50 protein-coding genes (2 of these 50 cut by a window edge) are annotated in these 57,671 nt (G+C 29.3%); 21 read left to right on the top strand and 29 right to left on the bottom strand.

Annotated elements, in window-relative coordinates; genetic code table 11:
• Positions 1-1,023, top strand: the 3' portion of a protein-coding gene (amaB, locus tag BM335_RS03875) for an L-piperidine-6-carboxylate dehydrogenase (protein ID WP_090224037.1). The gene continues 519 nt to the left of window position 1, outside the view; the window shows 1,023 of its 1,542 coding nt (coding positions 520-1,542); the start codon falls outside the window, past its left edge; it ends in the stop codon at positions 1,021-1,023.
• Between the two features lie 5 nt (positions 1,024-1,028).
• Here the strand turns inward: amaB and BM335_RS03870 are convergent, their stop codons facing one another.
• Positions 1,029-1,985, bottom strand: coding sequence for a DUF3078 domain-containing protein (locus tag BM335_RS03870; protein WP_090223433.1), 957 nt, complete (start codon positions 1,983-1,985; stop codon positions 1,029-1,031).
• 53 nt (positions 1,986-2,038) lie between these two features.
• Positions 2,039-3,808 carry a 1-deoxy-D-xylulose-5-phosphate synthase gene (locus tag BM335_RS03865; RefSeq protein ID WP_090223432.1) on the bottom strand — a complete coding sequence of 590 codons (1,770 nt, stop codon included), beginning with the start codon at positions 3,806-3,808 and terminating at the stop codon, positions 2,039-2,041.
• A gap of 222 nt (positions 3,809-4,030) precedes the next feature.
• Between BM335_RS03865 and BM335_RS03860 the strand changes: the two genes are divergently transcribed.
• From BM335_RS03860 to BM335_RS03840, 5 genes are all read left to right on the top strand, one after another.
• Positions 4,031-4,588, top strand: coding sequence for an RNA polymerase sigma factor (locus BM335_RS03860; protein WP_090223431.1), 558 nt, complete (start codon positions 4,031-4,033; stop codon positions 4,586-4,588).
• A gap of 42 nt (positions 4,589-4,630) precedes the next feature.
• Positions 4,631-5,083 (top strand): hypothetical protein, encoded by a 453-nt coding sequence (locus tag BM335_RS03855; RefSeq protein ID WP_090223430.1) that lies wholly within the window; start codon positions 4,631-4,633, stop codon positions 5,081-5,083.
• Positions 5,084-5,177: 94 nt separating this feature from the next.
• Positions 5,178-5,669 (top strand): hypothetical protein, encoded by a 492-nt coding sequence (locus BM335_RS03850; protein ID WP_090223429.1) that lies wholly within the window; start codon positions 5,178-5,180, stop codon positions 5,667-5,669.
• 66 nt (positions 5,670-5,735) lie between these two features.
• A complete protein-coding gene (locus BM335_RS03845) occupies positions 5,736-6,626 on the top strand; it encodes a hypothetical protein (RefSeq protein WP_090223428.1) in 891 nt (296 codons plus the stop codon).
• 79 nt (positions 6,627-6,705) lie between these two features.
• A complete protein-coding gene (locus BM335_RS03840; RefSeq protein WP_090223427.1) occupies positions 6,706-7,155 on the top strand; it encodes a nucleoside deaminase in 450 nt (149 codons plus the stop codon).
• On the opposite strand, the gene BM335_RS03835 is transcribed toward BM335_RS03840, so the two are convergent.
• Positions 7,147-7,395, bottom strand: a complete 249-nt coding sequence (locus tag BM335_RS03835; protein ID WP_090223426.1) for a hypothetical protein — start codon at positions 7,393-7,395, stop codon at positions 7,147-7,149. The genes BM335_RS03840 and BM335_RS03835 overlap by 9 nt on opposite strands.
• 70 nt (positions 7,396-7,465) lie before the next feature.
• On the opposite strand from BM335_RS03835, the gene glpQ reads away from it, so the two are divergent.
• Complete coding sequence (gene glpQ, locus BM335_RS03830) at positions 7,466-8,458, top strand: glycerophosphodiester phosphodiesterase (protein ID WP_090223425.1); 993 nt, start codon at positions 7,466-7,468, stop codon at positions 8,456-8,458.
• Here glpQ and BM335_RS03825 read toward each other — a convergent pair.
• From BM335_RS03825 to aspS, 6 genes are all read right to left on the bottom strand, one after another.
• Positions 8,455-10,245 (bottom strand): chloride channel protein, encoded by a 1,791-nt coding sequence (locus BM335_RS03825; RefSeq protein WP_090223424.1) that lies wholly within the window; start codon positions 10,243-10,245, stop codon positions 8,455-8,457. The two genes, glpQ and BM335_RS03825, sit on opposite strands and share 4 nt — an antisense overlap.
• A 129-nt stretch (positions 10,246-10,374) precedes the next feature.
• Entirely contained in the window at positions 10,375-12,165 is a 1,791-nt protein-coding gene (locus tag BM335_RS03820) for a chloride channel protein (protein WP_090223423.1), read from the bottom strand.
• A 305-nt stretch (positions 12,166-12,470) separates the two neighbouring features.
• The gene (locus BM335_RS03815; protein WP_090223422.1) at positions 12,471-13,157 is read right to left on the bottom strand and encodes a potassium channel family protein; all 687 of its coding nucleotides are present in this window, start codon (positions 13,155-13,157) and stop codon (positions 12,471-12,473) included.
• Positions 13,158-13,172: 15 nt separating this feature from the next.
• Complete coding sequence (locus BM335_RS03810; protein ID WP_090224035.1) at positions 13,173-14,831, bottom strand: TrkH family potassium uptake protein; 1,659 nt, start codon at positions 14,829-14,831, stop codon at positions 13,173-13,175.
• A gap of 136 nt (positions 14,832-14,967) precedes the next feature.
• The gene (locus tag BM335_RS03805) at positions 14,968-16,737 is read right to left on the bottom strand and encodes an APC family permease (protein ID WP_245780598.1); all 1,770 of its coding nucleotides are present in this window, start codon (positions 16,735-16,737) and stop codon (positions 14,968-14,970) included.
• A 47-nt stretch (positions 16,738-16,784) separates the two neighbouring features.
• The gene (gene aspS, locus BM335_RS03800; RefSeq protein WP_090223421.1) at positions 16,785-18,533 is read right to left on the bottom strand and encodes an aspartate--tRNA ligase; all 1,749 of its coding nucleotides are present in this window, start codon (positions 18,531-18,533) and stop codon (positions 16,785-16,787) included.
• A gap of 201 nt (positions 18,534-18,734) precedes the next feature.
• Between aspS and BM335_RS03795 the strand changes: the two genes are divergently transcribed.
• From BM335_RS03795 to rsmI, 3 genes are all read left to right on the top strand, one after another.
• A complete protein-coding gene (locus tag BM335_RS03795; protein WP_090223420.1) occupies positions 18,735-20,531 on the top strand; it encodes an AMP-dependent synthetase/ligase in 1,797 nt (598 codons plus the stop codon).
• A 127-nt stretch (positions 20,532-20,658) separates the two neighbouring features.
• The gene (locus BM335_RS03790) at positions 20,659-23,238 is read left to right on the top strand and encodes a carboxylesterase family protein (protein WP_090223419.1); all 2,580 of its coding nucleotides are present in this window, start codon (positions 20,659-20,661) and stop codon (positions 23,236-23,238) included.
• 131 nt (positions 23,239-23,369) lie between these two features.
• Complete coding sequence (rsmI, locus tag BM335_RS03785; RefSeq protein ID WP_262493855.1) at positions 23,370-24,050, top strand: 16S rRNA (cytidine(1402)-2'-O)-methyltransferase; 681 nt, start codon at positions 23,370-23,372, stop codon at positions 24,048-24,050.
• Between the two features lies 1 nt (position 24,051).
• Here the strand turns inward: rsmI and BM335_RS03780 are convergent, their stop codons facing one another.
• On the bottom strand, positions 24,052-24,378 hold the full coding sequence (locus tag BM335_RS03780; protein ID WP_090223418.1) for a winged helix-turn-helix transcriptional regulator: 327 nt from the start codon (positions 24,376-24,378) through the stop codon (positions 24,052-24,054).
• Positions 24,379-24,510: 132 nt separating this feature from the next.
• Between BM335_RS03780 and BM335_RS03775 the strand changes: the two genes are divergently transcribed.
• Positions 24,511-25,509, top strand: coding sequence for a YhdH/YhfP family quinone oxidoreductase (locus tag BM335_RS03775; RefSeq protein WP_245780597.1), 999 nt, complete (start codon positions 24,511-24,513; stop codon positions 25,507-25,509).
• A gap of 50 nt (positions 25,510-25,559) precedes the next feature.
• On the opposite strand, the gene BM335_RS03770 is transcribed toward BM335_RS03775, so the two are convergent.
• From BM335_RS03770 to BM335_RS03755, 4 genes are read right to left on the bottom strand one after another with little or no spacing between them, the layout of a single operon-like run.
• Entirely contained in the window at positions 25,560-26,720 is a 1,161-nt protein-coding gene (locus BM335_RS03770; protein WP_090223416.1) for an iron-containing alcohol dehydrogenase, read from the bottom strand.
• Between the two features lie 23 nt (positions 26,721-26,743).
• Positions 26,744-27,376: a nitroreductase family protein gene (locus BM335_RS03765; protein WP_090223415.1), complete on the bottom strand. Its 633-nt coding sequence runs from the start codon at positions 27,374-27,376 to the stop codon at positions 26,744-26,746.
• Between the two features lie 28 nt (positions 27,377-27,404).
• Entirely contained in the window at positions 27,405-28,067 is a 663-nt protein-coding gene (locus tag BM335_RS03760) for an NAD(P)H-binding protein (protein WP_090223414.1), read from the bottom strand.
• A 3-nt stretch (positions 28,068-28,070) separates the two neighbouring features.
• Positions 28,071-28,649 (bottom strand): TetR/AcrR family transcriptional regulator, encoded by a 579-nt coding sequence (locus BM335_RS03755; protein WP_090223413.1) that lies wholly within the window; start codon positions 28,647-28,649, stop codon positions 28,071-28,073.
• Between the two features lie 117 nt (positions 28,650-28,766).
• Here BM335_RS03755 and rlmF point away from each other — a divergent pair, with 117 nt between their 5' ends.
• Positions 28,767-29,672, top strand: coding sequence for a 23S rRNA (adenine(1618)-N(6))-methyltransferase RlmF (gene rlmF / locus BM335_RS03750; RefSeq protein ID WP_090223412.1), 906 nt, complete (start codon positions 28,767-28,769; stop codon positions 29,670-29,672).
• A 46-nt stretch (positions 29,673-29,718) separates the two neighbouring features.
• Here the strand turns inward: rlmF and BM335_RS03745 are convergent, their stop codons facing one another.
• Positions 29,719-30,585: an alpha/beta hydrolase gene (locus BM335_RS03745; RefSeq protein WP_177219149.1), complete on the bottom strand. Its 867-nt coding sequence runs from the start codon at positions 30,583-30,585 to the stop codon at positions 29,719-29,721.
• Positions 30,586-30,838: 253 nt separating this feature from the next.
• On the opposite strand from BM335_RS03745, the gene BM335_RS03740 reads away from it, so the two are divergent.
• On the top strand, positions 30,839-31,309 hold the full coding sequence (locus BM335_RS03740; protein ID WP_090223411.1) for an OsmC family protein: 471 nt from the start codon (positions 30,839-30,841) through the stop codon (positions 31,307-31,309).
• 100 nt (positions 31,310-31,409) lie between these two features.
• On the opposite strand, the gene BM335_RS03735 is transcribed toward BM335_RS03740, so the two are convergent.
• Both BM335_RS03735 and BM335_RS03730 read right to left on the bottom strand, forming a co-directional pair.
• A complete protein-coding gene (locus tag BM335_RS03735; protein ID WP_090223410.1) occupies positions 31,410-32,645 on the bottom strand; it encodes a DEAD/DEAH box helicase in 1,236 nt (411 codons plus the stop codon).
• A 66-nt stretch (positions 32,646-32,711) separates the two neighbouring features.
• Positions 32,712-33,149 carry an SRPBCC family protein gene (locus BM335_RS03730; protein WP_090223409.1) on the bottom strand — a complete coding sequence of 146 codons (438 nt, stop codon included), beginning with the start codon at positions 33,147-33,149 and terminating at the stop codon, positions 32,712-32,714.
• A gap of 84 nt (positions 33,150-33,233) precedes the next feature.
• On the opposite strand from BM335_RS03730, the gene BM335_RS03725 reads away from it, so the two are divergent.
• Entirely contained in the window at positions 33,234-34,625 is a 1,392-nt protein-coding gene (locus tag BM335_RS03725; RefSeq protein ID WP_090223408.1) for a DUF4403 family protein, read from the top strand.
• On the opposite strand, the gene BM335_RS03720 is transcribed toward BM335_RS03725, so the two are convergent.
• The 4 genes from BM335_RS03720 to BM335_RS03705 form a co-directional block, all read right to left on the bottom strand.
• Positions 34,617-35,066: a GNAT family N-acetyltransferase gene (locus BM335_RS03720; protein ID WP_090223407.1), complete on the bottom strand. Its 450-nt coding sequence runs from the start codon at positions 35,064-35,066 to the stop codon at positions 34,617-34,619. The two genes, BM335_RS03725 and BM335_RS03720, sit on opposite strands and share 9 nt — an antisense overlap.
• An 18-nt stretch (positions 35,067-35,084) precedes the next feature.
• Positions 35,085-36,146, bottom strand: coding sequence for a sensor histidine kinase (locus BM335_RS03715; protein ID WP_090223406.1), 1,062 nt, complete (start codon positions 36,144-36,146; stop codon positions 35,085-35,087).
• 64 nt (positions 36,147-36,210) lie between these two features.
• A complete protein-coding gene (locus BM335_RS03710; protein WP_090223405.1) occupies positions 36,211-37,380 on the bottom strand; it encodes an ATP-grasp domain-containing protein in 1,170 nt (389 codons plus the stop codon).
• A complete protein-coding gene (locus BM335_RS03705; RefSeq protein ID WP_090223404.1) occupies positions 37,381-38,259 on the bottom strand; it encodes a mechanosensitive ion channel family protein in 879 nt (292 codons plus the stop codon).
• Between the two features lie 121 nt (positions 38,260-38,380).
• On the opposite strand from BM335_RS03705, the gene BM335_RS03700 reads away from it, so the two are divergent.
• On the top strand, positions 38,381-39,109 hold the full coding sequence (locus tag BM335_RS03700; RefSeq protein ID WP_090223403.1) for an NYN domain-containing protein: 729 nt from the start codon (positions 38,381-38,383) through the stop codon (positions 39,107-39,109).
• Here BM335_RS03700 and BM335_RS03695 read toward each other — a convergent pair whose 3' ends face one another.
• Positions 39,110-39,355: a CBU_0592 family membrane protein gene (locus tag BM335_RS03695; RefSeq protein WP_090223402.1), complete on the bottom strand. Its 246-nt coding sequence runs from the start codon at positions 39,353-39,355 to the stop codon at positions 39,110-39,112.
• A 92-nt stretch (positions 39,356-39,447) separates the two neighbouring features.
• On the opposite strand from BM335_RS03695, the gene BM335_RS03690 reads away from it, so the two are divergent.
• On the top strand, positions 39,448-40,251 hold the full coding sequence (locus tag BM335_RS03690; protein WP_090223401.1) for an HAD family hydrolase: 804 nt from the start codon (positions 39,448-39,450) through the stop codon (positions 40,249-40,251).
• A gap of 15 nt (positions 40,252-40,266) precedes the next feature.
• On the opposite strand, the gene BM335_RS03685 is transcribed toward BM335_RS03690, so the two are convergent.
• The 6 genes from BM335_RS03685 to BM335_RS03660 form a co-directional block, all read right to left on the bottom strand.
• Positions 40,267-44,151: an Ig-like domain-containing protein gene (locus BM335_RS03685; RefSeq protein ID WP_090223400.1), complete on the bottom strand. Its 3,885-nt coding sequence runs from the start codon at positions 44,149-44,151 to the stop codon at positions 40,267-40,269.
• A gap of 112 nt (positions 44,152-44,263) precedes the next feature.
• Positions 44,264-44,542, bottom strand: a complete 279-nt coding sequence (locus BM335_RS03680; protein ID WP_090223399.1) for a hypothetical protein — start codon at positions 44,540-44,542, stop codon at positions 44,264-44,266.
• A 2-nt stretch (positions 44,543-44,544) separates the two neighbouring features.
• Positions 44,545-45,753 carry a cation:proton antiporter gene (locus BM335_RS03675; RefSeq protein WP_090223398.1) on the bottom strand — a complete coding sequence of 403 codons (1,209 nt, stop codon included), beginning with the start codon at positions 45,751-45,753 and terminating at the stop codon, positions 44,545-44,547.
• On the bottom strand, positions 45,754-46,659 hold the full coding sequence (locus BM335_RS03670) for a mechanosensitive ion channel family protein (protein ID WP_090223397.1): 906 nt from the start codon (positions 46,657-46,659) through the stop codon (positions 45,754-45,756).
• A 63-nt stretch (positions 46,660-46,722) separates the two neighbouring features.
• Positions 46,723-48,366, bottom strand: coding sequence for a flotillin family protein (locus BM335_RS03665; RefSeq protein ID WP_090223396.1), 1,644 nt, complete (start codon positions 48,364-48,366; stop codon positions 46,723-46,725).
• A gap of 9 nt (positions 48,367-48,375) precedes the next feature.
• A complete protein-coding gene (locus BM335_RS03660; protein ID WP_090223395.1) occupies positions 48,376-48,954 on the bottom strand; it encodes a hypothetical protein in 579 nt (192 codons plus the stop codon).
• A gap of 203 nt (positions 48,955-49,157) precedes the next feature.
• Here BM335_RS03660 and BM335_RS03655 point away from each other — a divergent pair, with 203 nt between their 5' ends.
• Positions 49,158-49,577: an OsmC family protein gene (locus BM335_RS03655; RefSeq protein WP_090223394.1), complete on the top strand. Its 420-nt coding sequence runs from the start codon at positions 49,158-49,160 to the stop codon at positions 49,575-49,577.
• A gap of 98 nt (positions 49,578-49,675) precedes the next feature.
• Positions 49,676-51,376 carry a single-stranded-DNA-specific exonuclease RecJ gene (gene recJ / locus BM335_RS03650; protein ID WP_090223393.1) on the top strand — a complete coding sequence of 567 codons (1,701 nt, stop codon included), beginning with the start codon at positions 49,676-49,678 and terminating at the stop codon, positions 51,374-51,376.
• Between the two features lie 7 nt (positions 51,377-51,383).
• Here the strand turns inward: recJ and BM335_RS03645 are convergent, their stop codons facing one another.
• On the bottom strand, positions 51,384-52,430 hold the full coding sequence (locus BM335_RS03645) for an endonuclease/exonuclease/phosphatase family protein (RefSeq protein WP_090223392.1): 1,047 nt from the start codon (positions 52,428-52,430) through the stop codon (positions 51,384-51,386).
• A gap of 124 nt (positions 52,431-52,554) precedes the next feature.
• On the opposite strand from BM335_RS03645, the gene BM335_RS03640 reads away from it, so the two are divergent.
• The 3 genes from BM335_RS03640 to BM335_RS03630 form a co-directional block, all read left to right on the top strand.
• Positions 52,555-55,308 (top strand): TonB-dependent receptor, encoded by a 2,754-nt coding sequence (locus tag BM335_RS03640; protein ID WP_090223391.1) that lies wholly within the window; start codon positions 52,555-52,557, stop codon positions 55,306-55,308.
• Positions 55,309-55,320: 12 nt separating this feature from the next.
• Positions 55,321-57,387 carry a DUF5689 domain-containing protein gene (locus BM335_RS03635; protein ID WP_090223390.1) on the top strand — a complete coding sequence of 689 codons (2,067 nt, stop codon included), beginning with the start codon at positions 55,321-55,323 and terminating at the stop codon, positions 57,385-57,387.
• A gap of 189 nt (positions 57,388-57,576) precedes the next feature.
• Positions 57,577-57,671, top strand: partial view of a hypothetical protein gene (locus BM335_RS03630; protein WP_090223389.1) — the 5' portion only. 238 nt of this gene lie beyond the right edge of the window; the window shows 95 of its 333 coding nt (coding positions 1-95); the start codon lies at positions 57,577-57,579; the stop codon falls past the right edge of the window.

Genomic DNA, 57,671 nt, shown 5'->3' with positions numbered 1-57,671 from the left:
ACAGCTTTAGCATGGATTTGTGGAGATGTTTGCGTGTGGAAAGCATCTGAAAAAGCACCTTTATGTAGTATTGCTTGTCAACATATTATTGCAAATATTTTAAAAGAAAACAACTTACCTGAAGGAATTTCATGTATTGTTAATGGCGATTATAAAGTTGGAGAATTTATGACTACTGACAAACGAATTCCGTTAATATCTGCAACTGGTTCTATAAAAATGGGGAAAATTGTTGCGAAAACTGTAGCTGAACGTTTAGGAAGATCTTTATTAGAACTTGGAGGCAATAATGCCATAATTATTACGCCAAATGCCGATTTAAAAATAAGTATTATTGGTGCTGTTTTTGGAGCCGTTGGCACTGCTGGTCAACGCTGTACTTCAACACGAAGATTAATTATTCATGAATCAATGTATGAGCAAGTAAAAAATACATTAGTTGATGCTTACAAACAATTAAGAATTGGAAATCCGTTAGACGAAAAAAACCATGTAGGTCCGTTAATTGATAAAGATGCTGTGAAGATGTATGAAAATGCTTTGAAAAAAGTAGTAGAAGAAGGTGGGAATTTATTAGTTGAAGGAGGTGTTTTAAAAGGAGAAGGTTATGAAAGTGGTTGTTATGTTAAGCCTGCAATAGCAGAAGCTAAAAACGCTTTTGAAATTGTACAGCATGAAACTTTTGCTCCAATTTTATATTTGATAAAATATAGTGGTGAAGTTGAAAATGCAATAGAAATTCAGAATGGTGTTGTGCAAGGCTTATCATCAGCAATTATGACAACTAATTTACGTGAAGCTGAAAAATTCTTATCAGTTGCTGGTTCAGATTGTGGAATAGCAAATGTAAATATTGGAACTTCTGGTGCTGAAATTGGTGGAGCTTTTGGAGGTGAAAAAGAAACAGGTGGTGGACGAGAATCTGGTTCTGATGCTTGGAAAATTTATATGCGTAGACAAACGAATACCATAAATTATACCTCTAATTTACCATTAGCACAAGGGATAAAGTTTGATTTGTAAAATAGTTAAAAATTGTAAATAAAACCAACTCCTAAAACTTGTTTTATTTGAATTTTAGGGCCTAAAATATCTAATGTACCGTCATTGTTAACATCTTCTTTGTGTTTAACATCATCATCAAAAAGAAAATGAGAACCAACATTGGCGGTCACATATTTATTAATGGTTAAATCAAAATTTATTTCCCAATCAATATCAATATTGCCATAATTATTTAAATAGTCGGAATATAAAATTAATTTATTTGCCATTTGAATGTTTTTCATAACTTCAGATTTCCATTCACCAGTTGCTAACATTCCAAATTCAATTTTTGTTTTTTCACCTTCAGAAATTAAATTTCCATCAGTATCATAACTAGCTTTTTTAACACCAAAAGCTCCTTCATCTGCTAATCGTTGATTAAAAACAAAAGTGGTCTTATTAGTTACAGGCGAAAGGTATAGCTTAAAATTTGATTCTTTTACAGCATATTCAGTTCCAACACCTAAAAATAAATATGCTGGCGCAAAAAACTTTGAAATAGGTTTGTCAGTATTTGGATATTTGTATCCATTTGTATACTGTGTTTTAAAATTAAATTTAGCTGAGTAATACCAATTTGAATTGGTATTTTGTCTGTATCCAAAGGTTGAGTTTACTTCAAGTAAATCTTCAGTTTTTCTAAGTTCTCTTTTTTCTTCTTTATTTAAGCCGTAATTGGTTTTAAGTTCATTAAACCAAGTGGTGTGATTGTTTTTGTAATTTTTAGAAATATTAATTTTTACAATACCTGCAATGGAGTTATTTCCTCCAGCACTCCAATTAACAAACGAATTTTGAGTAAATATCAATCGTACTTTGTTTGCTTTAGTCCAGTGACTTATAGAGTCTTTTTTAAGAGCTAAGGAATCATTTAAAATTGTAGCATTTATAGAGATAGTAGTTAATAAAACTATTAGGGTTAGGAGTTTAAATTTCATGATATTATTGGTAAAAAAATAAAACGCAAATTTATTAACTTTAGTATTAAAAATTAAAGTTTTAAAAGCATTTTTAATATATTTTCATTAGAAAGGTTTATTTTATTAAATAATTCGTAAACTTTACCATGTTCAATAAATGAATCTGGTATTGCTAATGGTATAACTTTAGAATTTTTATATTCAAATTTTGATGCAAATTCTAAAATCGCACTATAAAAGCCACCAATAATCGTACCATTTTCAATAGTAATAATAGTTTTATATTTTTTAAATATGTCATGTAATAAATCTTCATCTAAAGGTTTTACAAATCGCATATTGTATAATGAAAACTTATTTTTAGGCAAATCTTTTTCAATTTCAATTATTGAATTTCCAATAGTGCCAATACTAAGTATAGCGATTTCATTTCCTTTAAAAACAAGTTCACCTTTGCCAATTTTTATTAGATGCATAGGAAGTTTCCAATTTACAAGTGTAGCATTACCTCTAGGATAACGTATTGCTAAAGGAAAATTTATGCCTGTTTGGGCAGTAAACATTATGTTTCTTAATTCAAGTTCATTTAATGGTGCAAATATTACCAAATTTGGAATGCATCTTAAATAAGCAATATCAAAGACACCATGATGAGTAGCTCCATCTTCTCCAACTAGCCCAGATCTATCAATACAAAAAATAACAGGTAAGTTTTGCAATGCTACATCATGAATAATTTGATCGTAGGCACGTTGTAAAAAAGTAGAGTAGATAGTACAGTATGGAATTAACCCTTGTGTTGCCATTCCTGCTGCTAAAGTAACGGCATGTTGTTCGGCTATACCAACATCAAATGCTCTTTCGGGTATTTCATCTAACATAAATTTTAATGAACTTCCTGTTGGCATTGCAGGTGTAATTCCTACTATTTTAGAGTTTTTTCTTGCTAATTCTAAGAGTGTTTTTCCAAAAACATCTTGATATTTTGGAGCTTGAATTTCATTAATTTTCGGAACAAGTTCGCCAGTTTTTTTATTAAATTTTCCAGGAGCGTGGTATTTAACCTGATCTTGTTCGGCAATTTTCAGTCCTTTTCCCTTAGTGGTAATTACATGCAAAAATTTAGGCCCTTTTATTGATTTTAAGCGTTCTAATTCTTTAATTAAAGCAGGTAAGTCATGACCATCAATAGGGCCTGAATAACTAAAGTTTAAAGCTTCAATTATATTATTTTTTCTAACTTTTTTACCAGCTTTTACATTGGTAAAATAATTTTTTAAAGCTCCAACACTCGGATCAATTCCCATAGCGTTGTCATTTAAAATAATTAATAAATTAGCATCTGTAGCTCCTGCATGATTTAAACCTTCAAACGCCATTCCGCTGGCTATAGATGCATCACCAATTACAGCAATATGATGCTTTTCAAAATCACCATTAATTTTTGATGCAATTGCCATTCCTAAAGCTGCAGAAATTGATGTTGAAGAATGTCCGGTTCCAAAAGCATCATACACACTTTCTTTTCTTTTTGGAAAACCAGAAATACCATCTAGTTGTCTGTTGGTATGAAAAATATTTTTTCGTTCAGTTAAAATTTTATGTCCGTATGCTTGATGGCCAACATCCCAAATTAACAGATCATTAGGCGTATCAAATACATAATGTAGTGCTATGGTTAATTCTACAACACCTAAACTTGCGCCTAAATGACCTTCTTTAGTTGCAACAATATCAATAATAAAATCACGTAATTCTTTAGCCAATTGAGGTAATTGATTGTTGTAAAGTTTTCGTAATTCTTTAGGTGAGTTAATATGTTGTAACAAATTTGTTTTCATCAAATACAAAACTACAATATTTTGTATTGTAATTTACTTTGTATTTACAACTTATAATGACTTTGGTTTGTTCGCTATTTTTTATTTATAAAAAACTGATTATGTGCAACTTATTTAACACTCTTTTAATGTTTATGTGCGTAACTTTAAACTATTGCTATTTCTTAGGGTCTAAATAAAGAGACGTTATAATCGTGATAAAAAATTTAAACTAATTACACATTGAAAAGCGAAGCCGAATTTATTAGTAGATTGTTAAGTGCAAATCAGAAAGAGGAAGCATTTAAAAAATTACTAGAGCTTTATCAAAAGCGTTTGTATTGGCACATCAGAAAATTGGTAATTACTCATGAAAATGCAAATGATGTATTACAAAATACGTTTTTAAGAGTTTATAAAAGTTTACCAAATTTTCAACAAAAGAGTTCGTTATCTACTTGGATGTTTCGAATAGCTTATAATGAATCGTTACGTTTTTTAGAACAAGAGAAGAAGTATCATTATTCGGTAGACGATATTCAAAAAAAATATTTAGATAATTTAGTATCTGACTCTTATTTTGAAGGAGATGAAATTCAATTAAAATTACATAGAATCTTAGCTGAATTACCCGAGAAAGATCGGCAAATATTTCAAATGAAATATTATGATGATTTAAAATTTCGTGAAATTTCAGAAATAACAGGAATTCACGAAGGAACTATAAAAACATACTATTATAAAATTGTAACTAGCATTGAAAAAAATATGCTTAACGTAGAGTTACTTGTAAAAAATTAGATAAAAAAATCAATAATTGACATTCATTAAAAATAATAAGTTATGAATTTAAAAGATAAAAATATTAATAAAAAACATAGTAAGGAATTGGGCTTTAAAACGCCGGATGATTATTTTTTAAAATCTAAAAATGAAATATTATCAAAGATTTCAACAAAAAAAGAATTAAAATTAACAACATTTTATAAAAATAAAATAACGTGGTTTGCTGCTGCAGGTTTTGCATTATTTTTTGCTTTTACACTATACAAGCAATACAAAACTCCTAAAGATTTTGATATGAATCAAATAGTTTTAGACACATTAAATATACAAAAAAATGGAAATTTATTAACTGATTCTTTTCATCAAGATGATATATTAATTGCTTCACTTTTTGTAAACGATGCAAACGTTGATTCATTTTTAACAAACAACTTTATTGACAATGTTTTAGCTGATGAATATTTAGATGAATACATTGTAGATGAGTTAATGACGGATGAATTATTTTAAATTTAATAATGTTCATTTAAAACTTTTTAAACTATAAAAGGTCTAAACAATAGAACGTTCAAAAGGAAGTAAAATTTAATTAAAATATATAAAAATGAAAAATTTAAAATTAATAACAGTTTTAGTATTTGTATTTCTTGTAAGTATTACAGTTAGTAGCGCACAAGAAAACAATGCTGCAGATAAGCAAATGTTAATGAAAAATTTAACAGAACAACAAAAACTTTTGTTGAAAGAACAACAAGCTTTAATTAAAGCTAACAGAGAGGCTTTTAAAGCAACACTTACCGATGAGCAGTTAGCCATTTTAGAAAACCAAAAGCTTAAAAAAGAAGCAAGACTAGAGGCATTAAGAAACACATTTACCAACGCTCAAAAAGAATTAATAAATCAAAATAAAGAGAAAGTAAGTGCAATAAAAGAGCAGTTTAAAAATACAATTACAAATGAACAACGACAACAATTACGTCAGTCAATTAGAGCAAATAATAGCTCCGAAACAGGAAATGAGCTAAGAGAAACCGTAAGAGAACAACGTAAAATAAAAAATGGTTCAGGCGGAGGTAATAGAAATGGTTCTAATTAAATTCATTATCATAAAAAAGTGGTTGAGGTTACTTGGCCACTTTAAATTTTTAAAATAAAGATTAAAATGAAAAAATATCTTCTAATTTTAGTTTATATAGCTGGACTACTTGTTGCAAATTCGCAAGAACTACCAACCAAAACAAATGAAGTAGATGAAATGTTAGATGAACTATTAATGGAAGAATCTTTTAATGATATAGTAGCCTCATTAGCTAACCTTCAATTTTTATATGTATCGGTAAATTTCAATACCAATACATATTTTTCAGGTCGTGATATTAATGTAGATCAATTCAACCTTACACCTCAAATAACCTATATGCATTCCAAAGGTTTTTACGCAAGTGTTTCTGGTATATTGTATAGTAAATTTATTCCAAATTGGGATGTAACAATTGCAACAGCTGGCTTTGGAAAAAGCTTTGGAAAAAATAAAATATTTAGATATAACGGCTCTTTATCTGCATACCTATATGCAAATAATAATCTTGACAATCTTTACAATAGTGCAGCAAGTATTAGTTTGGGAGTGCAAAATAAAAACAGAAGTTTAGGTACCCAAGTAGCGAGCTCTTATTATTTTGGAGGAGAACCAACATATCAGGTTATTTCAAAAAGTTATGCAAACATCAATTTATTTAAAAATAACAACCAAAATTTAAAATTCAGACCTCAATTAAACTTTATTTTAGGAACTCAACTTATTGATATTGATGGAATAACAGTACAAAATAATTTGTTGGATTATGAAACTGAAACAGAAAACGCACAATTAACAAGCAATGTTTTTGCGCTTATTTATACTCAGTTAAATTTTATTTTACAATATAACATTAAATCTTTCGATTTTGAAGTTGGATATAACCTAAATATACCTTCCGAATTAGAATATGAAACAAACTTAACCAACACAAATTATTTTAATTTTGGCATTTCCTATTTAATTGATTTATAATAAAACATCAAAATAAAAATTTTACATACAAAAGTATCTTTTGCGGTGATTTTTTAAATAAAAAAATTATTTTTGAAATATGATAAATCCGTTTGATGATACTTATTTTATGAAAAAAGCCTTACAAGAGGCTGAATTGGCATTTGATAAAAACGAAGTTCCGGTTGGAGCAGTAATTGTAATGAACAATCAAATAATTGCTAGAGCTCATAATTTAACGGAAACATTAAATGATGTTACTGCACACGCCGAAATGCAAGCATTTACAGCAGCTGCCGATTTTTTGGGTGGAAAATATTTAAAAGAATGTACTTTATATGTTACTTTAGAACCTTGCCAAATGTGTGCAGGCGCTAGTTACTGGACCCAAATTGGTAAAATTGTTTACGGAGCAACCGAAGTTAAAAGAGGTTTTACAGTTTTAAAAACTACGTTACATCCAAAAACTATTGTTGTTGGTGGTATTTTAGAAAATGAATGTAGTGCTTTGTTAACGCGTTTTTTTATTGAAAAGCGGAATTTAAATTAAGCCATCACCAGATTTACTTTTTTCTTCTAATTCTTTTTTAAACTTTTCAAAAGTAAAATCCTTCATGTTTTTATTTTTATATCTATGATAAATAAATAAAGGCATAAAAATAAATGCAACAGCCAAAACACTAATTCCAATTATAATTTCACCGTTTGTATCGCCATTATTTTTAATATAAAATCCGTAAGATAAAGTTCCTGTGATTATAATTAATAGAAAAATTAACACAAACTTCATAAGTTAATAATTTTAAATTTAGCGCAAAACTACAAAAAGTAATATATTTAACAGATTTTAAATGTAGATAATGAAAAAACTAATAGTATTATTATTTGTAATTTGTTTTGTTGGTTGTAATCAAAAAAGTAATCCAAATAAAATAGCAGCTATGAAATCAAAAAAAATTGTGATTGCGCATAGAGGAGCATCAGGTTATTTACCAGAACACACGCTAGCATCAAAAGCTATGGCGTTTGCTATGGATGCGGATTATTTAGAGCAAGATATTGTGTTGAGTAAAGATACAGTACCAATTGTAATTCATGACATTCATTTAGAAACAGTAACCAATGTTAAGGATGTTTATCCGAACAGAAAAAGAGCCGATGGTAAATACTATGTAATAGATTTTACTTTTGATGAATTGCAAAAATTAGATGTGTATGAACGTTTTAACCCAGAAACAAATGAAGCTGTTTTTCCAGAAAGATTTCCCTTAAAAAAATCGAAATTTAAATTACATTCTTTGCAAGATGAGATTGAATTCATTCAGGGATTAAATAAAAGTACCGGAAAAAATATTGGCATTTATCCTGAAATTAAAGAACCTAAATTTCATAAAAATGAAGGGTTGGATATTTCTAAAATTGTTTTAGAAATATTATCAAATTATGGGTATAAAACTAAAAATGATAATTGTATTTTACAGTGTTTTGATAGCGATGAATTAAAATGGATTCGATTTGATTTAAAAAGTGAGCTATTTTTAGTGCAATTAATTGAATTTGAGGATGAAGAAAATAAATTAGAAGAGTTTGCAACGTATGCTGATGGAATTGGGCCTTGGTATAAGCAAATTATTAAAGAAAAAGATACAAATGGTGTTTGGCAGATTTCAAACTTGGTGAAAAATGCGCATAAAAATAATTTAAAAGTACACGCATATACCTTTAGAGCCGATAAATTGGATGGTTTTACAACATTTAACGAGCTATTACAAGTGGCTCTTTTTGATGCAAATATTGATGGTGTTTTTACAGATTTTCCTGATAAAGCTGTAAAATTTATCAATAAAAATTAAGCAGTTACATTTATTAATTTTCTTCTGTAAGATGTTAATAATCTTGATTTTGAAATGAAACCGTAGTATTTTCCATCTTTTATAACAGGTAAATTCCAGGCAACAGTTTCTTTAAATTTCTCCATAATAGTTTCCATGGAATCTTTATCGTAATCAATAATTGCAGGTGCAATTTGCATTAAACTATGAGCTTTCATTTTTTTATATAATTTTTGCTCAAACATAATATTACGGATATCATCTAACATTAAAATTCCTAAAAACTCATTATCATCATTCACAACAGGAAAATGATTTCTGGTAGATTTAATAACTGCTTTTTGAACAATATCTCCCAAATTCATTTTCGGATGGATTTTAATAAAATTGGTTTCAATCACCTTATCAATATCCATAAGTAACAGCACCTTTTTATCTTTGTCATGTGTAATTAATTGACCTTTTTTAGCCAATTCAGCAGTATAAATATTGTGAGGAATATACATTTTTGTAATTAAATAGCTGATAGCAGAAACAATCATTAACGGTACAAAAAGCTGGTAACCACCTGTAATTTCGGCAATTAAAAAAATTGCGGTTAAAGGTGCTTGTAAAATGCCTGCCATTAAACCGCCCATACCTGCCATCGCAAAATTTGCAGTTGATAACTGATGATCAAATAAGTTACTACTATTAATTATTAATGCAAATACATATCCTGTAACACTTCCGGTAAAAAGTGTTGGTGCAAAAACACCACCAACTCCACCAGCACCAAATGTCAAAGAAGTTGCAACTACTTTAAATAGAATTAAACCAATTAAAAAAGCAACAACAATTATTACATTATCGGCCTGAAAATGAAAAATATTATTAGAAATTACTTTACTAATATCTCCTCTTAAAATATTATTTACTGTTGAATAACCTTCACCAAATAAAGGTGGTATTAAATAAACCATAACACCTAATAGAATTCCACCAAACATTAATCTTTTGTGAAACCCTTTAAAATCTCTAAAAAAAGCACCAATTTTAAAATAAACTTTGCTAAAATAAATAGATGCTATTGCAGAAAAAACTCCTAAAAAAATATAAAAAATAACATCGTTTAAATGAAATTTATCTAATATTTCAAAATGAAGAAGAATATCATCACCAAAAAAGAAATATGAGGTTAAAACAGCAGTAATTGAAGCCAACAAAATTGGAATCATAGAAACCATTGTTAACTCTAAACTAAATATTTCTACAGCAAAAACAATGGCAGCTATTGGGGCTTGAAAAATAGAAGAAAATACACCAGCTGCAGCTGCACCAATTAGTAATGTTTTAGTAGTTTGGTTTAAGTGCATTAAACGTGCGTAGTTAGATCCTAATGCAGCCCCAGTTGCTACAATTGGTCCTTCAAGTCCTGCAGAACCTCCAAAACCTACTGTAAAAGGTGCAGTAATTAATGAAGACCACATTTGATAGCTTGGTATTACACCTTTTAATTTTGAAATAGAAAAAAGAGTGATAGGAATACCGTGCCCCATTTTCTTTCGAATAAAATATTTTTTAATAATATATACAATGGCCAATCCAATAACTGGGAAAATAAAATAGAACGCATGGTGTAGATCTCTAATAATTTCTCCTTCTAGCAATAGTTGAATATAGTGTGTTGAGTTTTTTAAAATAACTGCGGAAATACCAGCTAATAAGCCAATTACTGCACTAGATATATTAATAAATTGTTTGTCGGAGATATATTGAAATCTCCAAATTAGAAATTTTTTAAGAATTTTTTTAAATCCTAATGACATTATGTGAGTTTAAGTAAAAAAAGAATTTGCAAAAATACAAAAAATAGCTGTTAACCTTTTGTATTTAGGTGTTTTTTAAAATAGTATTTTTGTGAAGAAATTTAATAAACACTTTTTCTTTAATTAAAACTAAGCGGTTACATTTATCAGCTTTCTTCTATAAGAAGTTAATAGTCTAGATTTTGAAATAAATCCGTAATACTTTTCATCTTTAATTACAGGTAAATTCCATGCAACAGTTTCTTTAAATTTTTCCATAATAACTTCCATGGAATCTTTATCATAATCAATAATAGCAGGTGCAGTTTGCATTAAACTGCGTGCTTTTAATTTTTTATACAACTTTTGTTCAAACATTATACTTCTAATATCGTCAAGCATTAAAATCCCTAAAAACTCTCCATTTTCATTTACAACTGGAAAATGATTTCTGGATGATTTAATTACCGCATTTTGTATAATATCACCCAAATCCATATCTGGATGCAAAACAATAAAGTTAGTTTCAATTACTTTATCAATATCCATTAACATTAACACATTTTTATCTTTATCGTGTGTTATTAATTGTCCTTTTTCGGCTAATTCAGTTGCATAAATATTATGAGGAAGATAATATCTAGATATTAAAAATGATATGGAAGCTACAATCATTAATGGAATAAAAAGTTCGTAACCTCCAGTTATCTCAGCTATTAAGAAAATTGCCGTAAGTGGCGCTTGTAAAACTCCTGCCATTAAACCTGCCATTCCAACCATGGCAAAATTAGTAGACGATAATTCGCGATTAAACAAAAAGCTATTGTTAATTATAAGTGCAAAAAAATACCCAGTAATACTTCCTGTAAATAATGTTGGTGCAAAAACACCACCAACACCACCAGCGCCAAAAGTTAGTGAGGCAGCAATAACTTTTAATAAAATTAAGCCAAATAAAAACAATAGAATTAATAAAACATTATCTACCTCTATATGGAAAAAATTATTTGAAACAATATCGGTTACATTTCCTTTTAAAATATGGTTAATTGTTGAATAACCTTCTCCAAAAAGTGGCGGAACAAAAAACACCATAACTCCTAGTAAAATTCCTCCGAAAAGTAATCTTTTGTGCGCACCTTTAAAATTTCTAAAAAACTCACCTATTGCAGAATAAACTTTACTAAAATAAATAGAAACCATAGCTGAAAAAACACCCAAAAGAATGTAAAACAGCACATCATTTAACATAAACTTATCTTGTAAATCAAAATGTAGTAATACATCATTTCCAAGAAAAAAATAAGATGTAAGTACCGCTGTTATTGATGCCAATAATAATGGTACCATTGATGCTAAAGTTAGTTCTAAACTAAAAATTTCTACGGCAAAAACAATGGCTGCAATGGGCGCTTTAAAAATAGAAGACATTGCTCCAGCAGCAGCAGCTCCAATAAGTAAAGTTCTGGTAGTTTGGTTTAAATGCATTAAGCGTGCAAAGTTAGAACCTAACGCAGCGCCAGTTGCAACGGTTGGACCTTCTAACCCAACAGAACCCCCAAAGCCTACAGTTAAAGGTGCTGTTATAATAGATGACCACATTTGGTGACTTGGTAAAACTCCTTTTAATTTTGATATGGCAAAAAGAGTAGATGGAATTCCGTGTCCCACCTTTTTTCTGATTACATATCGTTTTATCATTCTAACAATAAACAAACCAATAATTGGAAATATGAAATAAAAGGCAACGTGAATATCGTTAATAAATTCACCTTCTAATAAATGTTGAATAAAATGTGTTAAGTTTTTTAAAATTACAGCCCCAAGACCTGCTAACAAACCAATTACAGCGCTAGATATATATATAAATTGTTTATCAGAAAGGTGTTGGTATTTCCAAATTAAAAATCTTTTAAGAATATTTTTAAATCGATCTGACATGTTTTTTATTAAAAATGAGGATGTGCAAAAGTACCAAAATATAGTTACTTCACATTTCTTTTAGGGCAATTTTTGCACTTTTTATCACCTTTCTTTTTGTACTTTTCGCAACAAATATCTTTATTGGATTCCTTTTTAATTGATTCCCAATCAAAATCATAATTGAAGATACTTTTTGGTTTTTCATTTAACACGCTATTGCTTATTTAGAATGATTTTAAGCAAATATAGAAATTGTTTGAAAATCAATGCGTAAAAAATGAAATTTGTTATTATTAACTTTCTAAATTGATGAATAAAGACTTTTAATAATTATTTAAAAATTTTTGAATATCTTTATTTGCTCCGTAAAGTACTAAAATATCATCTTCTTCTAATATAAGTTCTGCAGAGGCAACACCTTGTACTTGATTAACAAAAAAACTTTTTCCTAAATTGCCTTGGGTTTCGGTTCTTTTAATAGTGGTTAATATTAAAATATTATATTTTTTTCTAAAATCAATTTCACCAATTTTTTTTCCTGCATAAATTGCTGGTACGTTCGCCTCAATTAGGCTATAATCATCGCTTAACTCAAAAGAATCTACAACTCCAACCAAACATAATTTTTTTGCCCATCTTTCTGCGGTTTCTTCTTCAGGATGTAAAATTTCATCAACACCTAAAGCTTTTAATACCATTTCGTGCAATGGGTTTATGGCTCTACTAATAAGTCTTTTAACATTTAGGTTTTTAAATAATGCTGTTGCCATAACGTTAGCTCCTTGATCTTCACCAATAGCAACAATTACCACATCGGTATCTTTTAAAGGTAATCCAGTAACTGTAAAATCATCGGTAGCATTCATACAAATTGTATGTGAAATTTTCTCTTTTAAAGCATCAACTTTTGCCATACTAGAATCTATTCCAATAACTTCATTTCCCTGATTTGTTAATTTTTCGGCTAATGATGCTCCAAAATTTCCTAAACCTACTATTAAAAATTTCATATGTTTATTTTTTAATTAGTTGATTGTTATCTCTTCGGTTGGATAACGATAATTTTTATGTTTTACTTTTTTAAATACCGCAATTAAAATTGATAACATACTTACTCTACCAATAAACATTATAGTAATTAAAATAAGTTTACTTGGATCACTTAATGATCCAGTAATTCCCAAGCTTAAACCAACAGTGCTATATGCAGAAAAACACTCAAAAGCAACATTTAAAAGACCTTTTTCTGGGTCAAAAATTAAAATTGATATTATTCCAATGCCAATAATAATTAATGATAATGAAATGATGGCAAAAGCTCTTCTTACTGAAGAATCTGCAATTTCTCTTCGGTAAATTTCAATTCTAGATTTACCTTTTGCTAAACTAATAAAATTAAGGGTTGCAATAGCAAAAGTACTTGTTTTTATACCACCACCTGTTGATGCAGGTGAGGCTCCAACCCACATTAAAAACATTGTTATTAAAACTGTTGGTAGTGTTAATGATGACATGTTTACCGTATTAAATCCAGCTGTTCTTGGAGTTGCAGAACCAAATAAGGCAGTTATAAATTTTCCTAAACCATGGTGTTCGGCAAGTACATTATTATATTCAGTAATGTAAAATAAAATGGTTCCTACTACTAATAATGAAAAAGTTGTTATTAATGTAATTCTACTATTTAAACTTAAAACCCAAGGTTTGTACTGTTTTTTCCAACTTTTTACACCTATTATTTTTCTGGTTAAATAATATTTTGAATATTTTAAAATATTCACCAAAATAGGAAATCCTAAACCACCTAAAATTAAAAGTAGTATTAATAAAACTTGCAATATATAATTGAACCTGAAACCAGTTTCGTATAAACCATTTTGAAGGGTTGAAAAACCAGCATTACAAAAGGCAGAAATGGAGTGAAAAAAGGCAAAAAACACCTGATTAAAAAAACCATCAAATAATATTGGATTTAAACTTAAGAAAATTAATAGAGCACCAATTATTTCAATTGTAAACGTGATTACAATGATCCTTCGTAAAGTGGTAAAAACTTCTCCTATTTTTTCAGAGTTAGTCATATCAGTTAAAACTAATTGATTTTCATACGATGAGACTCCTTTAAAAAAGTAACTAAAATAACTTGCAAAAGTTAAAATCCCAATTCCGCCTGCTTGTATTAAAATAAGAAGAATTGTTTGTCCAAACAGTGTAAAATAACTGCTAGTATCCACAACAATAAGTCCGGTTACACAAACTGCACTAGTTGATGTAAATAGCGCATTTATAAATGAAATACCTGTATATGTTGCATTAGGAAGCATTAATAAAAGAGCTCCTAAAAATATAATTACCAAAAAACTGACTATAAATAATTGTGCAGGGTTTAATAAAGTGCGTTTGTAATTAATATTTTGTTCTGAAAATTCTCTAATAAAAGTTAATATTATAGTAAGTTTTATCCAATTATCATTATATAAAAAGGTAATATGACGATGAGCTTCTTGAGAAAAAAAATGGATGTAAATTACAAAAAGCGTGATTAAAATACTTAAAAAATCAAAAAGCCAAACTTTAGTTTGTATGCTTTTTCGTTGGGTAAAATACCTTATAAATGTGGTGAGTATACCGATACTTAAAATAACAAGATATAGCGCATTTATTTTTCTTTGTAAACTGGTCATTTGATCAAAACCAAAATCAAAAATTAAAATAAATATTCCCAAAAGTGTTAAAAAGAAAGCTATTTTATATAATAACCTTAGCGTAAAGTAACCTTTAAGACTGTTAATCAATTTTATATTATTTAATAAATTATAGTTAAATAATTAATCGAACTCCTCCAAGTTCTTCAATTTTGTATGGAAACTTGTCACTTGGTGATCCGATAAACATAAAGTTTACAGGAATATCCCATTTTTGGGAAAGTTCTTGTATAAGTTTTGGGCTAAATTTACCTTCAACCACTAAAAATTCAATATTAATTTCAGGATATTCTTTTCCTAAAAATTCAATTTCATTTGATAAATTTGGAGGAGATACCTGCCCTTTTTCTAATGCTAATACTATTTTAATTTTTTTAGTATGTTCATTTTTAATAATATACAGCATTACTTTATTTAGTGTTGCAATATTATCCCCTTTAGTAAAAAACACAAATTCTTGCGAATTAATATGATTAATGGTTGCTACAATATTTTTATCAATTTTAAATACAAATTTTCTGATTGGGTCAAATATTGTATGAATTATGTTTAATAAAAACTTTAATAATAATGTTCTGTTTAACATAATTATTATGAAAATTATTGATGGAATAAAATAATCTAAAAATACCACTACATTACTAGGAGAACCTTTAGGTGTTTCCATTAAAATATTTCCAATTAAAGCAATTAAAACGGCACCAATTGCTAAAAGTATTGAAGGCCACGAGGCTGTTTCTGGTCTTGGTAAAGTATTTCTTTTAACTTTTAATAAAATATTTCCAATGCCAAATAACGCCATTACTGATAAGAATGAAATGGTATATACTCCGGCTAATAATTTTACGTCGCCATTGGTTATTAATAGCACAGAAACAGATAATAAAAAGAACATAATTATAATTCTGTAAGAACTACCAGTACGACTTTTTTTTAAGAAAAACTGTGGCATAATTCTATCTAAAGTCATACGTTCTAATAAACCAGTTACTCCAACAAAACTAGTTAAAACTGCACCACTTAGTACTAAAAATGCATCCGCAGCTATTAAAATAGCTACCCATTTTCCTCCAACATAATGTCCCATTTCAATAAGTAAAGTGTTTTGAAATTCACTACTTTGTAAAATAGGAATTGTAAACAAAGCCAATGCAAAAATGGCCATAAGCGGATTTATAATACTTACAATTGCCCACATATTTCTTAATGTTTTTGGAAATACGCCAGCTTGTTGTTCTTCAACAAAATTAGCAGAACTTTCAAAACCCGAAACGCCCAACATAGATGCCGCAAAGCCTAAAAATATAGCATTGATAACACTTCCTTCTTTTACCGGGAAGTTCCAATTTTGCATAAATAATTCTACACCATTGTTTGTTAAAAAGTAAATAATAAAACCACTTAAAACAACCAATGATGATAAATGAAATAGGAAAATACCAATTGCAACTCTTGAAGATTCTCTAATACCACCAATTGTTAAAATTGCAAAAAATAATAACAACCCTATGGTTGTTAAAATTATTGGCATTGAAGGAATTAAATGATGTAAATAATGAATAGCTTCATTGGCTGAAATTACAGCTGTTGCCATATATGACAGTAAAGTTAATGTTGCAGCAAAAGAGGCCATTCCTTTACTTGTGGTGTTTAAAAGCGCATTGTAAGCTCCTCCGTTTAACGGTAAAGCACCAACAACTTCTCCATAAATTTTTCTAAATAAAAACAGTACTAATGAAACAATTAAAAGTGTAATCCAAGCATATTGTCCAGCAAAAGCAATAGCTAAAGCTGAAACATATAAAACTGAAGAACTAATATCATTTCCACATATAGCTGTTGAAGCTAATTCATTTAATTTTTTATGAATTTTCTTAGGTTCCAAAATTTTTATTTAAAAAAACCTCGACATAATTATATCGAGGTTTTGGTTTATAAATCTAATTTTAAACATAATTCTTTTAATTGAGCGTCATCAATTTTTGAAGGAGCGTCAATCATCACGTCACGTCCACTATTGTTTTTAGGGAACGCAATAAAATCTCTAATAGTTTCTTGTCCGCCTAAAATAGCAACCAACCTATCTAATCCAAAAGCTAATCCACCGTGTGGAGGAGCTCCGTATTCAAAAGCATTCATTAAAAAGCCAAATTGTTCTTTTGCTTGTTCAGGAGTAAACCCTAATAAATCAAACATTCTTGCTTGGGTTTTTTTGTCGTGAATTCTAATAGATCCACCACCAATTTCATTTCCATTTAAAACCATATCATAGGCATTTGCACGCACTTTTCCTGGGTCCGTATCTAATAAATGTAAATCTTCAGGTTTTGGTGATGTAAATGGATGATGCATTGCATGGTAGCGATTGGTTTCTTCATCCCATTCTAATAATGGAAAATCTAACACCCAAAGTGGCGCAAATTCGTTTGGTTTACGTAAGCCTAAACGTGTTGCTAATTCCATACGTAATGCACTTAATTGTGTTCTAACTTTATCAGTATTTCCTGATAAAATACAAATTAAATCGCCAGCTTTAGCGCCAGTTTTTTCAGCCCATTTTGCTAAATCTTCTTCAGTATAAAACTTATCTACAGATGATTTGTAAGTTCCATCATCATTACAACGAACATACACCATTCCTAAAGCACCAACTTGCGGACGTTTAATCCAGTCAATTAAGTTATCAATTTCTTTTCTTGTATATGCATTTCCTCCCGGAACGGCAATACCAACAACCAATTCAGCATTGTTAAAAACACTAAAATCTTTATGTTGTGCAACGTCATTTAACTCACCAAACTTCATATCAAATCTGATATCTGGTTTGTCATTTCCATAGGTTTTCATTGCGTATTCGTAGGTAATTCTTGGGAATTTTTCTACTTCAACACCATTAATTTCTTTTAATAAATAGCGTGTTAACCCTTCAAAAGTGTTTAAAATATCTTCTTGCTCCACAAAAGCCATTTCACAATCTATTTGTGTAAACTCTGGTTGTCTGTCTGCACGTAAATCTTCGTCTCTAAAACATTTTACAATTTGAAAATACTTATCTAATCCACCAACCATTAGTAATTGTTTAAATGTTTGTGGCGATTGTGGTAAAGCGTAAAATTGACCTTCGTTCATTCTGCTTGGTACCACAAAATCACGAGCGCCTTCAGGTGTTGATTTAATTAAAACAGGTGTTTCTACTTCAATAAAACCTTGGTCAGATAAATATTTACGGGTTTCTATAGCAACTTTACTTCTAAAAATTAAGTTGTTTTTTACAGGGTTTCTTCTAATATCAAGGTAACGATATTTCATTCGTAATTCATCACCTCCATCCGTTTCATCTTCAATAGTAAATGGTGGAACTAGTGATTTATTTAAAATGGTTAATTCTTTAACTAAAATTTCAATTTCACCAGTTGGAATATTTTTGTTTTTAGAAACACGTTCAATTACTTCACCTTTTACCTGAATAACAAATTCTCTACCCAAAGTTTTTGCTTCTTCAACCATTTTTTTAGAAGTTCTGTCTGCATCAAAAATAAGTTGTGTTATACCATATCGGTCACGCAAATCAACCCAAATCATAAATCCTTTATCGCGTGTTTTTTGTACCCAACCGGCCAATATAACTTCTTGACCAACATTTTCAATTCGTAGTTCTCCGTTAGAATGTGTTCTATACATTGTTGTATTTATTTAATATAAGTTGTGCAAATTTAGTTATTTCATAGATAGTTTAAACAGATTATACTATTTTTTTAAACTCCAACGTTTTAGATGAAACTTATGTATAATAGAGAGTTTTTTGATGATATGTTATCTATTACACTTAAACATTAAAAAACTTTGTAGCTTTGCATCACAAAAAATTAAAACCATTTATAAATGATTACTACTCATATAGGTGAAGAAATTAGAGATAAAGCAACTAAGTATCAGTCAGAAAATGCTATTTATTATAAAAACATAGAACTAAATACTTGGGTTGGAATTTCTTGGTTAGATTTTGGTAAAAAAATACAAGATTTATCAAAAGCGTTGTTAAATTTTGGAATACAAGAACATCAAAATGTAGCAATTTTTTCAGAGAATTCTCCTGAATGGATAATTGCAGATATTGCTATTATGAGTATTAGAGGAATTACAGTGCCAATTTATGCTACTAATTCTAAAAAAGAAGTTGAATATATTATTAATGATGCTGAAGTAAGTGTTTTATTTGTAGGAAATCAAGAAGCATATAATAAAGCTTTTGAAATTTCACAAACAAGTAACTACTTAAAATTAATTGTTGCATTATCTGATACTATTCATCTTGAAAACAATAAAAACTCAATTCATTTAAACAAATTTATTGCTTTTGAGTCAAGTAGTGAAATTGAAACAGAACTTCAAAAAAGATATTTTGAAGCGGAAGAAACAGATTTAGCAAGTATAATTTATACATCAGGAACTACTGGTGAGCCTAAAGGTGTAATGTTAGATCATACAAACCTTATACAAACGTTAAAAGCACATGATTATGAGTTAGAGGTTTCTGAAAAAGATGTTTCATTAAGTTTTTTACCACTCAGTCATATTTATGAACGAATTTGGGTATTTTTCTGTTTACACCGTGGTATAAAAGTTTATTTTAATCAAGATCCAAAACAAATTGCTGAGGTTTTAAAAGAAGTAAAACCAACGGTAATGTGTACAGTTCCTCGAATTTTTGAAAAAATATTTGCCGCAATTCAAGATAAAAGAAAAGAAGCTTCTCCAACCAAAATGAAATTAGCAAGTTGGGCTTTAGGAATTGGAAATTCATACTATAACAAACATAAACGAATTGATAAAAAAGTACCATTATTATTAAAGTTAAAATTTAAAATAGCTGATAAGTTGGTATTGAGTAAGTTAAGAGAAGTTTTTGGCGGTCGTATAAAATTTATGCCTTGCGGTGGTGCGCCTTTAGCAGCAGACATGGTATCGTTTTTTCACTCATTTGGTTTAAATATTAAATGTGGTTACGGATTAACTGAAACTACCGCTACGGTTTCATTATTTGGATATAAACATTTTGAGTTTAATTCAGCAGGAAAAACAATTCTTGGAACTGAAATTAAAATTGGTGAAAACGATGAGATTTTGGTAAAAGGACCTGGCGTAATGAAAGGTTATTATAAAAAACCGAAGGAAACTGCTGAAGTTTTTGAAAACGGTTGGTTTAAAACTGGTGATGCTGGAATGATGGATGAAAAAGGAAATTTAATTATTACCGACAGAATTAAAGATTTAATGAAAACATCTGGCGGAAAATATATTGCACCACAAAAATTAGAGTTAGCCCTAATTAATGATGCTTTTATTGAACAAATTGCAGTAATTGGCGATCAACAAAAATACGTTACGGCATTAGCCGTTCCAAGCTTCGAAAATTTAAAAAAATACGCTTTAGAACACAAAATTACTTTTAAAGATATTGAAGAACTAATCAATCATAACCAAATAAAAGATATGTTTGAAAAGCGTGTTGAAGAATTACAAAAAGAATTTTCTGTTTTTGAAAAAATAAAAAAAGTAACGCTTTTGCCTAAAGAGTTTAGTATTGAAGCTGGTGAAATTACAGCAACTTTAAAATTAAAACGAAAAGTAATTCAGAAAAAATATAAAGAGTTAATTGATAAAATGTATAACGATTAAAAAAGGTATTCATTATTAAATCTTTTTAAAAACACATTTAACGAAGTTAAAGCGTTATTTGTCTAAATTTTTTTAATACTAATTTTATTTATAAGATATTTATACCTATAAATTATAATTGGTAAAAATGTTTCATTTTAAATTTAAAAAAATTACATGTTTATTCATAATTGTTTTCATTTCAACATTTCAATTTGCACAACAGCGAACAGGAAATATTGTTGAATACTTTGGAAAAGAAAAAGTTGATGAAATTAGCGAAGGTAAATTATTACACGTTTTTGAAAATGGACTGTCCTTAAAAATTCAAGATTTTTCTTTTAACTCATCGTCTTTTCCTAAAGAACCCGTTTTTGAGCAGTTTTTAATGAATCCTAGTCTAAAAGTGTCTGAAAATGATGTTTTTGATATTGATTATTTAGGAAACGAATTAATTTGGAAAACAATTTCTACTGACGAAACAAATACATTTAATAATGAAGATTTAAGGTCTAGTTATGTGTATTTAACGTACAAATCTAATATTGAAAAAACAGTGCTTTTTGAAGCTTCGGGCCATACAATGTTGGTTGTAAATGGATTGCCACATGAAGGTGATCATTATGATTTTGGTTGGAGTTTAATTCCGTTAAAATTAAAAAAAGGAATCAATGTTTTTGTACTAAAAGTTGGACGTTTTCCACGAATTAGAGCGCGTTTAATTGAACCTCAAAAACCAGTTCAGTTTACATCAAGAGATGTAACAATGCCAGATATTTTAGTTGAAGAAACTAAAGATTATAAAGGTGCCATTAGAATTATCAACACTACTAACAATTGGATAAAAGATTACACAATAACTTCTGAATTATTAGGTGTTTTTAAAGAATCCGAAGTAATTGCAATTCCACCTTTAAGTGTGTTAAAAGTACCTTTTTCTATTGCATCAATTTCAAACGAAACAGTTTTAGGAACTGCTGATTTAAATCTTCAATTAAAAAACAATAACAATCAAGTAGTTTCAAATCAGCAAATTAAATTAGAAATAAAAACAAAACACCAACATCATAAAAAAACCTTTATTAGCGAAATTGATGGAAGTGTTCAGTATTACAGTGTTGCGCCATCAACCGATAAAAGTTCAGAATCTCAAGCATTATTTCTTTCTGTTCACGGTGCTTCTGTAGAAGCAGTAAATCAAGCAAATGCTTACGAGAAAAAAGATTGGGGAAATGTAGTTGCGCCAACAAATCGAAGACCATTTGGTTTTGCTTGGGAAGACTGGGGACGTTTAGATGCTTTAGAAGTTTTAGCCGATGCAAAAAGTATTTATCAACCAGATCCAACTAAAATATATTTAACTGGACATTCAATGGGTGGACACGGAACTTGGTATTTAGGAGCTACATATCCCGATAAATTTGCATCTATTGCCCCTTGTGCTGGATACCCAGATTTATTGTTATACCGTGATAGTTTTTTAAAGAAAACCTTAGAATTACCTCAAGATGAATTAACCAAAAGAGGAATGACTCCTGAAGTTGTTGCCAGAATAAATACACCTTATATACCAACAGAAGTTGAAAAGTTAATGGAACGGGCCGGAACACCTAGCCGTACATTAAAATTAATACGAAATTATTTACATTATGGTGTGTATGTTTTGCACGGAGAAAAAGACGATGTTGTGCCAACTTATATTGCACGTGATATGCGTGAGCGATTAGGAACATTTCATAACGATTTTACGTACTATGAATATCCAGATGGTACGCATTGGTACGGAAACCATAGTTTAGATTGGTATAAAATATTCAACTTTTTTAAAGAACGAACACTTAAAAACCCGAGTGAAATTAAAAATTTGGAGTTTTATACAGGTTCGCCAGGCGTTTCTGCTACATCAAATTTTATTACTATTCATCAACAAAATAAACCTTTTGAAATAAGTTCTTTTAAGTTTTCAAAAGAAGATTCTTTTAAAATTGATACTGACAATATTGCATTATTAGAAATTGATTTCACTAAATTAAAAGATACCATTACCACTATTTTAGTTGATGGAAAAGAAATGAATGTTAATTCAAATTCAAATATTTATTTAAAAGAAATTAATGATGAATGGACAATTGTAAATAAACCTTCATTACAAGAAAAAGGACCACACAGAAATGGTGGTTTTAAAGATGCATTTAGGCATAATGTAGTATTTGTATATGCAACCAAAGGATCGGCAGTTGAAAATGAGTGGTATTATAATAAAGCAAAATTTGATGCTGAAACTTTTTGGTATAAAGCAAATGGTACGATTGAAATTATTAAGGATACTGACTTTAATCCAAAAAAATATGTAGATAGAAATGTAATAATTTATGGAAATAAAACTAACAATATAGCTTGGAATAAATTGCTTAAAAACAGTCCGATTCAGGTAGAAAATGGCTTGGTGAATTTTGGCTCTAAAAAGTTAAAAGGTAATCAATGGGGACTATATTTTACTGTGCCAAGAACCGATAGTAATTTTGCTAGTGTTGGTGTTGTTACAGCTACCGGAAATAAAGGGATGAAAGCCGCATACGCTAATCATTATTTGGTAAATGGAACAACGTTTCCAGATGTTTTATTATTTGATGATTCTGTACTATTAAATGGTGATAAAGCGGTAAAATGTGCTGGTTTTTTTGGAAATGATTGGTCAATTGATTCAGGAGAGTTTAAATGGAAGTAAAGTTTGGTTTTTTATATTGATGTTTGAAAAGAGATGTTTATTAATTATGCATCTCTTTTTTTATAGGCTAAATAAATTGTTATATTTAAAAACAGCAGTAACTTTGTTTACTCATAATTAATTATAAAATTTTGGAAGCAAAACTGTATTTAGTGCCAACACCTATTGGAAATTTGGAAGACATGACTTTTAGAGCAATTAGAGTTTTAAAAGAAGTAGATTTAATTTTAGCTGAAGACACACGTACTAGCGGAAAATTATTAAAGCATTTTGAAATTTCCACACATATGCACAGTCATCATATGCATAACGAGCATAAAACAGTTGCTAATATTGTGCAACGTATTAAAAACGGAGAAGCTATTGCATTAATTTCTGATGCTGGAACACCAGCAATTTCCGATCCAGGATTTTTGCTTACAAGAGCTTGTTTAGAAAATGATATTGATATTGAATGTTTACCTGGCGCCACAGCTTTTGTGCCAGCTTTGGTGAATAGCGGATTGCCAAATGATAAGTTTGTATTTGAAGGTTTTTTACCTGTAAAAAAAGGACGACAAACACGTTTAACTTTTTTAGCTGAAGAAACCAGAACTATGATTTTTTATGAATCGCCTCATAAATTAGTAAAAACCCTAACTAACTTTGTCGAATATTTTGGTGAAGACAGACCGATTTCTGTTTCACGAGAACTTACCAAATTATACGAAGAAACTGTTAGAGGTTCAGTTACCGAAGTTTTAGCACATTTCACTAAAAAAGATCCTAAAGGAGAATTTGTTGTGGTTGTTGCTGGAAAAAGTAATAAATAAATTAGCTTTCTTGCGAGTCAATCATTTTTTCAAAAATAATTCCGCCTTTAAACATGCCTTTTAAAAACGGATGAATTTCTTTACCTAAATCGGTTAAGCTATATTCAACTCTTGGTGGAACTTCAGGAAATATTTTTCGATTTATTAAATTATCGGCCTCCAATTCTTTCAATTGTTTGGTCATCATTCGCTCACTAATATCTGGTATCAATTTCACCAATTCGTTATATCTTTTATCTCCTTGCGAAAGGTGTAAAATAATGGTGCTTTTGCGTTTTCCTTTAACTACATTTATAAAAGTATCTATCGGACAATAACTTTTTTTCATTTTTTTTACCTATTAAACCTTTAATTTACACAAAACAGCACAAAATGTTCGTAAGTGTATCATTTGTAAGTTCTTGTGTACATTGTTGTATTAGTCGAAATTTGTTGCTAAATTAACAAAAAGAAAGTTAAAATGATGAATGATAAATTGAACTTCAAAGCTTTTAGAGTTGAAGAAGAAAACGAAAAATTTAGTTCGGCAATTAAAGAAATGCCTTTTACGGAATTGGAACAAGGTGAAGTATTAGTTAAAGTTTACTATAGTTCTTTAAACTATAAAGATGCTTTATCGGCAAGTGGGAATAAAGGTGTTACCAGAAATTATCCACATACACCAGGAATTGATGCGGTTGGAACTATTGTTTCATCTACATCAAATAAATTTAATAATGATGAAGCTGTAATTGTAACAAGTTACGATTTAGGGATGAATACCGATGGAGGTTTTGCCGAATATGTAAAAGTCCCTGAAAATTGGGTAGTAAAATTACCAAAAGGTCTTTCAATGAAAGAAGCTATGATTATTGGAACAGCCGGTTTAACAGCTGGTATGTCGGTTTTAAGATTGGTTGAAACTGTAAAACCAGCAGATGGAACAATTGTTGTTTCGGGAGCTACCGGAGGCGTAGGATCTGTAACTGTTATGATTTTAAATAAATTAGGTTATAAAGTTGCTGCAATTACAGGAAAAGAAACTGAAAAACAATATTTATTAGATTTAGGTGCTGATGAAGTTATTTTGCGTAAAGATTTTGAAGCACTTCAAAACAAACCATTATTAAAACCTTTATTTGCAGGAGGAATTGATACTGTTGGAGGTATAATTTTAGAAAATATGATTAAATCTACTAATCCGTTAGGTGTTGTAACTGCTTGTGGAAATGCAGCCTCAATAAAATTAGAGTTAACTGTTTTTCCATTTATTTTAAGAGGAGTTTCGTTAATCGGAATTGATTCTCAAAATTATCCAATGAAATACAGAGAGCAGGTTTGGAATAAATTAGCCGACGATTGGAAATTTGATAATTTAGAAGCCAATTCAACTACTATATCTTTAGATGAATTGAGTGAAAAATTAAGCTTAATGTTAGCAGGAAAATTAAAAGGAAGAACCGTTTTAAAGTTAGTTTAAAACAAAAAAAGCCGAAGAATTTTCTTCGGCTTTTTTTGTTGTTTATTAATTTAATAGCTCATTTCTACAATTTTTTCAACATCACTTGGGCTCACTTTTCCTTTTTCACCCAAACCTTTCCAGCCTCGTTCTTCAAAACGTTTTGAAATTATTTGAGCCGTTCCTTTATAATCTTCAGTATATTCAGATAGTTTAGTTTTAATTCCTAAAGATTGATAAAACTCTGTAGTTTTTTGAATTCCAGCCGATGCTTTTTCTTCTTTAGTTCCTTCAGTAATATTCCAAACACGTTCAGCATATTGAGCTAATTTATCTTTCTTACTATCTAAGTTATAAGTGTAATGACCTTCAGCAATTATTGCCAATGTTCTGGCGTGATCAATTCCAAATAATGCGGTTAATTCGTGTCCCATCATGTGAATAGCCCAATCTGATGGAACTCCTTGTTGAATTAAACCATTTAAAGCCATTGTGCAGCTCCACATAAAATTTGATGCTGCTTTATAGTCAGAGGTATCTTTTAATATTGCTGGAGCAACTTCAATAAGTGTTTGTAAAATACTTTCTGCAAACCTGTCTTGTAATTTTGCATCTACAGGATAGGTCATATATTGTTCTAATACATGCGTAAAAGCATCTGCTAATCCGTTGGCAATTTGACGTTTAGGAATTGATTTCACTACTTCAGGATCTAAAACCGAAAATACAGGGAATAATCCTGGGCCACCCATAGTTAATTTTTCTTTTGTTTCAGCTCTAGTAACTACAGCTCCAGAATTCATTTCTGATCCAGTTGCAGGTAAAGTTAATACAGTTCCAAAAGGCATTCCTTTTAATGTTCTAATGTTTTTTGATAAAATATCCCAAGGTTCGTCGCCTTCATACAAGGCTGCAGCCGATAAAAATTTGGTTCCATCAATTACAGAACCTCCTCCAACGGCTAATAAAAATGTAATATTTTCAGCTTTAATAATATCCAAAGCTTCCATTAAAACTTCATACTCTGGATTGGCAGGAATTCCTCCAAATTCAATTACTTCAAATTTTGAAAGTGATTTAGAAACTTGATCATAAATACCATTTTTTTTAATGCTTCCGCCACCATATAACATTAAAACTTTTGCGTTTTCTGGAATTTCATTTGTTAGGTTTTCTATTTGTCCTTTACCAAATAAAATTTTTGTTGGATTTTTATATTGAAAATTATTCATAATAATTAGTTTTTAAATTGAAATTACTCAATAACGGTTACTAAATCTTCAGTGCTTTTTCTAACTTTCACTAAATTTACTAACCAATCTTTTTCAGTATCTCTATAACCTATTGGTAATAATACGGTACTTCTTAATCCTTTTTCACGTAAACCTAAAATTTTATCAACTGCTTCAGGTTCAAAACCTTCAATTGGAGTTGAATCAACTTCTTCATAAGCAGCCGCTATTATAGCCGCACTAAAAGCAATGTATGCTTGTTTTGCCGCGTGGTTAAAGTTTTCCTCGGCATCTTGTTGAGGATAAAAACTTAATAATTTCTGACGGTAAGCTTCCCAACCTTCGTTTTTAAATCCGCGAATTTCGTTGGTTAAATCAAACATTTTGTTAATCCTTTCTTCTGTATATGTATCCCAAGCAGCAAAAACTAATAAATGAGAACAGTCAGTAATCATAGATTGATTCCATGCTATGGGTCTTATTGCTTCTTTAATTGCTTGATTTTTTACTACAATAATTTCAAATGGTTGTAATCCGCTTGATGTTGGTGCTAACCTTGCAGCTTCTAAAATACGTGCAATTTTTTCTTCTGATACTTTTTCTCCAGTCATTGCTTTTGCGGCGTATCTCCAGTTTAGTTTATCTAATAAATCCATATTTTTTAATCTTATTTTTTTTTAGTTATTATTTTTTTGATATTTCTTTTATATAATTTGATGTAATAAAATTTTTATTGATGGTTTTTGTGTTTGCTAAATTTAGCATGGCTTGCGCAATTTCTTCGGCCTTAATAACTTTGTATTTTTTTAAAGGTCCTATAAACAAAGGTTGTATTAATTTAAAAATGATTAAACCAATTTTTTCACCAATTCTAGTTTCATTTCTGTTTCCATCAATAATTGATGGTTGTAAAATAAAAGTGTTTGCTATGTTTTGTTTTAAAACTTCTTGTTGCATTTGCCCCTTTGTTTTATTATAAAAAACAGCACTTTTTTCATTGGCACCTAATGCGGAAATTACTAAAAACGTATTTATATTATTCTCTTTTGAAAGTTTTGCAGCTGTAGCAGGAATTCCAAAATCTATTTTTTTATAGGTTTCTTTATTTGGTGTTTTTTTAGCTGTTGTACCAATGCAACAGAATACTTCATCAGCTTTAAATTCTTCTTTAAAATTTTGTAACGTTAAAACATCACCAATATATTGTGTTACCTTTTTAGGTAATCCTTCAATTTTTTTTCGCGAAAACAACTTAATAGTTTCGTAACGTTGGTCGTTCATTAATTTTTTTAAAAGAATAGACCCCGTTAAACCTGTTGCCCCTAAAATAATGGCAGTTTTTCCCATTGTTTATAATTTTATACTATCCCAAGCAGCGTTAAAAGCGGTATTTATATTTTCATCGGTTAATTCATAATTATTTTTATGCTGATTGTTGGTTAAAAAATTTAACGGATAAATTGTGAAAGCATACATTAAATAAGGGGAAATTGGTTTTAAAGTACCTTCTTGTTTTCCTCTTTCCCATAAATCAAGTAATGGTTGTAAATGTTTTAAGCCTTCACGTTTAATTTCGTCATCAATAATTGGTGTATTATCGCATTGTGATAAAAAATTAGATTCTTCAACTTGGTTTAATTTGAAATTAGCTATGTTAAACCAAATTTTTTTAAAACTTTCTTTTACACATAGTTCTTCACTATAATTTTCAAAAGCATGCGTACTAAAAGCAGCTTTCATTTCTAAATATAACTGATTAATTAAATCTTGTTTATTTTCAAAATAAATATAAATTGTTGCTGGTGACATTTCAGCAGTTTTTGCAATTTTAGACATAGGTGCATCGTGAAAACCATTGTTATTTATCAAATGCAGGGTGGCTTTTAATAAATCCATTCTTTTTTTGTCACATTTTTGCCTGATTGCCATAAACTTATCTATTTTAATGATGCAAATATATAAAAAAATATTTATAAAACGAACGTTCATTCACTTTGTAAATATAAAATTATGTTAAAATGTAGTACTTTTGTTTTTTAGAAAGTTATGACAAAACCAAAAAACACACAGAATACGTTACATTTAAAAAACAAACATTTAAATGGATATTATTTTAATGAATTATGTGTTGCTTACCCTAATTTAAAAGAATATGTTTTTGTAAATAAATATGGAACAGAAACTATTGATTTTGCAAATCCTAAAGCTGTAAAAGCCATAAATACAGCTTTATTATTTAAATATTATAATATTTCTTTTTGGGAATTTCCTGATGATAATTTATGTCCACCAATTCCTGGCCGTATAGATTATATTCATTATTTGGCGGATTTGTTAAAAGCGTCAAAAATTAAAAATATTACAGTTTTAGATATTGGAATTGGAGCGAACTGTATTTACCCTTTACTGGGAAATACAGTGTATGGTTGGAATTTTATAGGAACTGATATTGATAAAAAATCTCTAGAAAATGCTCAGAATATTTTAGAAAAAAATAATCTTACTTCACAGATTATCTTAAAATATCAACCAGATATTACTCATATTTTTGAAGGAATTATTGTTGAAAATGCTCGTTTTTCAGCAACTATTTGTAATCCCCCTTTTTACAAATCGCAAGAAGAAGCAATGCAAGCAAATGCCAGAAAATTAGAAGGTTTGGGAAAAGGAAGTGAAGGAAGAAATTTTAGTGGAAAACAGCAAGAGTTATGGTATAAAGGTGGTGAAAAAGCATTTATTCATACGTATGCTTACGAAAGTTCAAAATTTAAAAACAACTGTTTTTGGTATACAACATTGGTATCAAAAAAAGAAAATGCTGAAAGTTTATTTCCTTCGTTAAAAAAATTAGGTGCAACTGAAATTAAAACAATTCCAATGCATCAAGGCAACAAAATAACACGTATTGTTGCTTGGACATTTTTAACAAAGGATGAACAACTTAACTGGTAAAATGTTGATAAAATACCAAATCAAGTTTACGCAATGTTTCATTTAATTAATATTGATGAAAAGCGTCCGAAACAAATTTTAAAACTTCCGGTAAAGATTCGCGCCAGTATGTCCAAGAATGCCCACCATTTCTTACTCTATATTCGTGTGGAATTTCTTTTTTACGCATAGCAATATGTACCAAACTATTTCCTTCATATAAAAAGTCATCATCGCCACAATCTATAAACCATCGTACAGATTTTAATTTTGCTACATCGGTTTTTTCAATTAATGAAATTGCATTATGATTTTCAAAATACGATTGAATTTTAGTTTCATCGGTTATTTTTGAATTCATTCTTTGCAGTTGAATTTTAAAATCCTCTACTGAAAGTGGACCAATATAAGCACTTAAAGGGCAGGCAGAAGAAAATAGTTCTGGATGATGCATAGCATACATAAAAGAACCACCACCACCCATAGAAAGTCCTGCAATTGCTCTAAATCTTTTTTCACTTTTAATTCTGTAGGTTTTTTCTACATACGGCATTAATTCTTCAAAAAAGAAATTTTCATAGTTCCAATCACTTTCAATAGTATTAAAGTAACCAATTTTATTAGTATTTGCATCAGGCATAATTATTATCATTGGTGTTGCTGTACCTTTTTTAATTTCATTATCTACAATACTAAGTACTTCACCAAATTGTACCCAACCAGTTTGATCATCTCCCATACCGTGTAATAAATATAGTACTGGATAATTTCTTTGAGAAGTTTCATAATCTGGTGGTAAATACACAGCAAATTTTCGCTCACTTTTTAAAATAGTGCTTTTCATTGTTAGGTTATCAAATACTTTTCCTGTTTGAGCTGTGCTATTTACAAAAGTGTAAATACTTAAAATTGTAATTAGTATTATATTTTTCATTTGAAATTTAGTTGATTTTTTTTTAATGTGTTATATTAACAAAACTAAGATATAGAAAAAAAGCTTGTTTTAATTATTGAAACAAGCTTTTTTTAAATACATATAAACTTATTTTTTTAACACCAATCTCATTTTTATACACCGTTTGCAATGCAATATTACATTACTTAAAATGACGTAATACATACTTTAATTTCCTTTCAATTTTATCATAAATCGTAATTTTATTTCAATAAAAAACTATAAAATTAATATGGAAGATTTAAAATTTAGAGTACAAGCATATAGTGAAAATTCTACAAAAACTATTGTGAAAGCTAGAGGTTTTGAAATCGTGTTAGATGAGCCTGAAAGCCTAGGAGGAACCAATCAAGGAGCAAATCCGGTTGAGTATATGCTTGCAGCATTTTGTGGTTGTATAAATGTTATGGGACATGTAATTGCCAAAGAAATGAATTTTGAATTACGAAGTTTAAAAATTAAAATGTGTGGTAATTTAAATCCCGAAAGGTTATTTGGTTCGTCGTTTGAAGAGCGTGCAGGTTATAAAGGCATTGATGTTTCTATTGAACCAGATTGTGATGCACCAATTGAAGTGCTAGAAAAATGGTTAAAAAATATTGAGGATAGATGTCCTGTTTCAGATAATTTAAGCAATACAACACCAATAAGTTTATTGCTTAAAGGAAAATTTCATTCTTTAAAAATGAGTGAATTAGCTTAATTGCTATAATTGTTTATTATAAAAATCGTCATTACAGTTTTTGAGGTGATTTGTTTGTTTTGGAAGTTTTTTTATCTCATTCTTGTTTTGACGATTTTATTTAGTACCAACGTTTTTTATTTTTTTTAGATCCGGCTGATTTTCTATTTTTTTTATTGCTACTTCCTTTTTTAATATAAACTTCAGGTTTTGCTTTTGGATCTAATGGATATGGATGTTCTGTTTCAACAGGAATTGTATCATTAATTAATTCTTCAATGGTTTTAATATAAGTTTTTTCATCTGCAGCGCAAAAGGAAAAAGAAGCACCAATATTTCCAGCTCTACCTGTTCTTCCAATTCTATGTACATAAGTTTCTGGCACATTTGGAATGTCAAAATTAATAACTGCATCTAAATTGCTAATGTCAATTCCGCGTGATGCAACATCGGTGGCTATTAATATATTTACTTTTTTATCTTTAAAACTATTTAAGGCATCTTCGCGTCCTTTTTGTGTTTTATCGCCATGAATACTATCTACATTATAGCCATTCTTTTTTAGCATATTTTCTAATTTTTCAACGCCAAATTTGGTGCGTCTAAAAATTAAAATATCTCCTTTAATTGTGTTTCTAAGTAAATGTAAACACAATTCCATTTTTTTATTTTTTCCTACGTAATATAATTTTTGATTTACTCCTTGGGCAGTAGATTGTTTTGGTGTAACGTTTACAGTTTCTGGATTATTTAAAATTGAGTTGGCAAGTTCTACTACTTTTTGAGGCATTGTTGCCGAAAAAAGTAATATTTGTTTAGATTTTGGGCAAATACGCTCAATTTTTTTAACATCATCAATAAAACCCATATCTAGCATTAAATCGGCTTCATCTAAAACCAGCATTTCAATATAATCTAAATTAATGCAATCTTGTTTATGTAAATCTAACAATCTGCCTGGTGTAGCAATTAAAATATCTACACCTTTTTTAAGGATATCTTTTTGTGGTTCAATAGATGTTCCTCCAAAAATAACTGTACTTCGTAAGTTAGTAAATTTACTGTAATCTGTAAAGTTTTCTTCAATTTGAAGTGCTAATTCACGGGTTGGACTTACAACTAGCGCTCTAATTTTTTTTCCTTTTTTTGAAGCATCTTGTTTGTCAAACAACAATTGTAAAATAGGTAAAGCAAAAGCAGCGGTTTTTCCAGTTCCGGTTTGTGCAGAAGCAATAATATCTTTTTTAGCTAAAACTAACGGAATTGTTTGTGTTTGCACAGCAGTTGGAGTTTCGTATCCTTTTGCTGAAATTGCTTTTAAAATATGTTTGTTTAATTGTAAATCTTTAAATTGCATACGTTTTATTTGAAAACTTTTGTGCAAAGATACGGTAATTTCAATATGTAGGTTTTACAAACTAAATTATAACAAGGTCAAATAATTTTTTAAACGGTCTTTTATAAAGTAATTCCAACCTGCTTGGCAACTTTCTGTTTTAAATTCAGAAATGTTTTGGGGAAAATCTTCTAAAATTTCACAAGTAACGGTTAATGTAGTACCTTTTTGGTCTTCATTTAATTCAAAAGTTACGTTAGAATCTCCTTTTATATTTTGATATTTCCAATTAGTTGTAATTTTTTTGTTCGGAACTAGGTCAATAACCTTCCATAAATGCAAAAAATCTCTATTTTCAGATTTGACATTGAACTGTGTTTTAAAGCCAATTTTAGCTTCAAAATTGGGTATATTATAAAAAAACCATGCTTTCATTTGTTCACAATTAGTAATTGCTTTCCAAACTTCTGAAATAGAATTATTAAAAGATTCTTGTGTTATTATTGGTGGGTCATTTTTAAGCATTGAACAAAGTTGTTAAATAATAATTAAAAATACATTTTATTTAATTATCAATTGAAAATCGACATACTTTTGCTGAAAAAATTTATGAAATTTACAGTACTTTTAGTTTTTATAATTGCTTTTATTGTGGTTTCTTGTGGTTCTTCAAAAAAAATAGAAACTTTAAAACCAGTTGCTGATTTGGCAAATCCAATTATGTATGATAAAGAAATATCGTATTTAAATATCCCAGTTTCAATAAAATTAAAGGATTTAGCTTATCAAACAAATACTATTTTAAAAGGACTTATTTACGAAGATGCTATTTTAGAAGATGATAATTTAATGATAAAAGTTTGGAAACAAGCTCCGATAGAAATTACTGATGATAAAGGTAAAATTAAAGTTGTATTACCGTTGAAAGTTTGGTTAAAAGTAAGGTATGGAAGTAATGTTTTTGGGATGGATTTGTACGATACTCGCGAACTTAATTTTAATGGCGTTGCAACCTTAATTGGTGAAGCAAAATTTACAAACTGGCAATTGTCAGCAAAATCAAATGTACAATCGGTAGTTTGGAAAGAAAGTCCAAGTATTACCATTGCCGGAAAAAGTGTTCCAATTACGTATTTGGTAAACCCAGCAATGAATTATTTTAAATCTACTATTGAACAAAAAATAGATGCAGCAATTGTAAAATCTTTAAATTTTCAAGACAATGTTTTAGATGCTTTAGAAGAAATAACAAAACCTGTATGTGTCAATGAAAGTTATGATACTTGGTTTAAATTAAAACCAATAAGCATAAATGCAACGGAAGCAATTCTAAAACAAGATGTGGTTTCTATGAATTTAGAATTGGCTTGTTTTATGGAAACTTTTATAGGAAAACCTTTTGAAGATACTTTCAATAGAGATGAAATTCAATTAAAACAGGTTTCAAAAACAAAAGATCAATTTTTAGCATCATTAATTGTAGTTTCACCTTATTTAAAGGCTTCAGAAATTATTACAAAAAACTTTCATGGTCAAGAGTTTACTTCGGGATCAAAAAAAATAACGGTTGAAAAAGTAAATTTATGGCATAAAAACGGAAAAGTTGTTATTGCACTTACAATGAAAGGAAGCTTAAACGGAACCATATATTTATCGGGTATTCCTAAATACAATATTGATGAAGAATTGATTTATTTTGATGATTTAAAATATGTTTTAGAAACAAAAAGTACCTTAATGAAAACAGCTAATTGGTTAGCACAAGGAATTATTTTAAAGAAAATAGCAACCTACACAAAATATTCTATTAAACCAGAATTGGAAGTTGCTAAAACTCAAATGGAATATTATTTAAAAAATTATTCGCCAGCAAAAGGAATTGTAATTAACGGAAACTTAGCGCCAATTGTTATTAAAAATATTCAGTTAACAGATCAGGCGTTGGTTGCAACAATTAGCACAACAGGAAAAGTAGCTTTAAAAATTGATGGTTTACAGTAACTTTCTAAAACAAACACTGTTTTCAACATTTTCATAAAACCCAAAATTTGTGGTAATTGTATAACCGCATTTTTTGTATAATGCAATGGCTTCGGGCTGTTTTTTACCGGTTTCAAGAATACATTTGGTAATACCTAATTCTTTAGCCCATTGTTCTAATTCAGTTAATACTTTTGATGCAATTCCTAACCTTCTTCCGTTTGTAGCTACATACATCCGTTTAATTTCTGCAGTCTTTTCTGGATGAATTTTAAATGCGCCGCAACCAATAGGTAATTTGTTTTTGTAGGCCACAACTACATTTTTTAATGTATCAATTTTATTAAATTGGTCGTAAAAATCATGGTCTTCACCATCGCGTATTTTTAAATCGGCATCTAAAAATTTTACTAATTGTATAAAATCAGGGTTTTTGGAGTTGGTTCTAATTAATTCAATCATAAAAATTTTGTTTTAAAACTACTTTAAAGGTAACTCAAAATAAAAATTAGCGCCTTTATTTATTTCACTAACTACACCAATAGTTCCTTTATGTTCAACAATAATTTTCTTTGCTATTGCCAACCCAAGCCCAGAGCTAGTTTCGCCATTTGTTGGCTGAACACTTGTTTTTTGAAAATAATTAAAAAGTTTGGTTTGTTCTTCCACAGGAATTCCTTGTCCTTGGTCAATTATTTCTGTTTTTACAAAGTTTTTTGATGTTGATATTTTTATAATTATTTCGCTTTTTGGAAACGAAAATTTGATGGCATTGGTTAATAAATTATTAATTACTTCGCTTAAATAATGTTCATCAAATGAAAAAAGTAATTCTTTTTGTTCGGTTTCTAATTTAATAGTAATGTCTTTCTTTTTAGAAACTAACAAATTGAAATACATATACTTAGTAATAAAATCTATATAATTTTCAGTTTTTAGTTGAAGTTTTATGATTCCAGATTCAATTTTAGAAATGTCTAATAAATCTTTTAATAAATTTAAAGAGCTATTGCTTAAATCTTTAATATGATTAAGCATTTTCATTCCTTTAACATCAATATTTTCTGAATAATTTTCAATAATTAAATCGGAAAATGAATAAATGGCTCCAATAGGATTTCTTAAATCATGTGCGGCAACGCCAATAAACTTATTTTTTTCTTCGTTTATTAATTTTAAATCTTCATTTAATTTTAAAACACTTTTATATTTTTCTTTTAAATTAAGTATTAACAAACCAATAATCATAAAAACTGTAAATCGCACAAAAGCATTCCAAATTGGGTTAAATATGTTGGAATAATTTTGAGTTAAATAATCTACAATAAACCAAACAGTTGCAGCAAAAATGGTATTTATTAATAGTAATATTTTTTCTGATTTATTATAAAATGAAATTAATAATATTGGAATTAAATAGGCTAATAAAACGGAAACTTCAGAACCTGTAAAAAAATCTAATAAACCAATAAATAAAAGTGATAAAAATGAAATTAATGTTATTATAAACTTATTTTCAATTTTAAATTTAAATTCAAACATTCTATAATGTAATTCAAAAATTAATGCAGTAAATGTATTGAAAAAATTGCTATGTTAATTGGGTTTATTTTTCAATGTAATTTGTTAGTTTAGAGACTAAAATTGAATTTAATTCTTGTTGATTTTCAAGGCTTGTTTGGGTAAATAAAAACCCAAAAACACCGTATTTTTTATAATTTACTTTTCTAATTTCTAACGGATTTTCAAAGTCTTTAAGCAGCAAATCATAATTAAATGATTTTATTTCATTTGCGTTTATACCAGAATTATTATCTAACACAATTAAGCTGAATAATTTATTGGAGTTATTTTTAAAAATTTCATTCCAATTTGGCACTTTTCCGTTTAAAAAGTAGTTGTAAGAATTTATTTCAAAAGCGTACCAAGAAATATCTCCGGTTGTGCACCAACCACCAAATCGAAGTGGATTTATTTCAATAGGAATCACTTTTCCTTGGCTATTAATTCTAACTTCAACGTGCATTGGAAAGTTTTTTAACTGTGCTTTGTTTCCAACAATTTGTAAAAAGTTTTCAAATTTTTGAAGTTGAGTTTCTATAATTTTTTGTGATGTTGAATATACGCGGTCACTTACATCTTTTGAAGATGAAAAAATATGATGCAAGATATTTAAAACAACTACTTTCCCATTTTTATCAAAATAACAATCAACGGCATATTCTTCACCATCAATATATTCTTCAACAATAAAATCAGAAATATTAACAACTTCTTTCGGATACATATCTTTAAAAGTTTCAACTTCTGCTTCAATACCATTTATAATTTCAGTCCATTCTTTAGCGGTATCAATTTTATGCACCGCTAAACTAAAAAAACCAACTGCTGGTTTTATAATTAAAGGAAATTGTAATTCATCAGCCGGAAAATCTTTTAAATTATTGATTGGAATTCCTTTAAAAAAGTATTCAGGAAAATGGTCTTTTAATAATTCTCTAAACGCTATTTTGTTTTTAAAAAGCTGTATTTTTTTTGGTAACTCGGTATTTTTTAAATGTTGTTCAATCCAATTTATAGCATTTTCAGAATTAGAATATACACGGATATTTTGGTTTGAATTGTATTGATTAATTGCGTCTTTTTCTGAAATCCAGTTTAAAGCATCATCTGTAATCATAGATTTTGCAACGCTTGTTGCCACAATTGGAAATTGATTTTCTTTAATAGTTTTTATTAAAAAATCTGAAACATAAGGTTGATCAATAAGTATCATTTAGCTGTTATTTTTTGGCTGTTGTGTGTTTTCTGAAAAGTTTGTTTTAAAATGCAAATCCATTTGAGGAAATGGAATTGTAATATTATGTTCTTTAAACTTTCGGTTTATTACTTTTCTAATATCACTTTTTACACGTTCAATTCTAAAAATATTTTCGCTAAAAAATATTACTTGAAATTGTAAAGATGAATCTCCAAAATCTAAAAAACGAATATTAATTAAATTTTTATCAGAAACTTCTGGATGTTCCCAAGCGCTTTCTTTCAATACTTTTTCTACCAAATCTACATCACTTCCGTAAGCAACACCAATGTTAATTTTAAAACGTGTTTGTTTAGATTGGTGACTCCAGTTAATCACTTTGTTGGTTGTAATTAATGAATTTGGAATAATAATAGAAATTTCATCTCTGTTTAATCCTTTTGATGTGCGTAATCCAATTTCTTGAATTTTAAGAATATCGCCATCAATTTCTAAAATATCATCAATTTTAATAGAACGTTCAGATAGTAAAATTATTCCCGAAATGATATCATTAAAAGTTTGTTGTAATCCTAAACCAATACCAACCAAAAGCGCCGCAGAACCTGCAATTAAAACAGTTACTTTAATTCCAATGGTTTCTAAAATAAATCCGAAAGCAATTACCCAAATTATATATTTAATTATTTGAAAAATGGCGTACGTATTGCCAGAATCTAAATTAATAGTTGTTTTTTGACGATAAAGCGCTTGTTTAATTAACCACAGTAAAATTTTTGTAACAACAAAAATGCCAACTATAAAAACAATGGTATGCACCATTATTTTATAATTTCCAATACTAATTAGTTCTAATTCCAAAAATTCTTTAATGGTTTTTAGGATATTTTTCATAGTAAAGCACTTGAAATTAAAGTCAGTGAGTCAAAAATACAACAAACTTTTTGTTTTTATTAAAGGAAGTATATTCAAAAAAATATTTAAAGAGCATTTAATTTTATTACCTTTATAAATTATGATAAAAGATACAAAATTAGCCGTTTTAATTGACGGCGATAATATTCCATCAAAATATATTAAAGAAATGATGGAAGAAATAACAAAATACGGAACACCAACCATAAAACGAATTTATGGCGATTGGACGAAACCTCAATTAGCTAAGTGGAAAACACTTTTGCTAGAAAACGCCATCAATCCAATACAGCAATATAGTTATACAACAGGGAAAAATGCTACAGATTCTGCTATGATTATTGATGCTATGGATATTTTATATTCAGAAAAAGTGAATGGTTTTTGCTTGGTTTCATCAGATAGCGATTTTACAAAACTAGCAATGCGTTTGCGTGAAGCTGGCGTGGTTGTATACGGAATTGGCGAAAAGAAAACTCCAGAACCATTTATTGTAGCGTGCGATAAATTTATTTATTTAGAAATTTTAGCAAAGGAAGAAGAAAATCAAGATGGTAAAAAAACCAATAAAAAAGAAAATATAGATAAAATTACACCAAAAGTTATTCGTTTATTACGAAATTCTGTAGATGACGCAGCCGATGATGATGGTTGGGCGTTTATGGGTGATGTTGGCTCATTGCTTCTAAAAAAACAGCCAAATTTTGATGCACGTAACTTTGGATTTGAAAAATTAACGCAACTCTTTAAATCGCTCAATAAATTTGAAATTGAAGAACGCGATAAAACAAGTGGCAGATTTAAATTAATTTATGTAAAAAATAAATAATTATAATTTAGAGGGTTTATAATATTTGTATAACGATACTGCGGAAACCAGCGCCCAAGCAGCTTCTAAAATAATAAAAGGCCAATAATTTATTAATACCGAAGCCAAACAAGCTAATGTAGAGCCTATTAAATTTAATAGTATAAAAGCTATATTTTTATTAGAAATTTTACCTATTTCATTTAAAAAATAAGCTAACAATATTAATGCTACTCCTACAAAACCTAACCAATCTGTTGCGTTCATTTGTTTTTTTTTCAAAAGTACATAAAAACACCAGTTTTTTTTTAAAAAGGATTCTTATTTGAATTCCGTATTTTTGCGGCTAAATTATTTTTATGAAATACCAATTAGTTTTTACAGATATTGATGGAACGTTATTAAATAAAGACAGAGAATTATCTGAACTTACTATTGCCGAAGTTAAACGTATTTCACCTATTCCTTTTGTATTAATTTCATCACGAATGCCAAAAGGAATGCGTCATTTACAACATCAATTTGAAAATATAACGACACCCTTAATTGCTTATAATGGAGGTTTGGTTTTAGATGGCGACAAAATTTTACATTCAAAGGTTATAGATAATTCTGTTTTAGAAGCCACCATTAATAAATGTGTAAATACCAATATTCATTTAAGTTTATTTTATGCTGATGAATGGTATGTTCAATCAATGGATTATTGGGCAAAAAGAGAAGAAAATAACACCAAAGTTACACCAACAATAAAATCACATTTTGAAGTTTTAAATGACTGGAAAACAGAAGGCAAGGGAGCTCATAAAATTATGTGTATGGGTGATGCAAATGAAATTGATGTATTATACAAAACTTTGGAAAGTGAATTTTCAGATGAAATAATGTTATACCGATCAAAAGAAACATATATAGAAATTTCTCATAAATCTATTTCTAAAAAAACAGCTATTGAAGTTTTATTGAGTTCTATTTACACCCATTTATCAATGGAAAATATAATTGCTTTTGGTGATAATTATAATGATATAGAAATGTTAAAAGCAGTTGGTTTAGGAGTTGCAGTTGCAAATGCTAATAATGAAGTTTTAAAAGCTGCAAAAAAAGTTACCGATACTAATAAAAATGATGGTGTTGCTAAATTTTTACAACAACTTTTTTAATTAAAAAGAATAAATTTATTTTCTGATTAAACTAAAGTGTCCACGCTTTTCTCTAATAATTCCATGAGTGTCTATAAGTTGCACAGAGTACCAATAATCTGTAGACGGAAGCATTTCACCTTTATAATTGCCATTCCAACCATTACTGGAAACATTTAGCTCAGTAATTAATTTTCCAAACCTATCAAATATCTGAATTGAAGAAACAGGATAAAATAAATCATTTGCACCTTTTATCTGCCAAGTATCGTTGTAGCCATCATTATTAGGTGTAAAAAACTTTGGGAACCCTAAAACAGAAACATCAATAGCAGCAATTCCACAATTATTTTTATCTCTTATGTAAATAGTGTGAATTCCAGCTTCAACATTATCAAAAAATGGTTCGTCTTGATAAAAGCCAAAAATATCATCTAAAGAAAATTCATAATCGCCTATCCCTAAATTGTTGTTACTTGTGTTTATTGTGATGGTGTTATTATTTGAATCATCAACAATTACAATATCATTTAAATCAATTTCTGCAATTATAGATTCTTCAACAATAATAGATTTTGGTAATGAAACACAGCCTAAATTAGAAGTTGCTAAAACCGTATATGTTCCTCCTTTATTTATTAAAACTTCATTATTAGTTGCAATTGTATTTCCTTGTTCATCAAACCATTCATAGGTGTAATTGTCCTTTGCATTGTATATTTCTAAGGTTTTTGGCAATAAGTTTAAACATACTATTTGTTCGGGTTCTACTTCAAAACTTGGAAGTGGATTAACAACAAAATTTAAATCTGTTGAGATTGCACAAGATTCATTTAAAACATTGCTTACAGTAGCTGTAATTTTTTGCGTATTTGTAAAAAATGGATTTGGCAGCGGACTTGGTAATGGATTATTATTTGCATCTGTATACGCAACTTTCATGCCGGTTTGTCCGCCTAATAATGTTGATTCAATTGTTGAGGTATCAAAATTTGAAAATCCATCGGTTGTATCTGGAGCATCATCACATTGCGCAGGAATATTTACGGGATATATTTTTGGTGAAACATCAACAATAAACTCTAAAGTTGTTTCATCGGCACAATTTGGGGTTATTGTTGAAGTTGTGTTTTCTACTTTAATTGTAATTGTTTGACTTTTGGTTAAAAACGGATTTGGTAGCGGACTTGGTAATGAATTATTATTTTCATCAAAATAACGAATTGTAATATTTGTTTGTCCGTTTCTAACTGTTTCATCAATTTTTGAAGTATCAAAAGGATACAATCCATCATCATCATCATCACATTCTCTATCAATAGTTACAGCATAAGCTAATGGTAAACGTTCAACATGTAACGTGATTACGTGGTTTAATCCTAAACAAGCATTTACATCATCACTATCAATTCTTATATATATTTTTTGTTCCCAAGGTGTGGTGTTTTTATAGTTTGAAATATCTGAAATTGGGTTTGTTTCTGAAAGTGCATCTTCTAAACTTTCATAATATGATATTCGAACAAGTTGTGATGAAAAAATATTTTTTGTATCAATTAATTGTTGAGTTGCATCACTAAAATTAAAAATGGTTTTACCATCTTGATTTGTTGAAGGTAAATCTTCACAAGCATAATAATTTAAATGAAAATCACTTGGTATTTGAGTTGCTCCAACTTTTAATTTTATACTTGCATATCTTTCACAACCAAAAGTGGTTTTAATTTTAACATACACAATACTGTTAATTACGGTTGGGTTTTTATATGCTAGCGGATTTGTAATTAATTGAGTGTATGCTGCGTCTTCATAAAATTCAAACTGCTCATTTTTATAATTTACAGAAATTAATTCATTAGCTTGGTTAAGGTTAAAATAACTAAATCCATCATTGTTTTCGTCATCATCACATTGCTCAAGTATCACTTGCGAGCTTTTTAATATTGGTAAAGGATTTACTTCAATTTGAAATGATCCAGTTGCGTTACAAGAAAGTAAATTTTTATTTTCAATAAAGAAATAAATGGTTTGTGGGCTTCCAATTTTTGTGTTTTTAAAATTGGTAGGATTATTTATTGGTTGTGTTAATGCAGCATCTTTATAAAACCTAATGTTAAAATTGGTAGTGTTTTTTCCATTTAAAATAAAAGTATTATTTAAAGTTAGGTCAAAAGTTTCTTCGCCATCAACATCGGTTCCAGTAATATTGGAATCGCAAGTATAAATTTTTGGAATGTTTATTTGAGGGTTTGGTGTTTCATAAATTTTAACTTTTATTTCAAGGCGCTCAGGACTTTCGCAAGAGTTTATAGTTTGTGTGGCAAAATATGAGGTGTTATTTTGTAAAGTTTGTGTTTTGTTTAAAGGAATTTTGCTATTAGCTGTTTCGTACCATAAAATAGCATTTCCATTAATGGAGAGGTTATTTAAAGTAGCATTATCGGCAGAGCAAAATGTTTGTTCAGCAAAATTTGTTGTTGGTTTGTTTACGTGAACTACTGTTAATGTTACTGGTGTTCGAGTTAAAGTTGTGCATCCGTTTTCGGTAGCATCTACATAATAAGTTGTTGTATTGTTAATAGTAGGTGTGTTAAAAGAGTTTCCAGTATATAAAGCTATTCCTCCTGTTGCATTTGCATACCAATTTACGGTGCCGGCTGATGCATTTGCAGTTAATATTCCTGATCCAATTCCGCAAATTTGATTTTCCGAAATATTTGTAATTGTTGGTATTTGATGAACAATTGCATCAACTGAAATTCTAACACCTTTTTCACAAACTCCATCAGATGATGCTAACGCATAATATGCTGTTGTTGCTGAAATAGTTGGTGTAAAAGTGTTACCAGTTGCAATTGGTGTTCCTCCGCTTACCGAGTTAAACCATAGAACTTTCCCAGATGAAGATGAAGCTGTTAAAGTTACTTTTCCGGGTCCACATCTTGAATCTCCTGAAGAAGATGTAATTTCAGCAATTGAAATAGTAGTACTTTTTGAAATGCTTGGCTCTATTTCTCCAGGCATTCCACCATATTCAACTATATAACCTTTTGGTTGATAGTCTCCAGAAGTTGCGCCAGTATTACTTAAATCGTTCCAAGATCCAGGAGTTCCAATTCCAGGAGCGGTAACATGTGCATAATCTTCATTTCCTAAGTTGTTAGGTTCATTATTATTCGCATTCCAAAAAGCAAAAGGAATATCAGTGCCGGCAGTTGTTCCATTTCCATTTCCAATCCAAAATGATTTACCAGTTTCTGGTCCTGTCATCCATCTCCAAGTTCCTTCAACAGCTTCATCACTACCGCCAATCCACCCAGCACCTGAAGCCTGTTCTCCGGTTAGTTTTGCTTCTTCAATGGTTGTAACTGTAGCTAAATAGCCTTTTAAACCGTAGTAAGTTCTTCCTGCAGCAGCGGTTTTTGCATTTTTCCATGTAATTCCAAGTGATGGAACAAATTCGTAATAATGTTTTGTGGTCGGTAAATAGTTGGCTTCACCAATTGTAATTGAAAAAGTTTTAGTGCCTGTAGGATTTAATGAGCTACTTTTAAATATAACATTTTTAACAGCTATTACTAAATCGTTTGTATTTGCTGTTCCGCTACCAACCCAAGTTAAAACTAATTTTCCTTCTAATGAATTGAAAGTTGACGCATTAATATTTGGTATGTTTCCATTTAATTTTAAAATATCTTCACCACGAACGTAGCCTGTTGAAATTTGAATATAAATTGTTTTTATTTCTACATTACTTGGGTTAGTTATGCTAAAACCTGTAACAATGTTTTGTTCGCTTTGTGGGCAATAATATTGATTTCCAACAGCAGTTAATGTTGGTGGTGTTTGGGAATAAGCATTATTTAAAAAAATAAATGGCGCTAACAACCATAAAGAAACCAGTATATTTTTTTTTAACATTATTGATTTATAACTAATAAAGGTAATAACTTGTAAAAATAGGAAAATGAAATTTATTACTCGATTAATTTAGTAGGAAATCAATATAAAACTAAATTCAAAAAATATACAATTAAGAATTTAAAATTAACAATGCTAAAACAGTTATAAAAGCTATAATAACACCAAAAACTAAGTGCTTATTTCTTTCAAATGTTGTTGTTTTTCTAATTTTTATTTTAATTTTTTCTAATTCTTTTTCTGAAACTTCCGGAAAATCATATTCTGTTTTTGTGTACTTTATATTCGCATAATCATTTCCGCCTTTAAACTTTCTTTTTCTGGCATTTTTTAAAGCAGCATTTTGCTTTATTCTATTAACCATATCATTTACGTGACCACCAAAACTCATTTTTATAAATATTTTTTATTACTTAATCGTGAAATTTTCCTTTTTTGATAAGTTTTAAGTAGTTTTTCAGTTGTTGAAATATAAAAAGGACTTATTAAAAGAGTTAATGAAATTAAGCTAATAGTAAATTTGTAGCCAAAACTTTCCATAATTTCTAATGAATACGCAGATGAACTGATTAAAAAACTCAACTCGCCAATTTGAGCCAATAATGCACCGCCTAAAATTGCTTCATGCCATTTACAAGAAAATAATTTAAGAATAAATGAATTTATGAAGTGATTGGTTATATACACCGAAAATAATACAATTAAAATAGCTACATAATTTTGATAGATAAATTCGAAATCTATTTGTAGTCCTATGCTAACAAAAAACAGCGCTACAAACAAAACTCTAAAAGAATGTAATGTATCGTAAATCCAGTCAGTTGCTTTAGAAACGTGCATAACCATACCACCAACAAAAGCACCAAGTGCAGGAGATAATCCAAAGGCAGAAGCTAATAGAGCACCACCAAAACATAACAAAATTGCCGCAAAAACTTGCAATTCATGGTCATTCTCTAATTTAGAGGCAAAAGGTAATTTAATGCTTCTTTTTACATATATGTAAATTAAAATAGCCATTACTAACAATCCTCCAATAATCATTAAAATAATATTTTTCATTGGTTCTTCCTTACCACCAATTACTGATGTTATAATTAATAATGGAACAATTATGATATCTTGCATCAGCAAAATGCTTAAAACATTTTTTCCAATTCTTGTAGTTATTAAATTTTTATCTTGAATTATTTTTATAATTACAGCAGAGCTACTTAAGGCAATTACAAAACCTAAAATAATAGACCTATTAATGTTCCAATTAAAAAAATGACCTATAGAAAGAACAATTAAAACACTAATAAAAACCTGTAATAAAGTGCCAACAACTGCCAATTTCCATTGTTTAACCAATTCTGGTAAACTAATTTCCATTCCAATAAAAAATAGCAATAAAATAATCCCAATTTCGCCTAAATGATGAATGGAATCGGCATCTTTAATTAAACCAATTCCATGTTCACCCAATAAAGCACCAACTATAATATAACCAATAATGTATGGTTGTTTGAATCTTTTTAGAATTAAACCTAACAAAATAATAAGTATTGCCAAAACTGAAACAAAAGCAACAGTTGGATCTAATTTTGATGCTAAAAACATTTAGATTTTTTTTGAAAGATTAACTTTTAATTCGGGCGCTTCAACTAAATGGAATGTTGCAGAAGCAAATTTAATATCACCATTCGTTTTTTCAACTTCTGTTAATATTTGAGTGAATAATTCTGATTTTGTAATGCGCCTTTTTCTAAAATTCACTACATATCTTAACGTAAATTCAACCCAATTATCATTTGCAATAAGCGTTACCATTGGTGCTGTTTGGGCATTTTCTAATAAATAATTTTTTTGAAGAGTATTCCATTTTTCTTGAGAAATAGCTGTTAAATCACCCACTGTTTTTTTTGCGATTTCAATAAACAGTATTTTAGCTTTTTCATAATTACTTCCAAATTGAATAGGTATCTTTATTTCATCCCATAAAAATGGAAAATCACCGGAATAATTAAAAACAGGTTCTTTAAAAACAAAACTATTAGCAATTAACACTATTCTTCCGTTGTATAAATCGCCATCCACCCACTGACCAATTTCCATAACGGTAGTTCGTAAAACACCAATACCCATTACATCACCTTTAATTCCGCCCAATTGAACTCTATCACCAGTTTTATAAAAACCACCAAATAATATGGCTAACCAACCTGCAAAAGATGCAATAACTTCTTGCAAAGCAAAAGCAATTCCTGCTCCTGCAACACCCAAAGCAATGGTAAAACCTCCTAATTTATTACTGTAAACAATAGTTATTAAAATAATAGAAAATAAATAACCAGCAAAGGTTGAAATTTTTTTAGTTTTATATCTACTGTTGTTATCTTTTAATTTTGAAATAAAATTTCGTTGAATAGCTTTAATAACAAGCCAAATTATAATAATACCAATTAAAATAGTTACTAATTTACCAACGGTTGGGTCAAAAAGAATTTTTTTTAATTGATCTTCCATTTTTAAATATTTAAGTTTTAATCGCCCATACTACTTAATTTCATATGGGCAATTGGATAAAAACTATTCTTTTTCATTAGTTAATTCAGTAGTATCTTCACTGCTTTTTTTGGTTTCGGCAGTAGGTTTTTCTATTTCTTCACCTTTTAAATAGGTTGGTAATTGCATTCCAGCCATATTAAACATTTCTTGTAATGGCGGAACAGCTTTATACATTCCAGAAATAAAGTTAGATGTTGATGTTTTTCCATCAGCGCCACCGCCATTTTCCCAAACGGTAACTTTATCAATTTTAATATTTTTAATTGCTTCGGCTTGAGTTTTAACTAGTTCTGGTAACTTATCAGCAACTAATAATAAAACAGCATCTTTAGCATTATCACCAGCTGCTTTTACAATTTGGTCTAAACCTTGCGCTTGCTTAGTAAGTATTTCGTACATACCTTTTGCTTCTGCTTCTTTTTTCATAAAAATAGCATCGGCTTCACCTTTTGCAATTCTTCTAATTTGTTCAGCTTCCGCTTCCGCATCAATTTCAACTTTTCTTTTTGAAATTTGAGCAGGTACAATTATATCAGCACCTTGTTCGGCTTCCTTGCGTTTTGCTCTAGCATCTTCGGCAATTTTTTCAGCAGCATACGCTTCTTCTAAGGCTTTTGCAGCTTGTACTTTTTCAGCTGCAATGGCTCTTTTTGCAGCTTCCGCTTCACGCTCTCTTCTTAAAGCATCAGATTCTGCAATTTCAATTTTTGAAAGGTTTTCACCTTCAATAGCTTTTGCATTGGCACTGGCAGTTTTAATTCTTTCAATTTGTAACGCTTCTGCCTCCCCAATTTTTGCTTTTGCTCTGGCATCAGCAGTTAATACGCGTTCTTTTTGGTTGGCATTTGCTTCACCAATCATTGCAGTCGCAATTTTATCTGCTACTTGTACACGTTCTGTTTGGTTGGCTTCCGCTTCTCCAATTTTAGCTTTAGCCAAAGCATCGGCTACTCTTACACGTTGGTCTTGCATGGCTTCTGCTTCACCAATAGATCCATCTCTAACTTTTTGGGCTACAGATATTTTAGCATCATTAATTGCTTTTGCCGCAGCTTCTTTTCCTAAAGCTTCAATATAACCAGATTCATCATGAATATCAGTAATATTTACGTTGATCAATTTTAAACCAACTTTTTTTAATTCGGCTTCAACACTATGTGTAATGTGTGATAAAAATTGATCTCTGTCTGAATTGATTTCTTCAATGTCCATTGAAGCAACCACTAAACGCAACTGACCAAAAATAATTTCTTGTGCTAAATCTTTTACAGATTCTAATGTTAAGCCTAATAAACGTTCTGCAGCATTTTGCATTACGCTTGGCTCTGTTGAAATACCAATAGTAAAACGAGAAGGTACATTTACACGAATATTTTGTTTACTTAGGGCATTGGTTAAGTTTACTTCAATAGACATTGGTGTTAAATCCAAAAATTCGTAATCTTGAATAATTGGCCAAATAAATGAAGCTCCACCGTGAATACATTTGGCAGATTGACCTCCGCCAGTTTTTCCGTACACAACTAAAATTCTGTCGGACGGACAACGTTTGTATCTTCTTATCATAGAAAAGAAGAACACTACTACAATAAAAATGGCAGCTCCAATTAAATAAACTGCTGTTGGGGCCGATTGAAGTGGCAATAAAAGTGATAATAAATTCATAGGTATTTTTTATTTAGATATTTTTTCAACAAGTAATATTTCGGCACTTACAATTTTGCTAACTTTTACCATCGCGCCGGTTTTTAAATCTTCTAATTCATCAGTAATTGCTTCTAATTCGCGTAAACTACCTTGCACTTTAATTTGCACTTTTCCCATTTTAGAGCGTTCAGCACCAATTGGTAAATATACTTCACCAATAACACCAACAGCATTATTAATATTTAAAGTGCCAGATTCTGCTAATTTGTGCATCCAATAAAATAATGATGAGGTTATAACCATCATTATTAATCCGGCAATTGTAGCAATTATTATAGTTGCAGTACTAGAAAATCCGTTATTTAAACAAGTAATACCTGTCCATCCAAAAATGGTAAAAAAGGCTACAATTCCTTTAAAAGTAAAAAATTGAAACCCCACACCACCATCATCAGCTTGAAATTCTGATGCATTTGTGTCCATATCGGAATCTGCACCGCCAATAAAAGTGAGAAAAAAAATAACAATAAAAACTGCAGAACCAACCAATGCTATTATCCAGTAGGTTTGTTCTAAAGTTGATAATTGAGTAAAAAAATCTTTCATATTTAACAATATTAAGTCGTTATCGAATATACTAATTATTCATTTAATTATAAACGTGAAAAAGTTATTTAATTTGTAAATTTTAAAGTTTCTTTTTTAAGAAGCTTTATATAAGTATTAGTTATTAATTTGTATAAAATGTTACGAGGAAAGGAAAATATTTCATGTAAATTTGACTTCTATATATTTTATGATTTATTATTATGACAAATAAAATTGAAGTTAGTTGGAAAGGGCAAATGTTATTTGAATCTGTTGCTCCTGAAGGAAATGTAATGATTGATGCAGCTCCAGAAGTTGGTGGTCAAGGAAAAGGTTTACGTCCAAAAGCTATGATGTTAACGGCTTTGGCTGGTTGTTCAGCAATGGATATTGCATCGTTACTAAAAAAAATGCGTGCTGAAGTTGATGATTTTAAAATTGAAGTAGAAGCAAATTTAACCGAAGAACATCCAAAAATTTACGATAAAGTGAAGGTTACGTTTCGTTTTTATGGAAAAGACTTTAAAAAAGATAAAATTGAAAAAGCAGTAAACCTTTCAGAAGAACGCTACTGTGGTGTTATGGAGATGTTCCGTAAATTTTCGGAAGTAACTACGGAAATAGTTTATGTAGAAAAGTAAATTTTAAATTGTAATATTGATTTATAAAAGGCCAAAAGTGAAAAACAATTGGCTTTTTTTGAATATATTTTCTTTATTTTTGAAGAAAAATTAATGCTATGCGTTGGACTTTTAAGCCCGAACCAAACAAAATTATTACCTCAAATTTAGCTCAAGAATTAGGAGTTGACTATACTATTGCAAAATTGTTAGTACAGCGTGGAATTGAAACTTTTGAACAAGCAAAAGATTTTTTCAGACCAAAATTAGAAAATTTGCACAACCCATATCTAATGAAAGATATGGATAAAGCTGTTGAACGGATAGAAAAAGCAATTAAAAACGTTGAAAACATATTGGTTTTTGGAGATTATGATGTTGATGGAACTACATCCGTTTCTTTAATGGCATCATATTTAAAAACAATTCATCCAAATGTTGCAACATATATTCCAGATAGGTATGATGAAGGTTACGGTATTTCATATCAAGGAATTGACTACGCTGAAGATAATGGAATTACATTAATAATTGCATTAGATTGCGGTATAAAAGCTATTGATAAAGTTGTGTATGCCAATGAAAAAGGCATCGATTTTATTATTTGTGATCATCACAGACCAGGAAATGAAATTCCGAAAGCTGTTGCAGTTTTAGATCCAAAAAGAGAAGATTGTGCATATCCTTATAAAGAATTATGTGGTTGCGGTGTTGGGTTTAAATTAATTCATGCATTAGCAGAAAAAAGAGGACAAACTATTGATGATTTAGTTGAATATTTAGATTTAGTTGCCGTTGCAATTGCGGCAGATATTGTGCCAATTACTGGTGAAAATAGGATTTTAGCTTATTACGGATTGCAAATTATCAATCAATCACCAAGAACAGGAATTAAAGCAATGATTCATCAGATAAAAAAAGAAGAATTGACAATTACCGATGTAGTTTTTATTATTGCACCAAGAATTAATGCTGCAGGAAGAATAAAGCACGGAAATTATGCGGTTGAATTATTAACTGAAATTGATTTTGAAACTGCAGTTAATTTTGCTGCAGAGATTGAACAAAATAATACGGATAGAAAAGAATTAGACAAAACCATAACTTATGAAGCACTTCAACAAATTGAAGAAACTGATGAGCAACAAAACTTTTCAACTGTTGTTTATAGTGAAAATTGGCATAAAGGTGTTATTGGTATTGTGGCTTCTAGATTAATAGAAACCTATTACAAACCAACCTTAGTTTTTACAAAAAGTGGCGATAAATTAGCGGCATCGGCACGTTCTGTAAAAGGATTTGATATATATGAAGCACTAGAAGCTTGTTCAGAATTTATTGAGCAATTTGGTGGGCATAAATATGCCGCCGGATTAACAATTAAAGAAGAAAACTACCTAAATTTTAAACGTAAGTTTGAAGAGGTTGTAAAAAACACACTTACAGAGGAACTACGAATACCAGAAATTTCTATTGATGCTGAAATAAGTCTTTCTGAAATAACACCAAAATTTTTTAGAATCATCAATCAATTAGGCCCGTTTGGACCACAAAATATGAAACCTACTTTTAGTTCATCGGGATTAAGAGATAATGGCTACGGTAGAAATGTTGGTGCAGATGAGTCACATTTAAAATTATGTATTATTGAGGGTTCAAACCAATCAACTTATAATGCCATTGGTTTTGGTTTGGGTACAAAAATAAATTTAATCCAACATGGAAAACCTTTTAAAGCAGCCTATAATATTGATGAAAACCGTTGGAATGGAAATACCAGTATTCAATTGCTTTTGAAAGATTTACAAGAAGATTTTTAAAGTAAATTTATTCAGTTTCTTTAATTAAATAAATGTAAACTGGATAGTGGTCACTATATCCATCAGTAAATCCGCTATAACTCCAGCTTCTAAAAGGATATCCTTTGTATTTACCTGTTTGAGTTGTTAAGTATTGAGGATTGTATACATTAGCTTTGTACATTTTATAGGTGCTATAATCTTTTGTAGTAGTTAATAGTGGAGAAGTAAACATAATTTGATCAAATAAATTAATATTATCTCTGTAAACCAAAGTGTTTTGACCACGTCTAAACATATCTTCCATTGGGTTGTAAATATCCCCTTCATTAACTTCGGCTTTAATTGCTTTTGTTTTTAATACTTCTTTTAAACTGGTATTAATTGGGTCATCATTTAAATCACCCATAATAATTACTTTAGGCTTAGGATCTGTTAATTTAATTTGTTCAATTATTTGAGTATTTAAATAGGCAGCTTTTTCGCGTGTTGGTCGGCTTTTTTCTTCCCCTCCGCGTCTAGATGGCCAGTGGTTTACAATGATGTGAATTAATTCATCACCTAAATAACCAGAAACTAACAATTGATCTCGAGTGTAGATTCTAGTTCCGTCTGCTTCCCATAATTTTAGTTCAAAAGTTTCATGGTGGATAGGTCTAAAAGATGAAGGTTGATATAAAAACCCAACATCAATACCCCTTAAATCGGGTGAATCATAATGTATTATGCTATAGTTTTTAGTCTTTAAATAATCTGTTGAAATTAAATCTTCCAGCACTTTTCTATTTTCTATTTCTGCAACGCCAATTATTACTGGGCTATTTTTAGTTTCATCTTCACCAATTTCTGAAATAACTTTTGCCATGTTATTTAGTTTTTTCTGATAAATTTCTGCCCTATTTTCTTTAATTTCCATAATAGGGCTTGCTTCATCATTAATCAGCGTGTCATTTTCAGTATCAAAAAGGTTTTCTAAATTATAAAAAGCAATTGTTTTTATATCGTATTTTTTTTGACAAAAAATAGTATTTGAAGTAAATAAAATAAAGGTAAAAATAAGTGTAAAAAGTTTCATGTATTTTTTTTGATGTACAAATTTACAAACAAATATTGGTCCAAAAATAAATTTTTATTTACAATTATTTAAATTTCAGTTTGGTTGATATTTTAAAAAATAGTAATTTAGAAAAAAATTGTATATGAAAGCATTGGTATTTACTACTAGTGTTTTATTTTTCTGTTTACTCAATATATCGGCACAAACAAAATCTTCTATAAGAGGAGTTGTTTATGATTTCAATTCTCAAAAGGAATTGAGTGGAGTTTCTGTAAAAATTGAAAACACTATTATTTCTGAAAAAACAGATTTAAATGGCTTGTTTGAATTTAAAAATATACTTCCGGATACTTATTATTTAGAAGTTTTTTTAGAAAATTACGAGGTGCAAAAAATTCCAATAATTGTTTCTGACACGAAACAATATAATATTGGCATAATATATTTGCAGCCGTTAAAGAATGAATTTCAGGAATCGAGTATTATTTTATTATCAGACGATGATTTATTAGATAATGGTGAACGAAGTTCGGATAATATTGCGGGTTTGTTTCAATCATCAAAAGACGCTTTTTTAAGAGCAGCCGCTTTTAATTTTAGTCAATCTTGGTTTAAAGTTCGTGGTTACGATTCTAAATACGGACTAATTTCAATAAATGGTATTGAAATGAATAAACTATATGATGGACGACCACAATGGGGAAATTGGGGAGGCTTAAACGATGTTTTTAGAAATCAAGAATTTTCAAACGGAATTGCTTCGGCCGATCATTCTTTCGGAAATATTCTAGGAACCACTAATTTTACTACACGAGTATCAGATTATAAAGCTGGAGGTAAAGTTTCTGCAGCAGCAACCAACAAGAGTTATACTGGTAGAGTTATGGCAAATTATGCCACCGATTTAAATAAAAACGGTTGGGCTTTTGCTGTTGCTGCTTCTCGCAGATTTGCGCATGAAGGTTATTTAGATGGCACTACCTATAATGCTTGGGCAGCTTTTTTAGCTATCGAAAAAAAGTTGAATAACAATCATAGTTTAAATTTAACAGCATTTACTTCACCTAACCGCAGAGGGAAATCTTCACCAAACACACAAGAAGTGTACGATTTAAAAGGCTATAAATACAATGCTTATTGGGGAAATCAAGAAGAATATAAACGGAATTCTAGAATAAAGGAAGTGATGGAGCCCGTTATAATGTTAACTCATTTTTATGAAAAAGAAAACATATCATTTAAAACCACAGTTGCATATCAATTTGGACATATTGGGAATAGCCGTTTAGGTTATTTTAATGCGCCAAATCCAGATCCAACGTATTGGAAATATTTGCCAAGTAGTTATTTAAGATATTCTGAAAATCCAGATTATGCAAATGCTTATCTAGCTGAGCAAGAATTTATTAATAACGGACAAATAAATTGGGAGAAAATTTATCAATTTAATGCTGATAAAAGTAATGCATTGTATTATTTATATGAAGATAGGGTTGATGATACACAAATTTCTTTGAGTTCTACTTTAAACACTCGTTTAAATAGTAGTGTTAATTTAAATGCGGGTGTAAATTTTAAGCAATTAACATCTAACAATTACGGTAAAATGTTAGATTTATTAGGTAGTGATGGTTTTTTAGATTTAGATCAATATGCAGTTGGTAATGCGCAACAAAACAATTTAAACAATCCAAATAGAGTAGTGAATGTTAATGATAAATTTCAGTACAATTATAAAATAGACGGCTCTGTTATAGGAGTATTTGCACAACTACAAGGAATAACTAGAGATTTCGATTACTTTATAGGTGTCAATTTTAAAGCTACAAATTTTCAACGTGATGGATTGTATAAAAACGGAACATACGTTACCAATTCTTTTGGAAAAAGTAAAAAACAATCTTTTTCAGATGTTAGCACCAAAGCCGGATTTACTTATAAATTAACAGGCCGACACTTAATTACTTTAAATGGCGCATATGTTTCTAATGCACCAACTATTAAAACTACGTTTTCAAATGCTAGAGTAAATAATAGTATTACTCCCAACTTAACAAGTGAAAAAATTATAACTGGAGATGTTAGTTATGTTTTTAGGTCACCAAAAATTCAATCTAGACTTACCGCATATTATACCCAATTTACTGATGCAATAGAAACATCTTTCTTTTTTGCCGAAGGTTTATTGGGAGATCAGGCAGATTTTGTAAATGAAATCACTACTGGTGTAAATAAGTTAAATATTGGAGCAGAATTGAGTGTTGAATACCAACTTACTTCAGCTATAAAAATTTTAGGAGCTGGTTCATTTGGTCAATTTACATACAATAATAATCCACATATTTATATTCAATCAGAAAGTTTAATTAATAATGATAGTGATTTTGGAATTACATATTTAAAAGATTATAAAGTTTCAGGAACTCCACAAAGAGCTTATTCGCTTGCATTTGAATATAGAGATCCTGCATATTGGTGGTTTCAGATAAATGGAAGTTTTTTAACTAATAATTATTTAGATATTTCACCACTATTACGCACCGATAATTTTTATATTGATGCTGATGGAGTTCCTTTTTTAGATGACAAAACAGGTTTGCCGGTTACTCAAGATCAAGTTGATATACTATTGACTCAGGAAAAATTTGATGACGCTTTTTTGTTAGATGCAGTTGGCGGAAAGTCTTGGATGATAAACAATAAGTTTATCGGATTTTTTGTGGGTATTAATAATATTTTAGGAGAATTGTATAAAACTGGAGGTTTTGAGCAGTCTAGAAAATCAAATTACCCACAACTTAAACAAGATAAGCAATTAAATAAACCAATTTTTGGTCCTAAATATTGGTATGGTAATAAAACTTCTTTTTATTTAAATCTTTATGTACGATTTTAAAAAAAACTAGCTATGAAAAAGAATACACTTACAAAATACACAGCAGCATTTATACTAATAATTAGTACATTTTTAAGTTGTGTAAAAGATCAAGATTTTTCAACACCAAACGTTGTTTGTACTGAGCCAAATTTAACTGTTACAAATACAATAGCACAAGTTAAAGAAATGTACACTTTTGGTGGTGCAACCGTTATTGAAAATGATGTTATCATTGAAGGATATGTAGTTTCAAGTGATAAATCAGGGAATATTTACAAGACTATTTCAATTCAAGACAAACCTGAAAATCCAACTTCAGCCATAAAAATTGCTATTGATGAAACCAATTTATATGCGAAATATAATATAGGAAGAAAAATTTATGTGAAATTGAAAGGTTTGGCTGTTGGTTATAGTTTTGGAAGTATTCAAATAGGAAAAGCTGTTGCTGGTGAATTGGGTAGAATTTCTTCTTATGAAATTAATAATTACATCATTCGGTCTTGTGAAGAGGTTGAAATAATTCCTAAAAAAGTGTCAATTTCTCAGCTCAATGAAAGTATGCTAGAAATGTTGATTGAAATTGAAAATGTACAATTTAAAACATCAGATTTAGGGAAATCTTACGGGAATATTGAAAATACTGAAACCGTTAATAGAGTTTTAGAAAGTTTTAACAGCAATTGTAACTTGGTTAATGAAGTTATTGTTAGAAACAGCGGTTATTCTAATTTTAAAAATGAATTATTGCCAGAAGGTAAAGGAAGTGTTGTAGCTATTTTTAGCAATTATTATGAAGATTATCAGTTGTATTTACGAGATACAAACGACGTGAAATTAGAACAAGCACGTTGTAATTATTCAAATGCATTAACGCCAACTATTTCTTTACAACAAGTAAAAAATATGTACACAGAAACAATGGTAGAGTTTGGTGTAGATACAGATTATATTATTGAAGGTTTTGTTGTATCAAGTGATGCTTCAGGAAATTTTGAAAATAAATTGGTAATTCAAGATAAGTTAGAAAATCCGACAGCAGGAGTTCAAATTTTAGTTGATATGGAAACTATTTTTGAACAGTATGCTATTGGAGATAAAGTTTTTGTGAAACTGAACAAATTATATATGACAAAAAACGATGGTGTGTTAAGTATTGGATACCCCAAAGGAAGTAAAGTTACAGCCATTGAACAAGACGCTATTAATAGTTTTATTTATAATACCAAAGAAAATAATACTATAATTCCAACAGAAATTACCATAGCCAATGTTCTTGATGAACAATATCAAAACACGTTAGTTCAAGTAAATAATGTGCAATTAGTAGCCAATGATTTAGGAAAAGCATTTGCGTTTTTTACTGGAAATGATGAGGGAATAAGAACTATAGAAACATGCGGAGAAATATTAAAATTAACGGTTTTTACAAATGGCAATGCAACTTTTGCTAATCAATTATTTCCAAAAGGTCATGGGTCAATAGTTGGTGTTTTAAATAATAACTTAGAAATTCGTACTGTTGAAGATGTTCAATTTTTAACAGCGTATAATGTTTGCCCAGTAATTATTCCTAAAGTGATGATTACCGAAATTGCAGATCCTATTAACAATGTAAATGCTCGATTTGTAGAATTGTTTAATGCTGGAACTACTGAAATAAATTTATCGGGATGGAAATTAAATAAATACATAAATGGCTCAACAACTGTTTCAAGTGGTGCTGTTGATTTAAGCGGAATAACCATACCAGTAGGTGGTTTTATAATAATTGCCAATTCAGATTTTAAAACTGTATTTAATGATATTCCTGAAATTGAGTCAAGTTATATTTCTGGCAATGGAGATGATGTATATGAATTGGTAAATAATGCTGGTGAAACAATAGATGTTTTTGGTGTGATTGGTGAAGATGGAAATGGTACAAATTGGGAATATTTAGATGGAAGAGCTGTTAGAAATTTAAATATAAATGAACCAAATTCGGCGTTTGAAATTAGCGAATGGACAGTTTATTCAAATGTTTCAAATAATTTGATTTCTTACCCAAATTCGCCGAAAAATGCACCAAATGATTTTAATCCAAATTTAAGATAATGTAAAAAATAGATAATCAAATGTTAAAAAAATGTAAAACAAATAATAAAAAGTATAAAATATTATTAAATATGTAATTTGTTTAAAAAATCATTTTCAAAGCGGTAAATCTTTTAAATGTAAAAAAACAATGCTTTTTAGTTGTAATTTTGGAGTATAAAATAGAAATAAAAATTAATACCAAATATTATGAAAAAAGCAAAATTATTTTTAGTTGCATTCGCAATAGGAACTTTAGGTTTGTTTGCAAATAATGAAGAAACTCCAAGTGTATCAAAAGATGA

This window comes from Lutibacter maritimus (assembly GCF_900116115.1).
Classification (GTDB): domain Bacteria; phylum Bacteroidota; class Bacteroidia; order Flavobacteriales; family Flavobacteriaceae; genus Lutibacter; species Lutibacter maritimus.
Note: the sequence above shows the minus strand (reverse complement) of the source record. Positions and strands in the feature narration are given on the sequence as shown.

Excerpts from the sequence above, each read along its gene's own strand:
- BM335_RS03870 (WP_090223433.1), bottom strand. The coding sequence starts at position 1,985 with ATGAAATTTAAACTCCTAACCCTAATAGTTTTATTAACTACTATCTCT.
- BM335_RS03865 (WP_090223432.1), bottom strand. The coding sequence starts at position 3,808 with ATGAAAACAAATTTGTTACAACATATTAACTCACCTAAAGAATTACGA.
- BM335_RS03855 (WP_090223430.1), top strand. The coding sequence starts at position 4,631 with ATGAATTTAAAAGATAAAAATATTAATAAAAAACATAGTAAGGAATTG.
- BM335_RS03850 (WP_090223429.1), top strand. The coding sequence starts at position 5,178 with ATGAAAAATTTAAAATTAATAACAGTTTTAGTATTTGTATTTCTTGTA.
- BM335_RS03845 (WP_090223428.1), top strand. The coding sequence starts at position 5,736 with ATGAAAAAATATCTTCTAATTTTAGTTTATATAGCTGGACTACTTGTT.
- BM335_RS03840 (WP_090223427.1), top strand. The coding sequence starts at position 6,706 with ATGATAAATCCGTTTGATGATACTTATTTTATGAAAAAAGCCTTACAA.
- BM335_RS03835 (WP_090223426.1), bottom strand. The coding sequence starts at position 7,395 with ATGAAGTTTGTGTTAATTTTTCTATTAATTATAATCACAGGAACTTTA.
- glpQ (WP_090223425.1), top strand. The coding sequence starts at position 7,466 with ATGAAAAAACTAATAGTATTATTATTTGTAATTTGTTTTGTTGGTTGT.
- BM335_RS03825 (WP_090223424.1), bottom strand. The coding sequence starts at position 10,245 with ATGTCATTAGGATTTAAAAAAATTCTTAAAAAATTTCTAATTTGGAGA.
- BM335_RS03820 (WP_090223423.1), bottom strand. The coding sequence starts at position 12,165 with ATGTCAGATCGATTTAAAAATATTCTTAAAAGATTTTTAATTTGGAAA.
- BM335_RS03815 (WP_090223422.1), bottom strand. The coding sequence starts at position 13,157 with ATGAAATTTTTAATAGTAGGTTTAGGAAATTTTGGAGCATCATTAGCC.
- BM335_RS03810 (WP_090224035.1), bottom strand. The coding sequence starts at position 14,831 with ATGACCAGTTTACAAAGAAAAATAAATGCGCTATATCTTGTTATTTTA.
- aspS (WP_090223421.1), bottom strand. The coding sequence starts at position 18,533 with ATGTATAGAACACATTCTAACGGAGAACTACGAATTGAAAATGTTGGT.
- BM335_RS03795 (WP_090223420.1), top strand. The coding sequence starts at position 18,735 with ATGATTACTACTCATATAGGTGAAGAAATTAGAGATAAAGCAACTAAG.
- BM335_RS03790 (WP_090223419.1), top strand. The coding sequence starts at position 20,659 with ATGTTTCATTTTAAATTTAAAAAAATTACATGTTTATTCATAATTGTT.
- BM335_RS03780 (WP_090223418.1), bottom strand. The coding sequence starts at position 24,378 with ATGAAAAAAAGTTATTGTCCGATAGATACTTTTATAAATGTAGTTAAA.
- BM335_RS03775 (WP_245780597.1), top strand. The coding sequence starts at position 24,511 with ATGATGAATGATAAATTGAACTTCAAAGCTTTTAGAGTTGAAGAAGAA.
- BM335_RS03770 (WP_090223416.1), bottom strand. The coding sequence starts at position 26,720 with ATGAATAATTTTCAATATAAAAATCCAACAAAAATTTTATTTGGTAAA.
- BM335_RS03765 (WP_090223415.1), bottom strand. The coding sequence starts at position 27,376 with ATGGATTTATTAGATAAACTAAACTGGAGATACGCCGCAAAAGCAATG.
- BM335_RS03760 (WP_090223414.1), bottom strand. The coding sequence starts at position 28,067 with ATGGGAAAAACTGCCATTATTTTAGGGGCAACAGGTTTAACGGGGTCT.
- BM335_RS03755 (WP_090223413.1), bottom strand. The coding sequence starts at position 28,649 with ATGGCAATCAGGCAAAAATGTGACAAAAAAAGAATGGATTTATTAAAA.
- rlmF (WP_090223412.1), top strand. The coding sequence starts at position 28,767 with ATGACAAAACCAAAAAACACACAGAATACGTTACATTTAAAAAACAAA.
- BM335_RS03745 (WP_177219149.1), bottom strand. The coding sequence starts at position 30,585 with ATGAAAAATATAATACTAATTACAATTTTAAGTATTTACACTTTTGTA.
- BM335_RS03740 (WP_090223411.1), top strand. The coding sequence starts at position 30,839 with ATGGAAGATTTAAAATTTAGAGTACAAGCATATAGTGAAAATTCTACA.
- BM335_RS03735 (WP_090223410.1), bottom strand. The coding sequence starts at position 32,645 with ATGCAATTTAAAGATTTACAATTAAACAAACATATTTTAAAAGCAATT.
- BM335_RS03730 (WP_090223409.1), bottom strand. The coding sequence starts at position 33,149 with ATGCTTAAAAATGACCCACCAATAATAACACAAGAATCTTTTAATAAT.
- BM335_RS03725 (WP_090223408.1), top strand. The coding sequence starts at position 33,234 with ATGAAATTTACAGTACTTTTAGTTTTTATAATTGCTTTTATTGTGGTT.
- BM335_RS03720 (WP_090223407.1), bottom strand. The coding sequence starts at position 35,066 with ATGATTGAATTAATTAGAACCAACTCCAAAAACCCTGATTTTATACAA.
- BM335_RS03715 (WP_090223406.1), bottom strand. The coding sequence starts at position 36,146 with ATGTTTGAATTTAAATTTAAAATTGAAAATAAGTTTATAATAACATTA.
- BM335_RS03710 (WP_090223405.1), bottom strand. The coding sequence starts at position 37,380 with ATGATACTTATTGATCAACCTTATGTTTCAGATTTTTTAATAAAAACT.
- BM335_RS03705 (WP_090223404.1), bottom strand. The coding sequence starts at position 38,259 with ATGAAAAATATCCTAAAAACCATTAAAGAATTTTTGGAATTAGAACTA.
- BM335_RS03700 (WP_090223403.1), top strand. The coding sequence starts at position 38,381 with ATGATAAAAGATACAAAATTAGCCGTTTTAATTGACGGCGATAATATT.
- BM335_RS03695 (WP_090223402.1), bottom strand. The coding sequence starts at position 39,355 with ATGAACGCAACAGATTGGTTAGGTTTTGTAGGAGTAGCATTAATATTG.
- BM335_RS03690 (WP_090223401.1), top strand. The coding sequence starts at position 39,448 with ATGAAATACCAATTAGTTTTTACAGATATTGATGGAACGTTATTAAAT.
- BM335_RS03685 (WP_090223400.1), bottom strand. The coding sequence starts at position 44,151 with ATGTTAAAAAAAAATATACTGGTTTCTTTATGGTTGTTAGCGCCATTT.
- BM335_RS03680 (WP_090223399.1), bottom strand. The coding sequence starts at position 44,542 with ATGAGTTTTGGTGGTCACGTAAATGATATGGTTAATAGAATAAAGCAA.
- BM335_RS03675 (WP_090223398.1), bottom strand. The coding sequence starts at position 45,753 with ATGTTTTTAGCATCAAAATTAGATCCAACTGTTGCTTTTGTTTCAGTT.
- BM335_RS03670 (WP_090223397.1), bottom strand. The coding sequence starts at position 46,659 with ATGGAAGATCAATTAAAAAAAATTCTTTTTGACCCAACCGTTGGTAAA.
- BM335_RS03665 (WP_090223396.1), bottom strand. The coding sequence starts at position 48,366 with ATGAATTTATTATCACTTTTATTGCCACTTCAATCGGCCCCAACAGCA.
- BM335_RS03660 (WP_090223395.1), bottom strand. The coding sequence starts at position 48,954 with ATGAAAGATTTTTTTACTCAATTATCAACTTTAGAACAAACCTACTGG.
- BM335_RS03655 (WP_090223394.1), top strand. The coding sequence starts at position 49,158 with ATGACAAATAAAATTGAAGTTAGTTGGAAAGGGCAAATGTTATTTGAA.
- recJ (WP_090223393.1), top strand. The coding sequence starts at position 49,676 with ATGCGTTGGACTTTTAAGCCCGAACCAAACAAAATTATTACCTCAAAT.
- BM335_RS03645 (WP_090223392.1), bottom strand. The coding sequence starts at position 52,430 with ATGAAACTTTTTACACTTATTTTTACCTTTATTTTATTTACTTCAAAT.
- BM335_RS03640 (WP_090223391.1), top strand. The coding sequence starts at position 52,555 with ATGAAAGCATTGGTATTTACTACTAGTGTTTTATTTTTCTGTTTACTC.
- BM335_RS03635 (WP_090223390.1), top strand. The coding sequence starts at position 55,321 with ATGAAAAAGAATACACTTACAAAATACACAGCAGCATTTATACTAATA.